The 57,037-nt window shown below is 58.6% G+C and carries 53 protein-coding genes (2 of these 53 cut by a window edge); 38 read left to right on the top strand and 15 right to left on the bottom strand.

Annotated features, from left to right (window positions below):
• The 4 genes from Q1B40_RS10495 to tenA all read left to right on the top strand — a co-directional run.
• On the top strand, window positions 1-1,210 hold the 3' portion of the coding sequence (locus Q1B40_RS10495; RefSeq protein ID WP_299813541.1) for a cysteine desulfurase. Its footprint begins 47 nt before the window's first position; only the last 1,210 of its 1,257 coding nucleotides appear in the window; its start codon lies beyond the left edge, outside the window; its stop codon occupies window positions 1,208-1,210.
• A 13-nt stretch (window positions 1,211-1,223) separates the two neighbouring features.
• On the top strand, window positions 1,224-1,619 hold the full coding sequence (locus Q1B40_RS10490; RefSeq protein WP_299813538.1) for an SUF system Fe-S cluster assembly protein: 396 nt from the start codon (window positions 1,224-1,226) through the stop codon (window positions 1,617-1,619).
• A gap of 73 nt (window positions 1,620-1,692) precedes the next feature.
• A complete protein-coding gene (gene sufA, locus Q1B40_RS10485) occupies window positions 1,693-2,070 on the top strand; it encodes a Fe-S cluster assembly scaffold SufA (protein ID WP_299813535.1) in 378 nt (125 codons plus the stop codon).
• Window positions 2,071-2,112: 42 nt separating this feature from the next.
• Window positions 2,113-2,775: a thiaminase II gene (tenA, locus tag Q1B40_RS10480; RefSeq protein ID WP_299813532.1), complete on the top strand. Its 663-nt coding sequence runs from the start codon at window positions 2,113-2,115 to the stop codon at window positions 2,773-2,775.
• A gap of 37 nt (window positions 2,776-2,812) precedes the next feature.
• Here tenA and Q1B40_RS10475 read toward each other — a convergent pair whose 3' ends face one another.
• The 4 genes from Q1B40_RS10475 to parE all read right to left on the bottom strand — a co-directional run bounded on the left by Q1B40_RS10475 (window position 2,813) and on the right by parE (window position 8,675).
• Complete coding sequence (locus tag Q1B40_RS10475) at window positions 2,813-3,874, bottom strand: GGDEF domain-containing protein (RefSeq protein ID WP_299813529.1); 1,062 nt, start codon at window positions 3,872-3,874, stop codon at window positions 2,813-2,815.
• Between the two features lie 123 nt (window positions 3,875-3,997).
• Window positions 3,998-5,449 carry a DEAD/DEAH box helicase gene (locus Q1B40_RS10470; protein WP_299813526.1) on the bottom strand — a complete coding sequence of 484 codons (1,452 nt, stop codon included), beginning with the start codon at window positions 5,447-5,449 and terminating at the stop codon, window positions 3,998-4,000.
• Between the two features lie 344 nt (window positions 5,450-5,793).
• The gene (locus tag Q1B40_RS10465; RefSeq protein ID WP_299813524.1) at window positions 5,794-6,525 is read right to left on the bottom strand and encodes a sulfotransferase family 2 domain-containing protein; all 732 of its coding nucleotides are present in this window, start codon (window positions 6,523-6,525) and stop codon (window positions 5,794-5,796) included.
• A gap of 104 nt (window positions 6,526-6,629) precedes the next feature.
• Window positions 6,630-8,675 (bottom strand): DNA topoisomerase IV subunit B, encoded by a 2,046-nt coding sequence (gene parE / locus Q1B40_RS10460; RefSeq protein WP_299813522.1) that lies wholly within the window; start codon window positions 8,673-8,675, stop codon window positions 6,630-6,632.
• Window positions 8,676-9,385: 710 nt separating this feature from the next.
• Between parE and Q1B40_RS10455 the strand changes: the two genes are divergently transcribed.
• Window positions 9,386-10,228 carry a tetratricopeptide repeat protein gene (locus Q1B40_RS10455; RefSeq protein ID WP_299813520.1) on the top strand — a complete coding sequence of 281 codons (843 nt, stop codon included), beginning with the start codon at window positions 9,386-9,388 and terminating at the stop codon, window positions 10,226-10,228.
• A 581-nt stretch (window positions 10,229-10,809) separates the two neighbouring features.
• Here the strand turns inward: Q1B40_RS10455 and xth are convergent.
• Together xth and erpA are read right to left on the bottom strand one after the other, a co-directional pair.
• A complete protein-coding gene (xth, locus tag Q1B40_RS10450) occupies window positions 10,810-11,592 on the bottom strand; it encodes an exodeoxyribonuclease III (RefSeq protein WP_299813517.1) in 783 nt (260 codons plus the stop codon).
• 63 nt (window positions 11,593-11,655) lie between these two features.
• Window positions 11,656-11,997, bottom strand: coding sequence for an iron-sulfur cluster insertion protein ErpA (erpA, locus tag Q1B40_RS10445; RefSeq protein ID WP_299813514.1), 342 nt, complete (start codon window positions 11,995-11,997; stop codon window positions 11,656-11,658).
• Between the two features lie 153 nt (window positions 11,998-12,150).
• Here erpA and Q1B40_RS10440 point away from each other — a divergent pair, with 153 nt between their 5' ends.
• From Q1B40_RS10440 to Q1B40_RS10430, 3 genes are all read left to right on the top strand, one after another.
• Complete coding sequence (locus Q1B40_RS10440; RefSeq protein ID WP_299814893.1) at window positions 12,151-13,368, top strand: deoxyguanosinetriphosphate triphosphohydrolase; 1,218 nt, start codon at window positions 12,151-12,153, stop codon at window positions 13,366-13,368.
• A gap of 103 nt (window positions 13,369-13,471) precedes the next feature.
• Window positions 13,472-15,241, top strand: coding sequence for an arginine--tRNA ligase (gene argS / locus Q1B40_RS10435; protein ID WP_299813511.1), 1,770 nt, complete (start codon window positions 13,472-13,474; stop codon window positions 15,239-15,241).
• Between the two features lie 110 nt (window positions 15,242-15,351).
• Window positions 15,352-17,727, top strand: a complete 2,376-nt coding sequence (locus tag Q1B40_RS10430; RefSeq protein WP_299813507.1) for an SPOR domain-containing protein — start codon at window positions 15,352-15,354, stop codon at window positions 17,725-17,727.
• Window positions 17,728-17,930: 203 nt separating this feature from the next.
• Here Q1B40_RS10430 and Q1B40_RS10425 read toward each other — a convergent pair whose 3' ends face one another.
• Window positions 17,931-18,698, bottom strand: a complete 768-nt coding sequence (locus Q1B40_RS10425) for an SDR family oxidoreductase (protein ID WP_299813504.1) — start codon at window positions 18,696-18,698, stop codon at window positions 17,931-17,933.
• A gap of 104 nt (window positions 18,699-18,802) precedes the next feature.
• Here Q1B40_RS10425 and Q1B40_RS10420 point away from each other — a divergent pair, with 104 nt between their 5' ends.
• The gene (locus Q1B40_RS10420; protein WP_299813501.1) at window positions 18,803-19,375 is read left to right on the top strand and encodes a TetR/AcrR family transcriptional regulator; all 573 of its coding nucleotides are present in this window, start codon (window positions 18,803-18,805) and stop codon (window positions 19,373-19,375) included.
• Between the two features lie 94 nt (window positions 19,376-19,469).
• On the top strand, window positions 19,470-20,435 hold the full coding sequence (locus tag Q1B40_RS10415) for a DMT family transporter (RefSeq protein ID WP_299813498.1): 966 nt from the start codon (window positions 19,470-19,472) through the stop codon (window positions 20,433-20,435).
• Here the strand turns inward: Q1B40_RS10415 and Q1B40_RS10410 are convergent.
• A complete protein-coding gene (locus Q1B40_RS10410; protein ID WP_299813495.1) occupies window positions 20,384-21,397 on the bottom strand; it encodes an alpha/beta hydrolase-fold protein in 1,014 nt (337 codons plus the stop codon). The genes Q1B40_RS10415 and Q1B40_RS10410 overlap by 52 nt on opposite strands.
• 118 nt (window positions 21,398-21,515) lie before the next feature.
• On the opposite strand from Q1B40_RS10410, the gene nagZ reads away from it, so the two are divergent.
• The 11 genes from nagZ to Q1B40_RS10355 all read left to right on the top strand — a co-directional run bounded on the left by nagZ (window position 21,516) and on the right by Q1B40_RS10355 (window position 31,820).
• The gene (nagZ, locus tag Q1B40_RS10405) at window positions 21,516-22,535 is read left to right on the top strand and encodes a beta-N-acetylhexosaminidase (RefSeq protein ID WP_299813492.1); all 1,020 of its coding nucleotides are present in this window, start codon (window positions 21,516-21,518) and stop codon (window positions 22,533-22,535) included.
• A 110-nt stretch (window positions 22,536-22,645) separates the two neighbouring features.
• A complete protein-coding gene (locus tag Q1B40_RS10400; protein ID WP_299813489.1) occupies window positions 22,646-23,485 on the top strand; it encodes a ScpA family protein in 840 nt (279 codons plus the stop codon).
• Window positions 23,486-23,513: 28 nt separating this feature from the next.
• Window positions 23,514-24,185: an SMC-Scp complex subunit ScpB gene (scpB, locus tag Q1B40_RS10395; protein ID WP_299814890.1), complete on the top strand. Its 672-nt coding sequence runs from the start codon at window positions 23,514-23,516 to the stop codon at window positions 24,183-24,185.
• Window positions 24,185-25,324, top strand: a complete 1,140-nt coding sequence (locus Q1B40_RS10390; protein WP_299813486.1) for an ABC transporter ATP-binding protein — start codon at window positions 24,185-24,187, stop codon at window positions 25,322-25,324. Before scpB ends, Q1B40_RS10390 begins: the two co-directional genes overlap by 1 nt.
• A gap of 145 nt (window positions 25,325-25,469) precedes the next feature.
• Entirely contained in the window at window positions 25,470-25,694 is a 225-nt protein-coding gene (locus Q1B40_RS10385) for a twin-arginine translocase TatA/TatE family subunit (RefSeq protein WP_299813483.1), read from the top strand.
• A 41-nt stretch (window positions 25,695-25,735) separates the two neighbouring features.
• Entirely contained in the window at window positions 25,736-26,272 is a 537-nt protein-coding gene (gene tatB, locus Q1B40_RS10380; protein ID WP_299813480.1) for a Sec-independent protein translocase protein TatB, read from the top strand.
• Window positions 26,269-27,084 (top strand): twin-arginine translocase subunit TatC, encoded by an 816-nt coding sequence (gene tatC / locus Q1B40_RS10375; protein ID WP_299813477.1) that lies wholly within the window; start codon window positions 26,269-26,271, stop codon window positions 27,082-27,084. Before tatB ends, tatC begins: the two co-directional genes overlap by 4 nt.
• 176 nt (window positions 27,085-27,260) lie before the next feature.
• A complete protein-coding gene (serS, locus tag Q1B40_RS10370) occupies window positions 27,261-28,541 on the top strand; it encodes a serine--tRNA ligase (RefSeq protein ID WP_299813474.1) in 1,281 nt (426 codons plus the stop codon).
• A gap of 152 nt (window positions 28,542-28,693) precedes the next feature.
• Entirely contained in the window at window positions 28,694-29,452 is a 759-nt protein-coding gene (surE, locus tag Q1B40_RS10365) for a 5'/3'-nucleotidase SurE (protein WP_299813471.1), read from the top strand.
• Window positions 29,453-29,472: 20 nt separating this feature from the next.
• On the top strand, window positions 29,473-30,168 hold the full coding sequence (locus Q1B40_RS10360) for a protein-L-isoaspartate(D-aspartate) O-methyltransferase (RefSeq protein ID WP_299813468.1): 696 nt from the start codon (window positions 29,473-29,475) through the stop codon (window positions 30,166-30,168).
• Window positions 30,169-30,407: 239 nt separating this feature from the next.
• Window positions 30,408-31,820: a peptidoglycan DD-metalloendopeptidase family protein gene (locus Q1B40_RS10355; protein WP_299813465.1), complete on the top strand. Its 1,413-nt coding sequence runs from the start codon at window positions 30,408-30,410 to the stop codon at window positions 31,818-31,820.
• A 73-nt stretch (window positions 31,821-31,893) separates the two neighbouring features.
• Here the strand turns inward: Q1B40_RS10355 and Q1B40_RS10350 are convergent, their stop codons facing one another.
• Window positions 31,894-32,766 (bottom strand): ATP-binding protein, encoded by an 873-nt coding sequence (locus Q1B40_RS10350; protein WP_299813462.1) that lies wholly within the window; start codon window positions 32,764-32,766, stop codon window positions 31,894-31,896.
• A gap of 241 nt (window positions 32,767-33,007) precedes the next feature.
• Here Q1B40_RS10350 and yajC point away from each other — a divergent pair, with 241 nt between their 5' ends.
• The 5 genes from yajC (at window position 33,008) to Q1B40_RS10325 (ending at window position 37,260) form a co-directional block, all read left to right on the top strand.
• Window positions 33,008-33,340, top strand: coding sequence for a preprotein translocase subunit YajC (yajC, locus tag Q1B40_RS10345; protein ID WP_299813459.1), 333 nt, complete (start codon window positions 33,008-33,010; stop codon window positions 33,338-33,340).
• Window positions 33,341-33,413: 73 nt separating this feature from the next.
• On the top strand, window positions 33,414-35,024 hold the full coding sequence (gene secD / locus Q1B40_RS10340; RefSeq protein WP_299813456.1) for a protein translocase subunit SecD: 1,611 nt from the start codon (window positions 33,414-33,416) through the stop codon (window positions 35,022-35,024).
• Between the two features lie 16 nt (window positions 35,025-35,040).
• The gene (secF, locus tag Q1B40_RS10335; RefSeq protein ID WP_299813453.1) at window positions 35,041-35,991 is read left to right on the top strand and encodes a protein translocase subunit SecF; all 951 of its coding nucleotides are present in this window, start codon (window positions 35,041-35,043) and stop codon (window positions 35,989-35,991) included.
• A gap of 12 nt (window positions 35,992-36,003) precedes the next feature.
• Window positions 36,004-36,381: an Mth938-like domain-containing protein gene (locus Q1B40_RS10330; protein ID WP_299813450.1), complete on the top strand. Its 378-nt coding sequence runs from the start codon at window positions 36,004-36,006 to the stop codon at window positions 36,379-36,381.
• A gap of 27 nt (window positions 36,382-36,408) precedes the next feature.
• Window positions 36,409-37,260, top strand: a complete 852-nt coding sequence (locus Q1B40_RS10325; protein WP_299813447.1) for a phytoene/squalene synthase family protein — start codon at window positions 36,409-36,411, stop codon at window positions 37,258-37,260.
• A 52-nt stretch (window positions 37,261-37,312) separates the two neighbouring features.
• Here Q1B40_RS10325 and trmFO read toward each other — a convergent pair whose 3' ends face one another.
• The 4 genes from trmFO to uvrA all read right to left on the bottom strand — a co-directional run bounded on the left by trmFO (window position 37,313) and on the right by uvrA (window position 42,955).
• Complete coding sequence (trmFO, locus tag Q1B40_RS10320; protein ID WP_299813444.1) at window positions 37,313-38,731, bottom strand: methylenetetrahydrofolate--tRNA-(uracil(54)-C(5))-methyltransferase (FADH(2)-oxidizing) TrmFO; 1,419 nt, start codon at window positions 38,729-38,731, stop codon at window positions 37,313-37,315.
• Between the two features lie 363 nt (window positions 38,732-39,094).
• On the bottom strand, window positions 39,095-39,244 hold the full coding sequence (locus Q1B40_RS10315) for a DUF1127 domain-containing protein (RefSeq protein ID WP_299813441.1): 150 nt from the start codon (window positions 39,242-39,244) through the stop codon (window positions 39,095-39,097).
• 434 nt (window positions 39,245-39,678) lie between these two features.
• A complete protein-coding gene (locus tag Q1B40_RS10310) occupies window positions 39,679-39,831 on the bottom strand; it encodes a DUF1127 domain-containing protein (protein ID WP_299813438.1) in 153 nt (50 codons plus the stop codon).
• Window positions 39,832-40,066: 235 nt separating this feature from the next.
• Window positions 40,067-42,955: an excinuclease ABC subunit UvrA gene (gene uvrA, locus Q1B40_RS10305; RefSeq protein WP_299813435.1), complete on the bottom strand. Its 2,889-nt coding sequence runs from the start codon at window positions 42,953-42,955 to the stop codon at window positions 40,067-40,069.
• Window positions 42,956-43,451: 496 nt separating this feature from the next.
• On the opposite strand from uvrA, the gene Q1B40_RS10300 reads away from it, so the two are divergent.
• The 3 genes from Q1B40_RS10300 (at window position 43,452) to Q1B40_RS10290 (ending at window position 45,667) form a co-directional block, all read left to right on the top strand.
• Entirely contained in the window at window positions 43,452-44,114 is a 663-nt protein-coding gene (locus Q1B40_RS10300; RefSeq protein ID WP_299813432.1) for a phosphatase PAP2 family protein, read from the top strand.
• On the top strand, window positions 44,111-44,902 hold the full coding sequence (locus Q1B40_RS10295; RefSeq protein ID WP_299813429.1) for a DUF1206 domain-containing protein: 792 nt from the start codon (window positions 44,111-44,113) through the stop codon (window positions 44,900-44,902). Before Q1B40_RS10300 ends, Q1B40_RS10295 begins: the two co-directional genes overlap by 4 nt.
• A gap of 222 nt (window positions 44,903-45,124) precedes the next feature.
• Complete coding sequence (locus Q1B40_RS10290; protein ID WP_299813427.1) at window positions 45,125-45,667, top strand: single-stranded DNA-binding protein; 543 nt, start codon at window positions 45,125-45,127, stop codon at window positions 45,665-45,667.
• Between the two features lie 169 nt (window positions 45,668-45,836).
• Here the strand turns inward: Q1B40_RS10290 and Q1B40_RS10285 are convergent, their stop codons facing one another.
• On the bottom strand, window positions 45,837-46,313 hold the full coding sequence (locus Q1B40_RS10285) for a hypothetical protein (protein ID WP_299813424.1): 477 nt from the start codon (window positions 46,311-46,313) through the stop codon (window positions 45,837-45,839).
• A gap of 505 nt (window positions 46,314-46,818) precedes the next feature.
• Between Q1B40_RS10285 and Q1B40_RS10280 the strand changes: the two genes are divergently transcribed.
• On the top strand, window positions 46,819-48,801 hold the full coding sequence (locus tag Q1B40_RS10280; protein WP_299813421.1) for a L,D-transpeptidase family protein: 1,983 nt from the start codon (window positions 46,819-46,821) through the stop codon (window positions 48,799-48,801).
• A 265-nt stretch (window positions 48,802-49,066) separates the two neighbouring features.
• Here the strand turns inward: Q1B40_RS10280 and Q1B40_RS10275 are convergent, their stop codons facing one another.
• Entirely contained in the window at window positions 49,067-50,245 is a 1,179-nt protein-coding gene (locus Q1B40_RS10275; protein WP_299813418.1) for a zinc ABC transporter substrate-binding protein, read from the bottom strand.
• 163 nt (window positions 50,246-50,408) lie between these two features.
• On the opposite strand from Q1B40_RS10275, the gene Q1B40_RS10270 reads away from it, so the two are divergent.
• The 8 genes from Q1B40_RS10270 to paaZ form a co-directional block, all read left to right on the top strand.
• Window positions 50,409-51,287 carry a PaaX family transcriptional regulator C-terminal domain-containing protein gene (locus Q1B40_RS10270; RefSeq protein WP_299813416.1) on the top strand — a complete coding sequence of 293 codons (879 nt, stop codon included), beginning with the start codon at window positions 50,409-50,411 and terminating at the stop codon, window positions 51,285-51,287.
• Window positions 51,288-51,399: 112 nt separating this feature from the next.
• Entirely contained in the window at window positions 51,400-52,392 is a 993-nt protein-coding gene (gene paaA, locus Q1B40_RS10265; RefSeq protein WP_299813414.1) for a 1,2-phenylacetyl-CoA epoxidase subunit PaaA, read from the top strand.
• 6 nt (window positions 52,393-52,398) lie between these two features.
• A complete protein-coding gene (locus tag Q1B40_RS10260; protein WP_299813412.1) occupies window positions 52,399-52,878 on the top strand; it encodes a DUF3291 domain-containing protein in 480 nt (159 codons plus the stop codon).
• 23 nt (window positions 52,879-52,901) lie between these two features.
• Window positions 52,902-53,186, top strand: a complete 285-nt coding sequence (gene paaB, locus Q1B40_RS10255) for a 1,2-phenylacetyl-CoA epoxidase subunit PaaB (RefSeq protein ID WP_299813410.1) — start codon at window positions 52,902-52,904, stop codon at window positions 53,184-53,186.
• Window positions 53,186-53,962, top strand: coding sequence for a 1,2-phenylacetyl-CoA epoxidase subunit PaaC (gene paaC / locus Q1B40_RS10250; protein WP_299813408.1), 777 nt, complete (start codon window positions 53,186-53,188; stop codon window positions 53,960-53,962). The genes paaB and paaC overlap by 1 nt, the downstream gene beginning before the upstream one ends.
• A gap of 4 nt (window positions 53,963-53,966) precedes the next feature.
• Window positions 53,967-54,482, top strand: a complete 516-nt coding sequence (paaD, locus tag Q1B40_RS10245) for a 1,2-phenylacetyl-CoA epoxidase subunit PaaD (RefSeq protein ID WP_299813406.1) — start codon at window positions 53,967-53,969, stop codon at window positions 54,480-54,482.
• A 34-nt stretch (window positions 54,483-54,516) separates the two neighbouring features.
• Window positions 54,517-55,590 (top strand): 2Fe-2S iron-sulfur cluster-binding protein, encoded by a 1,074-nt coding sequence (locus Q1B40_RS10240; protein ID WP_299813404.1) that lies wholly within the window; start codon window positions 54,517-54,519, stop codon window positions 55,588-55,590.
• Between the two features lie 58 nt (window positions 55,591-55,648).
• On the top strand, window positions 55,649-57,037 hold the 5' portion of the coding sequence (gene paaZ, locus Q1B40_RS10235) for a phenylacetic acid degradation bifunctional protein PaaZ (RefSeq protein WP_299813402.1). The gene runs 666 nt beyond the window's last position; 1,389 of the gene's 2,055 nt are visible here — the first part of the coding sequence; its start codon is at window positions 55,649-55,651; its stop codon lies off the right edge, out of view.

Below are 57,037 nucleotides of genomic sequence, written 5' to 3'. Positions count from 1 at the left end.
TGTCGAAACGGTCCGCAAGGATTTCCCGATCCTGGCGCGCGAAGTCTATGGAAAGCCGCTGGTCTATCTCGACAACGGGGCGTCGGCGCAAAAGCCGCAGGCCGTTATCGATGCGGTCACCAATGCGTATTCGCATGAATATGCCAATGTGCACCGTGGCCTGCACTACCTGTCCAACACCGCGACGGACAATTACGAGGCTGCCCGCGAGAAGGTCCGCCGGTTCCTCAATGCAGGATCCGTTGACGAGGTCGTCTTCACCAAGTCGACGACGGAAGCGATCAACCTTGTCTCCTATGGCCTTGGACCGGACTATTTCGCCGATGGTGGAGAGATCGTGCTTTCCATCATGGAGCACCACTCGAACATCGTACCCTGGCATTTCCATCGCGAGCGCCATGGCGCAAAGCTGAAATGGGTCTATGTCCGCGAAGACGGGTCGTTTGACCTCGATGCCTTCGCGGATGCGCTCAGCGACAAGACCAGGCTGGTGGCGATCACGCATATGTCCAACGTTCTTGGCACCGTGGTTCCGGTCAAGGAAGTCTGCCGCATCGCCCATGAGCGCGGCATTCCGGTGCTGGTCGACGGCAGTCAGGCGGCCGTGCATTTGCCGGTCGACGTTCAGGAAATCGATTGCGACTATTACGTCTTCACGGGCCACAAGGTCTACGGGCCATCCGGAATTGGCGTCCTGTGGGGCAAACCCGACAGGCTGAAGGCACTGCGGCCGTTCAACGGCGGCGGCGAAATGATCCTGGATGTCACCGAAGACGTGATCACCTATAATGATCCTCCGCATCGCTTTGAAGCGGGGACCCCGCCGATCGTCCAGGCGATCGGACTGGGAGCGGCCCTCGATTACATGGATGCGCTCGGCCGGGAGAATATCGCCCGTCACGAGGCGGATCTGAAGGACTATGCACATCAGAAACTGAAGGAAATCAATTCCCTCAGAATCTTCGGCGATGCGCCTGGAAAAGGAGCTATTGTTTCCTTTGAGATCAAGGGGGCTCATGCCCATGATGTGGCGACGATCATCGACAGGGCAGGGGTTGCGGTTCGCGCCGGCACCCATTGCGCTCAGCCGCTCTTGGCAAGATACGGTGTGACCTCTACATGTCGGGCAAGCTTCGGGCTTTATAACACCCGCGACGAAGTTGATGCGCTTTACGAGGCGCTGATCAAGGCCCAGAGTTTTTTCGGGTAAGGACGGACCCAGAATGGAAAACGCTACCACGATTGATACCGCCGCGAATGGCGAAGAGCTGCAGACTGAAGTCTCGGCCAAAAGCGCCATTCCCGCCGATGAACTCGACAGGCTGACGAGCGATATCGTCGGCGCTCTGAAGTCGGTCTACGATCCGGAAATTCCGTGCGATATCTACGAACTCGGCCTGATCTACAAGGTCGATATCGAGGATGATCGGTCGATCAATATCGACATGACGCTGACCGCACCGGGATGCCCGGTCGCCGGAGAAATGCCGGGGTGGGTGGAAAATGCCGTCTCGGCCGTGGCCGGTGTCGGTCCCGTCAACGTCGATATGGTCTTCGATCCGCCATGGACACCGGACAGGATGTCCGACGAAGCCAAGGTTGCTCTCAACTGGTATTGAGTTGGCAACCTTTTATCCGATAAGCTGACACCCTATATCAGGTTTTGGTACCCCGGAACTGAATGAGGACGAAATGGCTTCCGCCGGAAAATTCCAGGTTATGACACTGACCGCTGCCGCCGCCGGGCGCGTGTCGGAACTCGTCGAGAATTCCGATGGAAAGGCGATTGGCTTGCGTGTCGGGATCAAGACCGGTGGCTGTGCCGGCATGGAATACACGATGGACCTCGTGGAAGAGGCAAAAGCCGGGGACGACGTGATTGAGGACAAGGGCGCAAAGCTGTTTGTCGATCCGTCTGCGGTGCTTTTCCTGCTCGGAACCGAGATGGACTTCGAAGTCACCAAGTTCCGGTCCGGATTTGTATTCAGGAACCCGAATGAGGTTTCCGCATGCGGCTGCGGCGAATCCGTGTCGCTTCAGGCCGCTGACCAGAGTGCCGCTGCCCGCTGACCGTGGCCGGTGAATGATCCACCATTACCTTTATGGACCTTCATGACACTGCTTGAACGGCTCAAGGCCGACGCGGCGCCACAATGGGCAGCCTATACGAACCACGACTTCGTAAGGCAGCTTGGTGACGCCTCCTTGCCGCAGGAATGCTTTCGGCATTACCTGGTGCAGGATTACCTGTTCCTCATCCAGTTTGCCCGGGCATATGCGCTCGGCGTTTACAAGAGCCCGACGCTTGATGACATGCGCCAGTCGCTGGAAGGCGTTAAGGCGATTCTGGACGTGGAGCTGGATCTGCATGTCGGTCTGTGCGGCAGTTGGGGAATGTCCAGGGTCGATATCGAGACGGCGCCAGAAGACACGCCGACGATGGCCTACACCAGGTTCGTTCTGGATGCCGGCATGTCCGGTGATCTTCTAGATCTTCAGGTGGCACTTGCGCCCTGCGTCATCGGTTATGCGGAGATCGGCGCGCGCCTTCACGCGGACGGAGCGGATCACGCCGAAAATCCTTATCGCCTGTGGATCGGGGAATATGCCGGGGACGCCTACCAGACAGTCGCCAGGGAGTTCACCAGCTGGCTGGACCGGACAGCGGATCAGGTATTGACCGAAAACCGCTACCCGCGCGTTCTGTCGATATTTGAAAAAGCCTGCAGGCTGGAAAGCGATTTCTGGCAGATGGGTCTCGACGCCGGAAACTGAACGCTATTCGATAATTTGCCTGATCGGCGAAAGAGCTTCAGGCCACATCGACCTGATCTTCCGCATCCGCAAGGTCTTTTTCGCTCTTAACGAGATTGCGGCCGGCATTTTTTGCTGCGTAAAGCGCTTCGTCCGCCCGTGAAACGATAGAATGGACATTGTCCGTATTCCGGTAGATGGCTATGCCGACGGAGATGGAGACTCGTCCGAGGTTCTCACCGGTAGAACGCTTCACCAATTCCTTGGACATCACCGCCACGCGAATGCGCTCGCTGATTTCAGCGGCGGCATCCAGATTCTCTTGCGGAAGAATGATCGCGAATTCTTCGCCGCCATAGCGGCAGGCGATATCCTTGGCCTTGATATTCTGTTTCACGGCCAGAGCAACGAGACGCAGAACCTGGTCACCGGTCTGGTGGCCGTAGGTGTCGTTGAATTTCTTGAAGTGATCGATATCCGTCATCAGCAACGCAAAACCGTTGCCGCCGGTCTTGGCCTGCTCGATTGACCGCTCGATCGAGTTCTCGAAATGTTTGCGATTGCTCAGCGTCGTCAGTTCGTCGGTCAGCGATTCATAACGAATGGCTTCAAGGGACGACTGGAGATTCTCGATATGCTTCTTGGATTCCAGCAGCTGGCTCTCGAGCTTGCGGTTGGACACCACGGCGCTCTGAGTGGATTTCACCAGATGAGTGACATAAGTCTGCAGCTTTTTGGGATCGGCGACCGATTTGATTTTTTCGCTGGCCTGTTCCAGTGCGGCTCCGTAGTCGGAGGTCGCATCCGCGCTCAGCTTGAGCGAATCCACCAGTTCTTCGACTTCCTTGGAAACCTTGGTACCAACCTCGTCGAGCCGGTCGCCCAGACGAATGGGTGAGAGAAACCGTCCGTAGAGGGTCAGCATCTCGTCTGTGCTGACCCGTCCTTCGGACTTGATGGCTTCATTGATGGCGCGGTTCAGACCCTGATTGTAGCCGGCAGAATAGGTGTACCACAGCTCATAGCAACGCGGATAAGCCGGCAGCATGTTCTTCTTGATGTAATTGAGCGCGGACGCACCGTATCCGATGGTACGCTGGTGGTCGTCTGAATCCGACATCAAGCTACTCTCACCTGAAGTCCCGCAAACCGCCCCACACGGCCGCAAGAACCAGACTTCAGACTCTGCCGGAAGGTTTAAGGAGCCGTTAAATCCGGAGAGAAACCTTTACGGAATTCTCCGTTACGAGGCTTTTTTCGGTCGAGGTTCACGCAGCAGGAATGCAGGAATATGAACGCCGGGGCTGAAGGCCGGCTCCTGCTTCTCGTTTCTGGATTTCCTGTTTCCGGATGTCTCCGAAATACTGGGCACCGGAATCGGGGCCAGAGCTTCCTGAGGCTCCTCGATGGTGCTTTCAACAGGCTGTGGCTGCCGGGGCTTTGACGGCGAACGCCGACGGCCTGTCGCAGGAGCCTTTTCAGCCTCGTTGTCATTGCTCGACTTGACGTCCTTGGCGGCTTTTCCGCCTCTGCGCCGGGCCTTGCGTTCCTTGGCCGCGGTTTCAAAGTCGATAGGCTCACCCACCCACTCGGGGGCTTTTTCGATCAACGTTTCGATAGCGGCCAGATATTTGTGGTCTTCTTCGGTCACCAGCGTGAAGGCTGTGCCTTTGCGGCCTGCCCGGGCAGTCCGGCCGATCCTGTGAACGTAGTCTTCGGCATTGATCGGGACATCGTAGTTGAAGACGTGGCTGACCTCGGGAATGTCCAGACCGCGAGCAGCAACATCGCTAGCTACGAGGATCTTGATATTTCCCTTTCGGAAGTTGTCCAGCATCGTCATCCGGGTACGTTGGTCCATGTCGCCGTGAAGGGTGCCGACATTGTACTCATGACGCTCCAGAGAGCGGAACAGGGTCGTTACATCCCGTTTGCGGTTACAGAAGATGATTGCGTTCTGCAGATCTTCCGCACCTTCGAGCAGTTCGCGCAGCGCAGCGCGCTTGTCGAAATCCTTGGAACCGGTCGCCTTGAGCAACTGGGTCACATTTTCGGACGTCGAAGATGTCCGCGCGACTTCAATGCGGGCCGGATTTTGCAAGAAAGCTTCCGTGAGCCGTTGGATCTCGGGTGGCATGGTTGCCGAGAAGAACAATGTCTGGCGCGTGAAGGGGATCAGCTTGCAGATGCGTTCGATGTCGGGAATGAACCCCATGTCGAGCATACGGTCGGCTTCATCGATGACCAGGATTTCAACACCCTGCAGCAGCAGTTTTCCGCGCTCGACGTGATCGAGCAGGCGTCCCGGCGTGGCAATGAGCACATCCGTGCCGCGATCCAGCTTTTTGTCCTGCTCGGAAAACGAGACGCCGCCGATGAGCAGGGCAACATTGAGCTTGTGATTGGTGCCGTATTTCTCGAAGTTCTCCTCAACCTGCGCAGCGAGTTCGCGCGTCGGTTCGAGGATCAGTGTACGCGGCATACGCGCACGTGCCCTTCCTTTTTCGAGAAGGGTCAGCATCGGCAGCGTGAAGCTCGCGGTTTTCCCGGTGCCTGTCTGTGCGATGCCGAGCACATCGCGCCGTTCCAGCACCAGCGGGATTGCGCCCGCCTGGATTGCCGTGGGTTCTTTATAACCTGCTGCTTCAACTGCAGCGAGGACCTTCTCGCTAAGACCGAGAGTATCAAATGCCATGGAGCGCTTTGCCCGGATGTTATTTCGGATGACGTGGTTCAATTTGGCGGCGCCGTGTCTAACACAGCGGCCAACGTGCGCACCCTACATCCATGTGCACGGGTGTCAATGCGTCGAAGAGGTAAAATGCAAAGAAAAGCGAGTATTTCCGGGCAACTTTTGCCATCTCAGTTAATACACGGACGTGAAGCTCATGAAATGGGCAGCGAAGTTCCATAGGCGTTACATAAACTCCATCCGGGAATAACCGGTTCGAATTTTGAGGCAAGGCGCATGTAACGGCAGTTGAAATGGACGAAATAATTGAAATCTGAAGATTATACGGGAATTTTGGCTGGGCCGATTTACGCCGGTACGGCAGCCTGCGCGTAGAATAATTCATAGTCGGCTTTGTATCGCCGCCTGAGTTTCTGGCACAGGTCTTCGTCCTCGAAGGATTGCAGAGTATCCCGGGAGACATAATCCAGCGCCCGATAGGTGAACGACGGGGAGGGCCGGAAATTCACGGACCCGGCTGCGAGAAACCTGTCCAGAGAATGCTCGAATTGCTCCAGAAGCAGAATGAGATCTGCCGTGAGCGCGCCTTTGTATGTCAGGGCGGCGGTCTGGCTGCGAAAGAGATTGTCCGCTTCAAGATCCGAAATGGAAGCCACATGAGAGACGAAATCCAGTGGCGACATGGATTTGTCGAAATAGCTTTCCTGATAATACGAAGGCAGCGGCAGATCGTTCACGATGATCTTTTCGTAGCAATAGGCAAGCCGATGCAGCGGATCCTGCACCCAGGCTACGATCTTCATGTCCGGATGGCGCCGTTTCAATTCACGCGCCGTGAGCAGTTCGACATTTCCATGGAACAAGGACCGGTCCGAAATCTCCATGGCTTTGGCGGTCTGGTTCGTGAACGCTCCGCAGGCGTCGTTGCCCGCCAAGTGGTGGAGAACCGGGGCAAGAGCATGAAATGCCGGTTCTGCGATCCGGGCAAACGCAATGTCATGATCGGGGAATGCGAGATACACGTGATTACGCAGCGGACGGCGGCGCTTGTCGAAAATTGTATACACCCGGTCTAACATAATACTGGTCCGGTAAACATTCCTGGGAGCGGAGCCGAGGATCAAACGCTCCAAATAGCGCTCCAGAGACTAAAACGTAAGAAACAGGTTACCCGGTCTTGCGGCTAGATATCAAGGTCGTCCGCAAATTCCGCATTTTCCTGGATGAACTGGAATCGGGCTTCCGGTTTGTTGCCCATGAGCCGTTCGACCGTGTCTTCGGTTGCCTGCGCCGACAGTTCTTCGACGGCAACCTTCAGCATCGATCTTTTGGACGGATCCATGGTCGTTTCCTTCAACTGAGAAGGGAGCATTTCGCCGAGGCCCTTGAAGCGGCCGATTTCGACCTTCGACTTGCCCTTGAAAACCGTTGCCAGCAACTCGTCTTTATGGGCGTCGTCGCGTGCATAAAGCGTCTTGCCGCCCTGGCTGAGCCGGTAAAGGGGCGGAACCGCGAGATAAAGATGTCCGCCGTGGATGAGTTCAGGCATCTCGCGATAGAAAAACGTAATCAGAAGCGATGCGATGTGTGCGCCATCGACATCGGCATCGGTCATGATGACGATCTTTTCATAGCGCAGGTCCGTTTCCCTGTATTGGCTGCGCGTGCCGCATCCCAGGGCCTGAATGAGGTCGGACAGCTGCTGGTTGGCGACAAGCTTGTCGCGGCCTGCATTGGCGACGTTGAGGATCTTGCCGCGCAGGGGAAGGATCGCCTGATTGGATCGATTGCGCGCCTGCTTGGCTGAACCGCCCGCCGAATCTCCTTCGACGATGAAGAGTTCCGTACCTTCGGCCTGATTGGCGGAGCAATCGGCAAGTTTCCCGGGCAGGCGCAGCTTGCGGACGGCGGTCTTGCGCGCCACGTCCTTTTCCTGCCGGCGCCGGAGCCGGTCCTCGGCACGGTCGATCACCCACTCCAGGATCTTGTTGGCCTGGTTTGGAGATGCCGTAAGCCAGTGGTCGAAAGCGTCGCGGACGGCGGCTTCCGCGATCTTTGTCGCTTCGTTCGTTGCAAGCCTGTCTTTGGTCTGGCCGACGAATTCCGGTTCCCGGATGAAGACGGACAGCATGCCGCCGGCCGAGGTCATGACATCGTCACCGGTGATGATGGCGGCCTTCTTGTTGTTGGTCAGCTCACCATAGGCCTTGAGGCCACGCAGCAACGCATAGCGGAAACCGGCTTCATGGGTTCCGCCTTCCGGTGTCGGTACCGTGTTGCAGTAGGAATTGACGAAGCCATCGCCGGCGAACCAGCTGACCGCCCATTCTACCGACCCGTGCTTGCCTGTCTTGTCGGTGCGCCCGGCAAATATCTCCTCGACGACACGCCGTTCCTTGGTCAGCCTTTCCGCCAGAAAGTCTTTCAAACCACCGGGAAAATGGAATACGGCCTCCGCAGGTGTTTCGTCTTTTTCAGACAGGAGTTCGGGCGCGCAATGCCAGCGGATTTCTACGCCGCCGAACAGATAGGCCTTGGAACGGGCCATCTTCAAAAGCCGGGCCGGCTGGAACCTTGCACCCTTGCCGAAGATCTGTTCATCCGGCCTGAACCGCACCAGCGTGCCGCGGCGGTTCTGAGTTTCGCCGGCAAACTCCAGCGGACCCTGCGCGTGACCGCGGCGGAACGTCTGGCGGTATAGCTTGCGGCTGCGTGCGACCTCGACGACGAGTTCCTCCGACAGGGCGTTCACAACGGAAATACCAACCCCGTGCAGGCCACCGGATGTTTCATAGACCTTGCTGTCGAACTTACCGCCCGCGTGCAGCGTGGTCATGATGACTTCGAGAGCCGACTTGTCCTTGAACTTAGGGTGCGGATCGACCGGAATTCCGCGACCGTTATCGGTGACGGTCAGATATCCGTCGGCGGACAATGTGACGTCGATCCAGGTTGCATGGCCGGCAACAGCCTCGTCCATGGAGTTGTCGATGACTTCGGCAAACAGGTGGTGCAGCGATTTTTCGTCCGTGCCGCCGATGTACATGCCAGGGCGGCGGCGTACGGGCTCCAGCCCTTCGAGAACCTCGATATCGGCTGCGGAATAGTCATCAGGCACGGGAACGGCTGCGACCGGACGCGGTTTTTGCGGCGCAGGGGCGGGATCGTCTGCCGTCATGGGGGCCGAAACCGCTGCGTTGCCTGCAAATAGATCGTCTTTCGCGCTCATTCCGTTTCCCTGATGGGTCCTTTGACCATGAATTTCCAACTTCAGCGCCGTTACCTACACCGAATCGGTCTCCAGTTTGAAGGACAAAGATAGAACGGCAAAGGGTTTTGGCCCGAAGCCCCCGTTTTCAACAGCGGGACCGGTAAAATTGGCTCCGGAAACCTATCGTCAACCCGATGGTGATCTAATACCCGGGGCCTTGAAGGGGATGCAAGGGCGGAAAAATGTGCCTATTCCGCAACACTTGCCGACAGAGTCATTCGGGAGGACCTGGAAAGATCGACCTGCCAACGTTCGGCCATGTTTGACCGTCACCCGTTGGGATATTGTCTGATCCGTCGCCGATTGCACCCTTCAGGTTCAATCCCTGAAATGGGAGGCGAGGTATCAACAAATGGTCTTATTTGGGCGCGTTGCGGCCCAACTAAGGTCGAAATGATTGGCCACAGTTGGTCAACCGGCTTTCGTGTTTGCTGACAGGAAAGCAACAGTTGATCGGCCGGAAGTGCCGGAGCATCCAGCGCTCGGCTGACCAGGGTGCTGCAAGGCACGCAGGAACAGGAAACCCGCAGGAGCAGGGGTCGGCGGGGTGTTAGAGACTTGAGATGCGCTTGGCGCGGACTAAAAACGAGATCGGAAAGATCGTCCGCCGGATTAATGTCATTTGGCCGGCGGGTAATAGTGTGACCGGGATGCGAAACAACAGATCAATGCGTCAACGTCTTGGCAAAGCCGGACTTGCCCTCGGCCTGGTGGCGATGATGACTGCGAGCGGACCGGCTCTGGCATTCGACGGCCAGCCGGCGTCCACAAGGGCAATAGGGCCGGATGATCTCTCGCCGATGGAAGCGCTCCGGGCGGGCGCCCGCCAGTATTATTCAGGCGACAAGGCAGCTGCGCTCGGATCGCTGAGATACGCCGCGGAAAATGGTCAGCCCATGGCGGCCTGGAAGCTCGGCGAGATGTATGCCAAGGGCGACGGCGTTCAGGAAGACGACCTGAAGGCGTTTCAGTATTACAGCCAGATCGTGCGCGAGCACGGTGAAGATCGGCCCGATGCGCCGGACGCCCCCTTTGTATCCAGCGCGTTCGTGGCGCTCGGATCCTACTATCTGAATGGCATAGAAGGCGCCGTGCCGAAAAACGAGCCCCGCGCCAGGCAGATTTTTACCCACGCAGCTTCCTATTTCGGTGACGCGGATGCGCAGTACGAACTTGGCCGGATGTACCAGAGTTCCAACAGCCGCATGGCTGTCCGCTGGTACAATCTGGCGGCCCTGAAGGGACATGTCGGTGCGCAGGCAAGGCTCGGTGAAACGCTGTATTCGATCGGCTCTTCCGAGAAGAAGAAGGCTCGCGGCCTCATGTGGATGACAGTGGCGCGGGAGCAGGCGTCCGGTTCCGATACGAGCTGGGTCAACTCGCTGCACGAACAGTATTTCGCCGTGTCACCGGAGCCGGTTAGGCAGATGGCGCGTTCGCTCGCCGATGGCTGGCTTCAGCAGAACCGGCCGGACATTCTGACGGCGCAACAGGTTCCGCTGCCGCAATAAGGCGCGGGTATTCGCTTTAAACGAAGGTGGACAGACGGCTCCCCACCATCAGGAAATTGCTTTTCTTCAGGATGCCCGGCCCGGATTGGCTGGAAACGGCTTTTCGGTTCCCGGTTTGCTGTCCGGCTTTAGTCGGGTCAAGGGGCAGGGTGCATTGCTGAATTGCCAGGACGTATTGTTCAGAACCATGGCGCATGTTGCCATGCGTGACCCGTTCGACCCATTGAGGCAGATCGATTCTCCCAGGCTGTAGTCATTGCCCTGATATCTGCATGTGCAAGAGACGTTCTGTGCATTGGCGAAGGTGCTGCCGAATGCACTGAAGACAATCAGAAAAAACGAAAAAGCTGCCGGTCGGGGACCAAAGAAAACCTGCCTGGCCCGTTTGCGTGGGGCAAGTAAGATGTGTCCACGGGCAGCCAGAGTGGACGGATCGAGGCTTTGCGTTATCCCATAATCTGAAAAGATTACCATGGAAGCCGGGGACTGCAAGCCCAAGAAAGGCGCATGCTGCTTTGCGGCGGCGTGGAGAGCATGGTGCCCGAAGCGAGAAAGCCGGCGAAAACTCATCCGGAAAGCCGTCAGGCCGCGAGTTGCACCCAGACCGGAACGTGGTCGGAGGGTTTCTCCCAGCCCCGCACATGTTTGTCGATACCGCATCCCGTCATCCGGTCCGTGGCCTGAGCCGACATCAGGATATGGTCAATGCGAATGCCGTTGTTTTTCTGCCAAGCGCCGGCTTGATAATCCCAGAAAGTATAGATATCGGGCGCTTCGCTGCAGGAGCGGACAGCTTCGGTCAGACCAAGATGCGTGAGAGCCCGGAACCTGCGGCGGCTCTCGGGTTGAAAGAGCGCGTCACCGACCCAGTTTTCCGGGTTTTTCGCGTCGATGGGATCGGGAATGACGTTGTAATCACCAAGCAGCAGGAAAGGCGTCTCTTCCGCCAGCCGCTTTTCCGCATGGGCGATCAGTCGATCCATCCAGGCCAGTTTGTAAGGAAACTTTTCTGTGTCGACCGGATTGCCGTTGGGAAGATAGAGGCAGCCGAAACGAATGGCTCCGTTGGACGTGGAAATGCCACCTTCGATATAGCGGGCCTGTTCGTCGCTTTCATCGCCGGGAAGTCCGCGCTGCACGTCTTCGAGCGGCGACTTCGACAGCAACGCGACACCGTTGAAGCCCTTCTGGCCATGTGTTTCCAGATTGTACCCGAGATCCTCGAATGGCTGACGCGGGAAATTCTCGTCGACCGACTTGATTTCCTGCAGGCAGGCAACATCCGGTGACGTCTCCTTGAGCCACTCGAGGACCGTATCGATCCGGGCCTTTACGCCGTTGATGTTCCAGGTCGCGATTTTCATGGGCCGGTCGCCTCGATTTTAAAAGCCGGGACAGTCGGCCCGTGGGAATTTGCGTGTATCCGGTCAGATCGTGAAACTGGTCCCGCAGCCGCAGCCGGCGGTCGCGTTCGGATTGTTGATCTGGAAGGACTGGCCGATCAGATCATCGACAAAATCGATCTCCGACCCGGCCATATACTGCAGCGAAATGGAATCGATCAGCACGGTTGCGCCTTGTTTTTCCAAGACAAGGTCGTCTTCCTCGCGGCCGTCCACCACGTCATATTTGTATTGCAGTCCGGAACAGCCGCCGCCTTCCACGCTGACGCGCAGCATGCTGCCTGCCGGTTCTTTCGACAATATAGCTGCGATCCGCTTGGCAGCGCGCTCGCTGACTGTTACTCGATTTTCAAGTGTTTCGGTCATGGTCCGCCGACTCGCTTTGCTCTTGCCCATTGGCTGAGCTTTTAACCTGATTTCTAAGGTTTAAGTATGGTTTGATGCAGCTCCCGTCAATGAGCGGCATGGGATGGACCAAAGTTAGACACGGCACACACCGTGAGCAAAGGCTGGAAGCAGATGACGGCGGAAATAGGCTTTGGGGCGCAGTCCCGCGCTGTATACGCGGAAAATCCGGTAAACAGCAGGGGCCGACTGTTTCCGGAAGACGAAAGCCCGACCCGGACACCTTTTCAGCGTGACCGCGACCGTATCATTCATTCTTCCGCCTTCCGGCGGCTGAAGCACAAGACCCAGGTGTTCGTCTATCACGAGGGCGATCATTTCCGCACCCGGCTGACCCACACGATCGAAGTCTCGCAGATCGCCCGGTCCCTGGCGCGGGCCTTGCGCCTGGATGAGGATCTGGCCGAGAGCCTGGCCCTGGCACATGATCTGGGTCACACGCCCTTTGGTCACGAAGGAGAGGATGTTCTGCATGAGGCCATGGCGCCCTTCGGTGGTTTCGATCACAACGCCCAGTCTCTGCGTGTCGTGACCCATCTGGAACAGCGCTATGCGGAATTTGACGGGCTGAACCTTGCCTGGGAAACACTGGAAGGGCTCGTGAAGCACAATGGGCCGCTTGTCGGGCCCGGCGGAAACCCGCTCGGAAAATTCAAGGGTGGCGAATTGCCGTTTGCCATCAGGGAATACGCCGAACAGCAGGATCTGTTGCTGAACACGTGGCCCGGCGGAGAAGCACAGGCCGCGGCGATCGCCGACGACATCGCCTATGACGCACACGATCTGGATGACGGCCTGCGCGCCGGGCTGTTCGCCATCGATGACATGCGCGCTGTTCCGTTTCTGGCGGATATCCTTGCCGAAGTGGATGGAAAATACCCCGGTCTGGAGGAAAGCCGGCGCATTCATGAAATCGTGCGCCGCTCCATCACCCGCATGGTGGAGGACGTGATTCATGAGTCTGTCCGCAATATTTCGCAGGTCGATCCCAGAAGCCCCGAGGACATTCGCATGGCGGGCCGCTGTCTGGTTGGCTTTTCCGAACAGATGACAGCTGCCGAAAAGGAGGTGAAACGATTTCTTTTCGCCCGGGTGTACCGTCACCACGATGTCCTGGCAGTCCGCAGGCTTGTCGCCCGTGTGGTCAAGGACCTGTTCAGCGGCTTCCTGGCGGATCCGGCCCTGATGCCGTCCCCCTGGAATGAAGGGCTGCAATCGCTGAACGAAACCGACATTGCCAGGCGGGTCTGCGATTATATTGCCGGAATGACGGACCGCTACGCGATAGAGGAACATCGCAGATTGTTTGACGACACACCCGATTTGGGGTAGGCGCTGGAGCGAATTTACGGCCAGCCCCGTGACGCCGAAGCTTTCGTCTTCGCAGCGCGCGGGGACTTTGTGTTTCAAAGATAAAAAAACCGATCGGTGTTCAATGAATATCTTCGCGGACTTCACGCAGCGTGTCAAAGAAGCGCTCCAGGCAATTGATCTAAAAGATGCAAATGGTTCAGCGCCGGATCTGTCACGCGTTGTTGTTGAAGCACCGCGCGATCGTGCGCATGGCGACCTCGCCACCAATGCGGCGATGGTACTCGCCAAACCCCTGGGCATGAAGCCGCGCGATCTGGCTGAAAAGCTCGTCGCGCAATTGGATCAGGACCCGGAAATTACCGAGCTAGCCATCGCCGGTCCCGGTTTCATCAACATGCGGGTCGCGCCGCTTGTCTGGCAGCGCATCCTCGGGAATGTCCTGCAAGACGGTATGGCCTTCGGATCGATCGGGCAGTCTCCGGCGCCCAGAGTGAACGTCGAATATGTGTCCGCCAACCCGACGGGGCCGATGCATGTCGGGCACATCCGCGGCGCTGTCGTCGGCGACGCCCTTGCCAACTTGCTGGAATTCGCCGGCAACGAGGTGGTCAAGGAATATTACATCAACGATGCCGGATCGCAGATCGAGACACTCGCCCGCAGTGCGTTCCTGCGCTATCGCGAGGCGCTCGGTGAAGATATCGGTGCGATTCCCGCCGGGCTTTACCCGGGCGATTATCTCAAGCCGGTCGGAGAGCGTCTGAAAACCGAATTTGGCGAATCCCTGAAGGGCAGGGACGAGAGTGAGTGGCTTCCGCTGGTAAAGGAGAGAGCCATCTCCGCCATGCTCGACCTGATCCGTGAGGACCTGGCAGCGCTCGGCGTTGAGCATGAAGTTTTCTTTTCGGAAAGGTCGCTTCACGAGCGCGAGAACAGCAACGGGTCCAAGATCGATCACATGCTGGACGGTCTGCGAGACAAGGGCCTTGTCTATCAGGGGACATTGCCGCCACCGAAGGGGCAGTTGCCGGAAGACTGGGAAGACCGGGAACAGACCCTGTTCCGCGCCAGCAATTTTGGCGATGATACCGACAGGGCTCTTAAAAAGTCTGACGGCTCCTACACCTATTTTGCCGCGGATGTCGCCTACTTTCAGGACAAGTTCGAACGCGGTTTCCAGGAAGTGATCTATGTGCTGGGCGCAGATCACAGCGGCTATGCCAAACGGCTGCAGGCCGTGGGAAAAGCCATATCGGACGGAAAAACCGAAGTCATCGTGAGGTTCTGCCAGCTGGTGAAACTGATGCGGGACGGCGAACCCGTGAAGATGTCCAAGCGTTCGGGCGATTTCATCACCCTGCGCGAGGTTGTCGACGAGGTCGGCTCCGACCCCGTCCGCTTCATGATGCTCTTCCGCAAGAACGATGCGCCGCTGGATTTCGACTTCAGGAGGGTCACTGAGCAATCGAAGGACAATCCGGTCTTTTATGTTCAGTACGGCCACGCCCGCTGCTGCTCTGTCCTGCGGCAGGCGGCCGAGGAGTTCGCCGATCTGCCCTTGGATGACGGCGAATTCGCGAATGCCGATTTCACCTTGCTGGATGACAGCGGTGAGCTGGAGCTGATCGCCAGGATGGCGGAATGGCCGAAAGTGGTGGAAGCGGCGGCCGAAACACATGAGCCGCATAGAATCGCTTTTTATCTGCATGAGCTGGCAAGTTCTCTGCACGGCCACTGGAATAGAGGCAAGGAATTGCCGCATTTACGCTTTATTGACGGCAGTAACGCCAAATTAACCCTGGCACGTCTTGCTTTGGTTCGTGCAATATCTTTGGTGCTCGCTTCGGGTCTGGCGATTCTTGGCGTCAATGCTCCTGAGGAAATGCGCTAGTTTAAACAGGTTGCCGGAGCTGACGAAACGTCAGGTCAAGGCGATGAAAAGGACCGGTTTTCGTAAGGCTCATGTCAGAAGATTACGAAACAAAACGAACGGATTCGCATGTGCCCGGTGATACTCGCGGCGATGAGCGCCCGGCTGTGGAAGACCCGCTGGTAGAACTGGCGCGGATTGTCCACAGGAACAAGCAATCGGGGGCGAATGTGAGCGGCCGGGTTGAGAATACCGATTATTTTGCCGGTCTGGACGAGGTCGCGGGAGGACATCCTGCACCGACAGACACCGAGCGTGGACGCATCGAGCCGACTTTCGCCGGAACTGCGACGACGCCCGAGCAGACCGATTTAGGCGCTGAAGAAGTTATTTTCGATGAAAGTTCGGAGGCTATTGCCTCGGAACCGGCGAAAATTCACGGATTGAACATTCCGGCAGCCGCAGAAATTTCGACGGACAGCCAAGCCAATGTTTCGGCGCTCTGGCCGCAGCAGCCGGATATCAAGGTTGCGGGCAGTCCAGTTGCGCCGGTCGCCGAAGAGCTTGCGGAACCGCATTCTCCACGCCCTGCCGACCCCTATCAGGACTATCGGCAAACTTCCGAGTCCGTGGAAATTCCGGGTGCCGAGGAAAGAAGCGTGCTGGCGCCTTCGGTTTCGCTGGATCTTGAACAGAACCTGACGGCGGAACTTGAAGATGAACTGATCGGCGCCCTGCGCCAGTCAGTCGATGAGACGGCGGATACACGTGTTTCCGCTGCGGCCTATCTGCCTCGGGACGTTGACTACCATGCCGAGGAATCTGCGGCTTATGCAGTTCATTCCGAAACCGGTTACAGGCAGCCGGATTTCAACGAAGGCGTTGAGATCGGACAAAATGTTGAAACCGGCCAGAGCGAACAGTGGGGCGTTGCGCCCGTCGTCGGAGCCGATGTGACCGCACATGCTGTCGAAACGGGCAGTGGACCGCATGCTCAGCGTCCGACCATCGACGAAAACGACCTGTTCGCCGCGTTGACCGCCACGCAGGCCGAAACCGGAGTGCGGGAAACTGCACCGGCTGAGCGGGACGATGAAAATCCCGCCGGAATAGACGCTCTTTTTGCCGATCTCGACTTTCCTGACCCGGAGAGCCGGAAACGCGCCCAGCCGGCACTGGCCGAGCAGGCAGCGGAAACGCGTGTATCCGCCGCGGAAATCGATGACATGACCTGGCCGGCGGCAGCGGATTCCGTGCCGCAGGTCGATGAGGACGAAACGCCGCCTCCGCCAGAAGGTTACGATCTCGACGCAGTCGCACGTGCGATGCAGGAAAGTGATCCGAGCCTGAGCGGGGCAGGCGTTCTGCCTCCGCACACGAGCGCCGAAAAGGCGGCCATGCCACATGCCCGTGAAAAATCGCGGCGTGGCATGTTTGTCGCGGCCGGGATACTCGGCATTGGCGTCATGGGGGCGGTCGGTTTTTTCATGACCGACGGGGACGCGGTTCAAATTCCGAGCGGGCCGCCGCCGGTGATAAGCGGACTGCAGGAACCCTTGAAGATTTACCCGGAAGTGGCTGCAGCGGACAGCAGTCAGTCCGGAAAGTTGATCTACGACCGGGTCGACGGACCGGGCACCTCCGGTCCGGACCGCCTGGTTCTGCCTGAGACCCCGGAACCTGCGGAACTGCCGCCGGCCCCGGCTGGTGTGAACGGCGATGCGGATCTCGTACCTGGCTCTCCGAAACGGGTGAGAACCCTTGTCGTGCGCCCGGATGGGACGATAATTTCCGATGGCGACCCGGCGGTGTCCGCTCAGACACAGGCAGTTCCGGCGCCGTCCGTACCGTCTTCTTCCGGAGCAACAGAAACGTCCAGGGTCGTTGCGACCACTCCCGTTATCTCCGGGACAGATCAACCGGACGCCACGTCCGAACCGATCGTGTCCTTGGATAATGCCGCTGCCGCGCCGCTGCCGGCATCGCCGGCCACGCCAGCGATTGTTGCCGTCAGCGAAACCGTGGTGGACACCGAGACAAGCGCGCCTGTGGCAGAGGTTCCGACCGTATTGCCGAGGAAGAAGCCCGATGCGCCGGTTCAGGTGGCGAGTGCACCGCAGGCTGCTGTTGCGCCGGCACCTTCCGCTCCGCAGGACGGCCCGCTCAATCTCAGCCAGCAGGCGAGTGCACCTGCTCCGGCAGCACAAGCTACACCGGCTCCGGCCAGCACGCCGAGCACCTCGGGCAGCATTCCTCCGGGAACCTATATCGTTCAGGTGACGTCTCAGCGCACTGCCACAGCCGCCAGCGATGCCTATTCCAGTCTTCAGCGCCGGTTCCCGGCAATTCTGGCAAATCGTCAGGCGGTCGTCGTATCCGCAGACCTCGGCGACAGGGGCGTGTTCTACCGCGCAAGGATCCCGACCGGCTCACGTGATGACGCAAATTCGCTTTGCGAAAGCCTGCAGGCGGCCGGAGGCGACTGTTTCGTCCGCAGGCAGCCGTAACAGCATGAAATCGGAACCGGCCACGTCTCTTCTGCATGGTGGAGGCGTGGCCGGACCGTCATGGCATTCGCTCCGATCGGCTCAGTTTTCCTTGGAGTGTGTTGGGAGGACTTGAAGGCAATTGCCCGGGCGCCCTTGCATTTCAAACGCTGCTTCGGGCGATTTCCTGAAATCAGTTTAACGCAGCATTTTTCGGAAGTTGATCATCGGGTCTGCATGTCATTGACCATTTTGAGAACCATCCGCCTGGGCAGCAATGGCACCAGCCAGTTTAGCATGAACCGCATTTTAGGATCGTTGATCACTCGCAATTTGCCCTTGAGCATGGCTTCGTAGCCAAATTTGGCGACGCTTTCAGGGTGCGCACCTGACTTCGTCATCTCCAGTTCGGTCATTGCCGCCACTTCTGCAAATTCCGTATCCACAAAACCCGGCTCAAGTGCCGTTACAGTGACGCCGTGAGGGCGCCATTCAAAATCGAGTGCTGGTGACAAGGTGCTGACAAAGGCTTTTGTCGCGAAGTATGTCGCCTGAAGCGGTCCGGGTTGATAGGCAGCGGTTGAACTGACATTCAGAACCTTTCCGCTGCCTCTGGCAACCATGTCTTTGCCGACCAGATGACACAGTGCAATCACGGCGCGGATGTTGAGATCAATCATGATTAAATCAGCCGCCAAACCACGGTCAAGAAATTTGCCGTGTCCGCCGAACCCCGCATTGTTGATCAGAATTTCAATCCTCTGATCCTTGGTAGCCTCATAGAGAGCGAGAGCACCGCCCTCCGCAGCAAGGTCCAAAGCGATTGTTGTAACCTTGACCTTGTGATCGGCTTCCAGTTCCGCTTTCAACCGGGCCAATTCTGGAGCCCGCCGTGCCGTGATGATCAGGTCGCCGCCCTTTCTGGCATGATAGCGGGCCATTTCCCGGCCAATTCCAGAGGAGGCTCCGGTGATCAGGGCTGTATTTGGCATGGGGTCTCTCCAAAAAAGTCAATGAATGTTGACTTCCATATTGAGCGCCGAATGAAAATGTCAATGCTTGTTGATAATTCGTCGTGCGTTTATAGCTCGAAGATATGGGAAATTCGGATATCACCCGCGACAAATTGATTGCGGCAGCCACTCAAGCGTTCTGGGAACAGGGCTATTCCAATACGTCACTGAGAAAGATCGCACAGGTGGCATCCGTGGATGTCGCGCTGATCTCACGGTATTTTGGCGGAAAGCTCGGGCTGTTTAAGGCAACGTTGACGACAGCCTTTGATTGGCCCGAGTTGATCTCGCCGGACAAGGATCCCGTGGAGGTCGTTATTGGAAAATATGCCAATCCGGAATCTGATGCACACCAGACCTCGGTCATCCGGATGATTGTCATGAACGCCAATGATCCGCAGGTCGGCGAATTGGTTCGCCAGACCCTGCGCAATACATTGCTTGATCCTTTGGAGGTGCGGATAGGCGGCCCGCAAGCCTCCACCCGGCTGGCCATGTTCGTCGCTGTTTTGGTTGGTGCATCGATGGTTCGACAGTCTCTGCAATTGCCTGGAATGGCAGCCGTCGAACCGGATGTCTATGCACGCCAACTGCGCCATTTGGTTGAGGCAGCATTGCATTTCGATGAAGAGCCAGAGGTTTCCGAGCAAGGCTGACGACAATGCGGCGAACCCGACACCATACCGTGGTCGCTACAGTGTTGAAGACGAAATAGTTTAAGTGACTGAAACGCTATAGGTAACCGGCCGATTGTCTCTGCGAACCACCCACCACAGATCTGAAAACATCGCATTGGCGTTGCTGCTGGCGGTTGCCGGGATGTCCGCCTTCACGCCCATATTTGCAGCCGGGAAGCTCGCCGACGGTGCGTTGCCGGTCGTGGTTCTGGTCTGGCTGAGGTTCATGGGCGGCGCTGTCACGATCCTGTCGGTGGCGGCCGTTAGGCGCGTTCCCGTATTCTTTCGCGCCAGTGCTCTGTGGAAGCTGCATGTTTTGCGGGCCTTTTGCGGCGTCGGCGGTCTCGGCTGTGTGATCTATGCCGCCAGCGTGCTTCCCCTGGCGGATGCAACTGCCATCGGACTGACCAAGGGCATCATCGCAATCGTGCTGGCAGGTCTGATCCTGAAGGAGGTTATCTCCGGTCGCCATTGGCTGTCCGCCGGATTGTGCGTTCTTGGCGCCCTTCTTATCGTCAGGGCGGCTGATACGGGAAGCCATGACGGCGAGCTTGCCCTTGCGGGCGTGGCGGCGGCGCTGGCGGGGGCGGTATTCATGGCCTGCGAAGCCCTCATCATACGCTACATCGCCCAGCGGGAGGACACGGTCACGATCCTTGCCTATGTGAATGTGTTTGCTGCCATTCTGCTCTCCGGACCCGTGATCTGGTTGATCCGGTCGCAAGGTCTGGATTGGACCGATTTGCTGGCCTTTGCCTGGCTAGGGCCACTGGCGATCGTCGGTCAGTCGCTCAACATTTCCGCCTATCGGCGTGCGGGCGCCGCGACGCTGGCACCAGTGTATTACTGTTCCCTCGTGCTGTCCGCAGCCTTCGGCTTTCTGGTCTGGGGTGAGGTTCCGACGTCGGTGGCCGTGGCCGGGGCCGGTCTGATTGTCGCGGGCGGGCTGGTTCTGACACTCCCACGCCCATTGCCGGGAAGCCGCCGTCAGCTCAGCAGGCTCTTTGCCAGAAACGGCAGGCTCTCGTCCAGGCGGTAGTCAATCGACGAATGGTTGTCGCTGAACTCCTGATAGACGTGCTCGACCCCGGCTGCCTTCAGCTTCCCGTGCAGGCGGCGCGCGCCGTACACCAGATTGTACTGGTCCACATCGCCGCAATCGATCCACAGCCCCTTCAGGGATTTCAGCGCCTCGGTATGCCTGTCGGCGATCACGACCGGGTCCCATTCAAGCCAGGCGTTCCAGCGCTCCTCGATGATTTCGCAGGTCTCCGGGTCCACGGGCAGTCGGATGCCGCAAAAGACCTCCGGGTCGGGATCCGGATCATAGGTGGCCGCCATGGCGAAGGTCATCAGGTCATGAAGGGCATTTCCGGGATATTTCGGACCTTTTTCGAAATCCGTGACGAACGCCTCGATGGACCCGGCTTTTGCGATTGCCCGGAGCGCATTCGGCATTTCCGGCAGATAACAGAGCTCGAACGCCATATCTCCGGAATGGCAGGCTGCGGCGGACCAGACGTGAGAATACTTCATGGCGTGAACGATCGACCCGTAACCGCCTGAGGACTTGCCGAAAATTCCCCTCTTGCCGAAACCGCCGAACCCGAACCTGCCTTCAATCTCTTCAAGCATTTCAGTGCTCAGCCATGTGGCCCACGGCCCCATGGCGTGGCTGTCGATATACTGATTGCCGCCAAGGCGCGTGAAGCAGTCCGGAAAAGCCACTGCGACCGGTGGAAGCGTGCCCTCGTGAATGAGACGGTCCAGGCGTTCGGGAACGTTCTCGCCGAAGTTCTTCCAGTTGACATGAGCGGGGCCTCCGGCGGTGTAGCCGACGATATCCACCAGAAGCGGCAGCCCGTTGCCGTCGTGGCCATGGGGCGTATAGACGACGATCTCGCGTGTTGCCGTGTCGCCAAGCCGGTTGTGCCCCAGAATTTCGGATCTGTGGGAAAACCGGTGCAGTGTTCCGGCCGGGATATCGAGACGCGCGCGCATGGGGTGGCTCCGATCAAGGCAGTAAGACAAGGCGCCTAGAAAGCAAGTTCGCGGGGATGGCGCAAGGGGAGGCAACGGGTTTCTTGACGGACCCTGCCGCTGCGGCTAAGCCGGAACCATGACCAAGGCCTTCGTTTCCGGATGCGCCGGACCGGTGCTTACCGCCGATGAAATCAGCTTTTTCCGGGAGGAAGACCCCTGGGGGCTGATCCTGTTCGCCCGCAACATTGAGACACCCGACCAGGTCAGGAAGCTCACACAAGCTTTCCGGGCTGCCGTCGGGCGCAAGGATGCGCCGGTTCTGATCGATCAGGAAGGCGGACGCGTGCAACGCCTCAAGCCGCCGCAGTGGCCGAAATATCCGGCCCCGAAACTCTATGGCGACCTTTACGAAAGCCAGCCGGAACAAGCCTTGCGGGCCGCCTGGCTCGGCGCCCGCCTGATTGCCGCCGATCTTCATGACCTCGGCATCACCGTCGATTGCCTGCCTTGTCTCGACGTGGGCTTCCCGGAAACAGTGGATGCAATCGGTGACCGCGCGTTTTCAACCGACCCCGATGTTGTCGCCAGGCTTGGCCAGGCAATGGTGGATGGCGCGATGGCAGGCGGCGTGCTGCCGGTGATAAAGCACATCCCGGGTCACGGCCGGGCGCGTGTCGACAGCCATTTGGAGCTTCCCAGGGTCGATGCTGACAAATCATCTTTGGAAAGCGTGGATTTCCTGCCTTTCAAGGCGCTTTCCCACGTGTCATTGGGCATGACAGCCCATATTGTCTATGAGGCGATTGATGATGCCAATCCTGGTACACAGAGCAGGAGGGTTGTTCAGGAGATCATCAGGACGGAGATTGGTTTCGACGGCTGCCTGATGAGTGACGACATGTCGATGAAGGCGCTTGGCGGTGATTTCGACGAGCGGGCGCGAAAAATTCTTCAGGCAGGATGTGACATCGCTTTGCACTGTAATGGCGATATGAACGAGATGCGCGATGTCGCACGAGCGGTTCCGGTGCTTGAGGGCGAAGCAAAGCAACGCTGCGACCGTGCCCTGAACGAATTGAAGCCGCCACGACCCGGGTTCCGGAAACAGGAAGCCTGGAACGAGCTTCAATCCCTGACCGGTTGGCAGGGAATGTAGACCAACGTGCCGTCAGATGGATCGCGTTGAGTACGGCAAGGTTGATCGAACTTGAAATGTTAGGGCAGTCCTTGTTCTTCGGAACGCGGGATGGTCCAGGCGGAGTGGAAATGGCGGAGTTGAACGAACACACTCAGGCTTCGAACGATGGATCTTTCGATCTTCTCAGTTCAGCCGGGAGAGATGAGGAGCGGGCGGTTTCCGACCCGCTGCTTGTCGTGGACGTTGAAGGCTTCGAAGGCCCGCTGGATCTGCTGCTCGGCCTGGCGCGGACGCAAAAGGTGGATCTGGCTCGTATTTCCATACTGGAACTGGTCGAACAATATCTAGAGTTTGTTGCTGCCGCCCGCCTGATGCGTCTTGAACTCGCTGCCGACTACCTGGTCATGGCAGCCTGGCTGGCTTTCCTGAAGTCCAAACTGCTGTTGCCCGAACAAAAGGACGAGGACGAGCCGACGGGTGAAGAGCTGGCCGCTGCCCTGGCGTTCCGTCTCCGCCGTCTGGAAGCGATGCGAGACGTTTCGGAAAAACTGATGAGCAGGAGCCGCGCGGGCAGGGATGTGTTTCACCGCGGCGCCCCCGAGACAATGTCGGTTCGGCACAAGAGCATCTGGGACGCTTCGGTTTATGATCTTCTCTCGGCCTATGCGACGCAGCGCCAGCGTCAGTCGGTCACCTCCGTTCGCGTTCTGCGCCGGACTGTCTGGTCCCTGCAGGAAGCCCGTGAGATCCTGACCAGGCTTGTCGGCCGGGTCAGCGAATGGGCGCCCCTGAATTCTTATCTGCGCGACTATCTTTACGACGAAAAGGAATGGGCGACGATCGTAGCCAGCACGTTTACTGCAAGTCTCGAGATGGTCCGCGAGGGGCAGGTGGAGATCCGCCAGGGTGAACCCTTTTCCCCGGTCTATATCCGCTCGATTGTAAAGGATGCGGATCATGACGTCTGAAACCGATCTGCTGGACCTGCCGGACCAGATGCGTGACGCAGAGGATGTGGAGCCTGCGGTCGATCTTGCCGGACAACGCATGATCGAAGCGCTGCTCTTTGCGTCTTCGGAGCCTCTGTCTCTGGAAGAACTGACCTTGCGGGTGCCGGAAGGCACGGATGTGCTCGGGTTGCTGGAGGAATTGCAGAAGATCTACGCCGCGCGCGGGGTCAATCTGGTCAAGGTGGCCGGCAAATGGTGCTTCAGGACTGCTGAGGACCTGGCTTTTCTGATGCACCGAAACGTCGAGGAGCAGCGCAAGCTCTCCCGCGCTGCACTCGAAACGCTGGCGATCATTGCCTATCACCAGCCGGTCACGCGTGCGGAAATCGAGGAGATACGCGGTGTCTCCACCTCCAAGGGAACGCTGGACGTTCTGTTGGAAACCACATGGATCCGCATGCGCGGCCGGCGGCGCACACCCGGGCGGCCTGTGACATATGGCACGACGGAACAGTTTCTGATCCATTTCGGAATGGAGAGTGTTAAGGATCTCCCCGGGCTGGAGGAGCTGAAGGGGGCAGGGCTGCTGGACAGTGCCGTTCCGGCGTCCTTCCTTGTTCCGACGCCCAATGACGACATTCTGCTGACCGAGGATGAAGATCCCTTGGAAGACGGTTCCCTGTTTGAAGACGACGCGGACGAGATCGCCGAAGACTGATGTCCAGACACCACAAGATCACCGGCACCGGCGGCAGCGGTCGTATAACGAACTGGGGCGCGCCGGGAACGGCCGGGGCGACAATAGCCGCCGGCCTGGTTTTTGAAGGCATATCGCACGATTACGACGGCGTGGCTTCGGTTCGCGATATGAGCCTGTCCATCGCCCCCGGGGAAATCCTGTGCCTGCTCGGCCATTCCGGTTGCGGCAAGACCACCTTGATGCGCATTGCCGCTGGCGTCGAACGTCAGAGCCACGGCAGGGTGCTTATCAACGGGCGCGAGATCTCCGGAGACAGTCTTTTTCTGCCACCGGAAAAGCGTGGTGTCGGCCTGATGTTCCAGGATTATGCGCTGTTTCCGCATATGACCATTCTCGCAAATGTCATGTTCGGCCTTACCAACATGCCGAAAAAGGAAGCGCGGAGCGCTGCTCTCGGGGCGCTCGGGCGCGTCGGTCTTTCCGATTATTCTGGCGACTATCCGCATTCGCTGTCCGGCGGCGAGCAGCAGCGGGTCGCGCTCGCAAGAGCTCTCGTGCCCAGACCCGGCATCCTGCTGATGGACGAACCGTTTTCAGGTCTCGACAAGAGGCTTCGGGACAGTGTTCGCGACGAAACCCTGGCGGTCATCCGCGAAACACGTGCGACCTGCATAATCGTGACCCACGATCCCGAAGAGGCGATGCGCATGGGCGACAGGATCGCCTTGATGCGGCGCGGGCGCCTGGTGCAGCACGGAACGGCCGCCGATCTCTACAAGGATCCGGTCGACCTGTTCTCGGCCCGGTTCTTTTCGGAACTCAACCAGCTCGAAGGCATCGTGACATCGTCGGGCATAGAGACACCTCTTGGAGTTCTGGCCGGTCCGGGACTTGAGCGTGGCGAAAAGGTCGACGTTTGTGTGCGTCCTCAGGGAATCCTTCTGAACAACGACGGCCTGTGCGGCGTCTCCGGACGTATCAGTTCCAAGAGATTTGTCGGCGAGGTCGATCTGCTGACAATCGTCGTCGAAGGTCTGGAACACCCTCTGCAGGCACGTGTGCGCGCCGGCAGCCCTTGGGAGAGAGGAATGGATGTGGCGGTGAGCACAGATCCGAAAGACGTGCTTGTTTTTCCCAGGAGCGCATCCCAGATCTAGTGGAAGACCGGTACCGGGAAGTTTCACGCCCGGCTAATCATTCTGTCTAAGAACGGCGATTGTTCCCGCACCGCTGTTGCAGGGGCGGAATCCTTTTTGTACAAGAGCCCTAGGGCTTTAAAGCCGTTTATCAGGAGTTTGGCGTATGGGCATTAGTATTTGGCAGATCTTGATCATCGCAGTGGTGGTGGTTCTGCTCTTCGGACGAGGCAAGATTTCCGATCTTATGGGCGATGTCGCCAAGGGAATCAAAAGCTTCAAGAAAGGCATGGCCGAAGACGACACTGCCGATACCCCGAAGACAATCGATCATCAGGACGGCGAAGCGGCACCGACCGCAAAAGCCGAAGATCAGACCAAAGCGAGCTGATCTCAATCTGCATCGCGTCTCCTTAAGGGGCGGAACTTCACATGTTCGATATCGGGTGGACCGAACTCTTGGTGATCGCCTGCGTGGCGATCATTGTCGTGGGGCCGAAGGATCTGCCGCGCATGCTGCGCACGCTTGGGCAAACGATGGGAAAGATGCGGCGCATGTCGCGGGAATTCCAGTCGACGTTCAACGACGCACTGCGCGAAGCGGAAAGCCAGGCCGATATCGCCGACATGAAGAAGCAGGTGGAGAAAGCCGCCAACTTCAATCCTCTCGGCGATCTCAAGAAATCCATCGAAGAGGACGGGGCAAAGCGGTCGCCGGACCCCAAGCCAGCTGAAATCGAGCCGACAGCACCCAAGCCTGCTGCACCCAAGGCAACAGCACCCAAGGCAACAGCATCAAAATCGGCTGCATCCAAGTCGGCAGCGGCAAAACCTGTATCCGAAGGTAAGTCCCCCGCGGCATCCGGCAAACCGGCTGTCGAAAAGAAAACATCGAAATCAGCGGCCGCAACCAAGGCCAAAAAGGCAAAACCGGTTAAAAAACCGGTGACGGAAGATGTGAAGGCATGAGCCAGGACGAAACCGACGCTTCCGAAATCGACGCTTCCAAGGCGCCTCTGATCGAGCATCTCATCGAATTGCGCCAGCGGCTGATGTGGTCGCTCGCAGCGATCTTCGTGATGTTCCTGATCTGCTTTTATTTCGCCATCGACATCTACAATATTCTGACCGTTCCGTATCTGCGCGCCGCCGGCGATGGCCACCCGGTGGAGATGATCTACACCGCACCGCAGGAATGGTTTTTCACCCAGCTCAAGCTTGCCTTGTTTGGCGCACTTTTTTTGGCGTTTCCGGTGGTCGCCAGCCAGATCTACATGTTTGTCGCCCCCGGCCTCTACAAGAACGAACGCGGCGCCTTTCTGCCGTTCCTGATCGCAACGCCCATTCTGTTCCTGATCGGGGCGTGTCTGGTGTATTTCCTCGTCATGCCCATGGCGATGGGCTTCTTCCTGTCCCAGGAACAGATGGCAGGCGCGGGCAAAGTCGCGATCCAGCATCTGGCCAAGGTTAGCGAATATCTCGGCCTGATCATGGTGCTGATCTTCGCATTCGGCCTCGTTTTTCAGTTGCCCGTGGTGCTGACCCTGCTTGGCCGCGCCGGTCTGGTGAGTTCCGAAACACTCAAGCATAAGCGCAAATACGCAATTGTCGGCGCTTTCGCCGCTGCTGCAATTTTGACACCTCCCGATCCGATTTCACAGATCGGTCTTGCGCTGCCAACGCTGCTTCTCTACGAAGTCTCCATTCTGTCCGTCAGACTGATAGAGCGGAAACGGGCCGAGCGGGAAGCTGCAAGCGAAGCGGAAGACGCTGCGGTTTAACTCCGGCCTCCCAGGCTGGTATCGCGTTTGCCGGACGGAACTCATGGATTAGAGCATCGGGCGTTTAAGAAACGCCAAAAAGATGCCCTAACATTCAGGAATCGATCAGCTTTTGGGCGACAAGCGGTTTCCGGCTTATAGCCCGCTGATCTAAGACCGCCGTTCGGGAAACGAAGATGTTTGATATTAAGTGGATACGGGAAAACGCAGCTGCCTTTGACCAGGCCCTGGCAAAGCGGGGCCATGACGCCTCGGCCGCCGGACTGATCGCGCTGGACGAATCCCGCCGCTCCCATATCGGCAAGCTTCAGGAAGCCCAGGAACGGCGCAATGCCGCCTCCAAGGAAATCGGCAAGGCCAAGGGCTCCGGCGATGACGCACGCGCTCAGGAACTGATCGAGGAAGTCGCGCAGATCAAGGCCTTCATCCAGTCGGGCGAAGAAGAAGAGCGCAAGCTCAGTTCCGCTCTGGAAGCCGCGATGGCTGTCATTCCGAATCTGCCGTATGACGACGTGCCGATGGGTGCGGATGAAGCTGAAAATGTCCTGCTGAGAACACACGGTGAAAAGCCGGTTTTCAGGTTCAACGAGGCTCCCAAGGAACATTTCGACCTAGGCGAAGCCCTGAACGGCATGGATTTTTCAACAGCTGCGAAGCTGTCCGGCTCCCGTTTCGTCGTTCTGAAGGGACAGATTGCACGGCTTGAACGGGCGCTCGGCCAGTTCATGATTGATCTCCACACCGGTGAAAACGGTTATACGGAAGTGTCTCCGCCGCTGCTGGTTCATTCCGACCCGCTATACGGTACCGGTCAGCTGCCGAAATTCGAAGAAGACCTCTTCAAGACCGCGACGGATCACTACCTGATCCCGACCGCCGAGGTGCCTCTTACCAATCTGGTCGCTGGCGAGATCCTTGCCGAAGAGCAGCTGCCGCTACGCGTGGCCGCCCTGACATATTGTTTCCGGTCCGAAGCCGGCTCCGCCGGCCGCGATACACGCGGCATGCTGCGCCAGCATCAGTTCCAGAAATGCGAGCTGGTGTCGGTGACGCGGCCGGAGGATTCGCTCGACGAACTGGAGCGCATGCTGGGCTGTGCCGAGAAGGTGCTGCAGCAACTCGGTCTGCATTACCGCGTCATGACCCTCTGCACCGGGGACATGGGCTTCAGCGCGCGCAAGACCTACGACATTGAAGTCTGGTTGCCGGGACAGGACACCTACAGGGAAATCTCCTCGTGTTCCGTCTGTGGGGATTTCCAGGCCAGACGCATGAATGCGCGCTTCCGCCCGACCGGATCGAAACAGCCCTTGCATGTGCACACGTTGAACGGCTCCGGCATCGCCGTGGGCCGGGCGCTGATTGCGGTTCTGGAGAATTACCAGAATGGTGACGGCACGATCACGGTGCCGGAAGTGCTGCGGCCCTATATGGGCGGTCTGGAAACCATCGGTTAGGGCTTTCCGCTCTCACGAGCGCTGCCGGCACGGTCCGGCATAATGAAAACGGTCAACCGGTTCCGCATGCACGCACTGCCGTGCGACGCGGGCCGGTGCAGGCCATCGCCAGATTACACGACGCTGTGCCAAACCCGGGGGAACGCTTCCATATGCGCATTCTGATCACCAATGACGACGGCATTCACTCCCCGGGACTTGCTGTTCTGGAACGCATTGCCCGCACACTGTCCGACGATATCTGGGTGATTGCTCCCGAGACGGACCAGAGCGGGGTCGCTCATTCGCTGACCCTCAGCGATCCCCTGCGGCTTCGGCAGATCGACGAGCGGCACTTCGCTCTCAAGGGCACGCCGACGGATTGTGTCATCATGGGCGTGCACAGGGTTCTGCCGGCGCCGCCGGATCTGGTGCTCTCCGGCATCAACCGGGGACAGAACCTGGCCGAAGACGTCACCTATTCCGGCACCGTTGCCGGAGCGATAGAAGGTGCGATCCTCGGTATCCGCTCTATTGCCGTTTCCCAGGCTTATGACTGGGACGTGTCCGCCGAACCGGATTACAGCACTGCAGAAGCACACGCGCCTGACCTGTTCCGCAAGCTCATCGATTTCGATCTGCCGCGCTACTCGCTGTTGAACGTGAATTTCCCGCCTTGTCCGGCACAGGCCGTGAAAGGCGTGAAAGTCACGGTTCAGGGTCATCATGCACAGGCCGGGCTGTCTATCGACGAACGCATGGACGGCCGGGGCTATCCCTATTTCTGGCTGCGTTTTCAGGATCGGGGGAAATCGGTTCTCGAAAACTCCGATCTTCATGCAATTGCCGATGGATATGTTTCCGTTTCACCGCTACGCATAGATTTGACAGCTCATGATCTGGTGAGTCACCTGGCAGGAGCACTTCAATAATCCCGAGAGGGGAGCGGTAAATGGCCGGCAACAAGCCCGGCACGGACCAGAAGCCGGCGTACCCGTTTCCACTGCCGGATGAGGCAGAGGCCCGCGCGGCGCTAGTCCTTGGATTGAGGCGGCGAGGGGTAGGGGCCAGAGAGGTCCTTGCGGCGATTGAGCGGGTGCCGAGGCGCTTGTTCCTGTCGGCGCGTCACCATGGTCTTGCCTATGAAGACGCCGCATTGCCCATCGAATGCGGACAGACGGTGTCGGCTCCGTCTCTGGTCGCCTTTACCGTCCAGGCGCTCGGCCTTTCTCCCGACCACTCGGTTCTGGAAATAGGAACCGGATCGGGTTACCAGGCCGCGATCATGGCCCACCTTGCTGCCAGGGTGGAAACCCTCGACCGTTTTGCAACCCTGACCGATCTGGCGACCAGCCGGTTCGCTGCGCTGCGGCTAGAGAACGTCAAGGCCAGGCACATGGACGGACTGGAAGGCCTGAAGCTGAAGGGCCCCTATGACCGGATTGTCGTGACTGCGGCAGCCGAATCGGTGCCTGACGCCTGGGTCCAGTTGCTCAAGCCCGGTGGTCTCCTGATCGCAGCGATCGGCAAGGCAAAACAGCCTCAGTCACTGATCCGCTTTCACAAGAGCGAAAATGTCATGACAGCTGAGCATCTGATGAGCGTTCGGACCGTGATGTTACAGCCAGGCCTCGCCAAGAAGCTGTAAGGTGCAGGAAACGCGTACAATCCGGGATCACTGCACGGTCCGAATCGGGAATTTTCAGCCATCTGCAAATTTACTATACACGGCCCGCAGCACGGTTCTTCCACCGGTTGGAATACTGGGATTTCCGGGTTTTTCCCGGAATTCCGATCCGGTCTTTAGCCTTTATAAACCTTACTGGCGTCTACTCTTAACCATAACAGCCATAGTTAGCGGTCAGAGTTAAGGCGATGATGAAGCGGATGCGTACCCTCCGCAGGGACCTTTTGGGAAAAGCGGCAACTGTCTCACTGATTGCGGTGACAATCGCGGGATGTTCCAGTGCGACTGAACGGTTCGGTGAATCTCCCTATTACACTGCAAATACTCAGAATCAGCGAGATATACTGAGCGGTGGCCAGAGCCAGCCGACCTATCAGGATATCGTCAATGGGCCTGGAGGGTCCGTTGCGGGCCTGCCGCAATCGTCTTCGCAGCCGGTGACGACCGCATCGATTTCCAAGAAGCCTTCCGCGATCCAGTCTGCTCCGCTGTCTGCACCTGCAAAGACGTATGCCACAGCAAAGCCGACGCAGCTGAAATCCGCACCTGTGGCGACGTTGCCTGCGCCTGAAGTGTCCCGACCTGCACAGATCGCTGCGACCAGTCAGGCGAAAAGCTGGAAGGGCTGGACATCTGCCGGTGGAACCAGGGTACAGGTCCGCCAGGGGGATGATCTGAATTCTGTCGCACGCCGCTACGGTGTGCCTATTCAGGCACTGGCCGCCGTGAACGGTATTGAAGATCCGAAGAATGTCCGTCCGGGACAGAGCATCATTATTCCAACTTACGTTTATGCGGAAAACAACGCTTCCACGAGCGTCACCGAAGGCGAAACAGGCCGTGTAAAGCTGCCTGCCGTCAGCCGCAACGACGCGACGGTTACAGGGGCTGTGCCAACGTCCGCGGGTTCAATGCCGCGTCCGGCCAAACAACCGACTTTCGCGGAAATCAGCCGTGGAGAAAGCGGCAATGACGGCGTGATACGCGTGAGCGCGCTGCCGAAACGCAAACCGGCCGGCAGTGAGCGTGTACTGACGACCGCTTCGATTTCAACACAGGTTCCCGCACCGCCGCGCCAGCCCAACGAGCAGAGCAATGTTGCCGCTGCGCCTTCCGGCTCGGCCCCCGTTCCGTCCTTGCCGCAGCCGGCTCTGACGCGCGAGCAGGCACCGAGCGAGCCGATCAAGACACCTGCAGTCGTCGCGAGCGTTCAGGAAGAGGTTGATGCTTCTACCGAAACATTCCGCTGGCCCGTGCGTGGACGTATCATTTCCGACTTCGGCGCGAAGCCGGGTGGCGGTAAGAACGAGGGTGTGAACCTGGCGGTGCCGGAAGGCACTCCGGTGAAGGCTGCGGATGATGGAACCGTCATCTATTCAGGCAATGAACTGAAGGGCTACGGCAATCTCATCCTGGTTCGTCACAGCGAGGGCTGGGTGACTGCCTATGCCCACAACAGCGAACTGAAGGTCAAGCGCGGTGACAAGATCAGGCGCGGCGATGTTGTCGCTCTTGCGGGCGCAACCGGCTCGGTCAACCAGCCGCAGGTTCACTTCGAACTGCGCCAGGGCAACAAGCCGGTCGATCCGCTGAAGCACCTGCCGCAACGCTGATCGCAACACCGGCTTTGAACTTCCAGGAACTTGATGAAACCCGGCCATGCGCCGGGTTTTTCAATTCATGGCCTCAGGAAAGCACTTTTCCCAGACGTCCGGCCAGATCCTGGATGAACTGGTAGGCCACACGGCCGGAGCGGCTTCCGCGGGTGGTCGCCCATTCCAGCGCCTGTGCGCGTAGGTCGTCCACCGGGAAGTCCAGGCCGAAATGGTCCGCATAGCCGCGCACCATCTCCAGGTAGTCGTCCTGACTGCATTTGTGGAACCCGAGCCACAATCCGAATCGGTCGGAAAGCGAAACCTTCTCCTCCACCGCCTCGGCGGGGTTGATGGCGGTGGACCGCTCGTTCTCGATCATGTCCCGTGGCAGAAGGTGGCGGCGGTTCGACGTCGCGTAAAAAATCACATTCTCCGGACGGCCCTCGATGCCGCCCTCCAGGACAGCTTTCAGCGACTTGTACGACGTATCGTCATTGTCGAAGCTGAGATCGTCGCAAAAGACGATGAAGCGGAATGGCGCCGGGCGTATCTCGGCCATGAGCCCCGGAAGCGATTCAATGTCTTCCCTGTGGATCTCGATCAATTTGAGGGCTGCTGACCCTTCTTCCTGATTGATTGCGGCATGGGCTGCCTTCACCAGCGACGATTTTCCCATGCCGCGGGCGCCCCAGAGAAGAGCGTTGTTCGCGGGAAGGCCCCTGGCGAACCTTCTTGTATTGTCGAGGAGAAGGTCTCGCACCTGGGACACTGCACACAGCAAGGTGATGTCGACCCGGTTCACCTTCTTCACCGGATGGAGCTCTCCCGGCTGGGGAACCCACACGAAGGCGTCCGCGGCCGTCCAGTCGGGCTTTCGCGCCGCCGCCGGAACGGCACGGCCGATCAACTCGAGCAGCGTATCGAGTTTTGCGTTTACTGCGGAAAGGGTATCCGGTGCACTCATTAGTCTTGCAAGCCCCGTCAAAAAGGCCCATGTGAGGCCCTGAAGAATGTCGCTGGAGGATTAACACGACCGGGGAAACGCGAAAACGTCTGTTATTCCCATACTGGTACGCCGGAAACAGCTTGCAAAGCTTGAAATGAGGCGCGCCGCCGTTATAGTCCCGCCACCAGAATTAGAGCGTTTAGGCCTCGGGTCCCGGAACTGGATCCTTACCGGCAAGGACGCCACTTAGGAGAGTCGAATGTTTATCACCCCAGCTTATGCACAGACCGGCGGAATAGCGGGTCCGGAATTCCTCATGTCGCTGCTGCCTTTCGTGGCCATCTTTGCGATCATGTACTTTCTGATCATCCGGCCGCAGCGCCAGCGTGTGAAGCAGCATCAGGAAATGGTGTCCAACTTGCGGCGCGGCGACACCGTCGTGACCACGGGCGGTCTGATCGGCAAGGTTGCCAAGGTCGTTGATGATGGCGAACTTCAGGTGGAGATCGGCGAAGGCGTCAAGGTACGCGTCGTTCGCTCCATGGTTCAGGAAGTCCGTTCCAAGACCGAGCCTGCAAAAGACAACGCGTAACTCTTCAGTACGCGGATTTGATGAATTCGCCAGGCCGGTTCCTGATCGGCCTGGCAGTTTTTAAGGCTTGACCATGCTCTATTTCGCTCGCTGGAAAATCGCGCTGATCGTGCTTGTGGTTGCCGCAGGCATCCTCACGACGCTGCCGAATTTCTTCTCCGCCAAACAGCTTGAAAGCTGGCCGGACTTTCTGCCGAAAAGCCAGATGGTCCTGGGTCTCGATCTTCAGGGTGGAGCCTATCTGCTCTACGAAGTGGACCGGGAAGACTACATCCAGAAGCGCATGAAAGCGCTGGTCAGCGATATCCGGGCAACGCTGCGCGAGGAACCGCGTATCGGCTATACCGGTCTGGGAGTGCAGGGAGATGCAGCCCAGGTGCGGATCAGGGATCTGACCCGGCTTGACGAGGCCGAAGAGCGCCTGCAGCCACTGGTCAACCCGCTTGTTTCCAATCTTTTCGGCGGTCAGCCGGTGGACGAGTTCGAGATGTCCGCCACCGATGACGGTCTCGTGCGGTTCTCCTATACCGAGCAGGGTCTGCAGGACCGGATGGCAGCCATCGTGCAGCAGTCCATCGAAGTCATTCGCCGCCGTGTCGACGAAATCGGCACGACCGAGCCGAACATTCAGCGTCAGGGCACGGACCGGATCCTCGTCGAGGCGCCGGGCGAAAGCGATCCGGAGCGCCTGAAAGACCTCGTCGGTCAGACAGCCCAGCTCACCTTCCATATGGTCGATACCTCCATGTCGGGCGAGCAGGCGATGCAGAACCGTCCTCCGGTCGGCACCGTGGTCATGATGTCGGTGGACGATCCTCCATTCCCCTATCTTCTTGAGGAATCACCGCTGCTTTCCGGTGAAGACCTTGTCGACGCGCAGGTCAGCTTCGACCAGCGCTCCAACGAACCTGTGGTGAACTTCCGCTTCAATCAGTCCGGCGCGCGCAAATTCGCGCTGGTAACGCAGCAGAACGTGAACCGGCCTTTTGCGATCGTGCTTGATGACGAAGTGATTTCCGCTCCGGTGATCCGCGAACCTATTACTGGCGGATCCGGCCAGATTTCCGGCAGCTTCACGGTTGAAGGCGCTAATGATCTGGCGGTTCTGCTTAGGGCGGGCGCACTGCCGGCCAAGCTTACCGTGATCGAGGAACGTTCCATCGGTCCCGGCCTTGGGGCCGATTCGATCGAGGCCGGCAAGCTTGCTTCCATCATTGGCGGTGTGTTGGTTATCGTTTTCATGGTCTTGGCATACGGGCGCTTCGGCGTGATCGCGGATCTCGCGCTCATGGCGAACATCTTCATGATTTTCGGCGCCTTGACCTTTCTGCAGGCGACCCTGACCTTGCCCGGCATTGCTGGTATCGTGCTGACCATCGGCATGGCGGTGGATGCCAACGTGCTGATCTTCGAGCGTATTCGAGAAGAGGCGAGGGCGGGCAGATCGGCAGTTTCCGCGATCGATGCCGGCTACAGCAGGGCGCTGGGGACCATTTTGGACGCCAACATCACCACCCTGATCGCGGCGGTCATCCTGTTCCAGCTCGGCTCCGGTCCGGTTCGCGGCTTTGCCGTGACCCTGGCCATCGGGATCTTCACCACCGTTTTCTCAGCCTTCACGTTCAGCCGGTTGCTTGTGGCCCTTTGGGTCCGTCGTCGCCGTCCGTCCAAGTTGCCGATCTGATCCGGGAGAATAACCAATGTTGCTGAGACTCGTTCCGGACAATACCCACATCAAGTTCATGTGGCTGCGGAAAGTGAGCTTTCCGTTGTCCATCCTTCTGGTCATTGCGTCTCTTGCCGGGTTCTTCCTGGTTGGGATGAACTACGGTATCGACTTCAAGGGCGGCACAATCATCGAGATAAAGACCGACGGGCCGGCCGATATCGGTGCCATTCGGTCACGCCTGTCCGCGCTTGACCTCGGCGATGTCCAGGTGCAGGAATTCGGCGGGTCGGACGACATTCTGATCCGGGTGGAAGAACAGCCCGGCGGTGAACTGGCGCAGCAATCGGTTGTCTCCCGCATCAGGACGGTCTTCGAGGACGACAATGTCGATTTCCGCCGCGTGGAAGTCGTCGGGCCGCGTGTCTCCAGCGAGTTGGCACAGGCGGGCGCCATCGCGGTGGCGGCTTCCCTGCTGGCGATTCTCTTCTACATCTGGTTCCGTTTCGAATGGCAATTCGCCGTCGGGGCGATTCTGACGACGGCGAACGACGTGGTGATCACCGTCGGCCTGTTCGTCCTGCTGCAACTGGATTTCTCGCTCTCCAGCATCGCCGCGATCCTGACGATCATCGGGTATTCACTCAACGATACCGTGGTGGTTTATGACCGGATCCGCGAGAATCTCCGCAAATACAAGAAGCGCCCGCTGACCGAACTGCTCGACATGTCGATCAACGAAACCCTGTCGCGCACGACAATGACGTCGGTGACCACGCTTCTGGCTCTGATTGCGCTCTACGCCTTCGGCGGCGAGGTGATCCGTTCCTTCACGCTGGCGATGATCTTCGGTATCGTGATCGGTACCTATTCGTCGATCTTCCTCGCCGCACCGTTCCTGATTCTGTTCAATCTTCGACCGGATGCACTGACGCCGAAAGGCGACGATGCTGAAAAGGGATCCGGCGAAGAGGCGACCGTCTGAGGATAGCCGGCAATGGAAATCAGGGACGCCCATTTCCCGGGCCGGGCCCCGCTCGATGCCTATGGCGATGGCGGGTTCCGGTTCGCTCAGATGTCCCATCGGGGCGCATTGTTATGTGTTCCGAGCGGGATATACGGTTGGGAGCTGACCGATCCGTCTCAATTTTCTCATGAAGCTTTCCTGAAGGTTTTCGAGGAGATAGCCGATATCGAGGTGCTTCTCGTTGGGACGGGAATGGATCTGGTGCCGCTTCCGGCGGATTTGAAGTCCGAATTCCGAGAGGCCGGAATTCTGGCCGACCCGATGTCGACCGGGGCTGCCGTGCGCACCTACAATGTGCTTCTTTCCGAAGACCGGGCGGTGGCTGCCGCGCTTCTGGCTGTGGACTGAACCTCGAGCGAAGGCCATATAGGCCCTATGACCACCGATTTTGATCATGCCGCCGAAGTGGTGCGCCGTTTTGACCGGGACCGCTACCTGAGCGCTCTGCTTGCGCCCGAGGCACACCGCCCGGCTTTGATGGCGCTTTACGCCTTCAATGCTGAAATAGGCCGTATCCGGGAAATCGTTTCCGAGCCCCTGCCGGGGGAGGTCCGTCTGCAATGGTGGCACGATCTGCTTGAGGGCACGGAGCATGGCGCAGCCGCGGCCAACCCGGTCGCCAGCGCGCTTTTGAGAACGATCGAAAAATACAATCTCCCCAGGCAGGCTCTCGTTACGATGACGGAAGCCAGGATCTTTGATCTCTACAACGATCCGATGCCCGGTTTGAACGACCTGGAAGGTTATGCGGGCGAAACGGTTTCAAGCCTCTTTCAGCTTGGCTGCCTTGTTCTTGCCGATGGCGAGGATCCGGGGACGGCGACACTCGCCGGACATGCCGGTGTCGCTTACGGTCTGACCGGCCTGATGCGCGCCTTGCCCTGGCATTCCGCGCGCCGGCAGTTGTATCTGCCGGGCGATGTGCGCTCCCGCCACAATCTTGATCCTGAAACCGTTTTCCGGGGAGAAACGACCCCCGAACTCCTTGCGGTCTTGGCGGAAATGCGCGGTCATGTCCGCCATCACCTGACCCGCGTCAGGCAGGCTGCGGCGGACGGACCGAAGGCCTGCCAGCCTGCTTTTCTGCCGCTGGTGCTTGTCGAACCGTTCCTGAAAAAGCTGGAGGTAACCGGTTTCGACCCGTTGCATCAGGTCACCGAGATTTCCCAACTGCGTCGCCAGTGGATCCTGTGGAGGGCATCGGGCAACGTTTTCGGCAGGATCTGAACACATACACCGGTCAGCAGGTCGCGCAAACGCCCTGTCTTCTGCCGATGTATTATTCCGCAGCGGCTCTTTCTACAGGCAGCTTTGACCGCCATACCTCGAAATCGGCCTTGGCCCTGTTGGTCATCGCCAGCTTTTTCGCCCTGGTCTTGTCCTTGCCCTTCAACCGTTTGCCGGTTTCATCCTTGGTCGGCGCCTCGATCGGCGGAAACAGCCCGAAGTTGACATTCATCGGCTGGAAGGAGCCGGGCTTTCCGGCACCGTCTTCCCGGGTGATATGGCCTCCGGTGATGTGGCCCAGCAAGGCGCCCATCGCTGTCGTGACCGGAGGTGGGACGATCTTCTGTCCGCGCGCTTCCATCACGGCGAACAGCCCGGCCATGCAGCCGACGCTTGAGGATTCCACATAGCCTTCGCAGCCGGTGATCTGGCCGGCGAAGCGCAGGCGCGAATCCGCCTTGAGCCTCAGACTGTCGTCGAGCACCTTCGGTGAATTCAGGAAGGTGTTGCGATGCAGGCCGCCGAGCCGCGCGAACCGTGCGTTTTCAAGTCCGGGAATCATCTTGAAAATCTCGGCCTGAGCGCCGTATTTCAATTTCGTCTGGAAACCGACCATGTTGTAAAGCGTGCCAAGAGCATTGTCCTGGCGGAGCTGAACCACGGCGTAGGCCTTGACCGTCGGATTATGGGCATTGGTCAATCCCATCGGCTTCATCGGCCCATGGCGCAGGGTTTCCCGCCCGCGCGCAGCCATCACCTCGATCGGCAGGCAGCCGTCGAAATAGGGTGTGTCGGCTTCCCATTCCTTGAAATCCGCTGTGTCACCGGCGATCAGCGCATCGATGAAAGCGTCATACTGGTCTTTGTCCAGGGGACAATTAAGGTAGTCCTTGCCGGTTCCGCCCGGACCTACCTTGTCATAGCGCGACTGGAACCAGGCCTTGGAGAGGTCGACCGAATCGAAATGCACGATCGGTGCGATAGCATCGAAAAAGGCCAGGGCGTCCTCGCCGCTTTTGTCCAGAATGGCTTTTGAAAGCGCGGGTGAGGTGAGAGGACCGGTTGCAATGATCACGCTGCTCCAGTCCTCCGGTGGCAAGCCTGCGATTTCTCCGCGTTCGATGGTGATTCCGCGATGGGATTCGAGCGCCTGGGTAACCGCAGCGGAAAAACCCTCGCGGTCCACCGCCAGAGCGCTGCCTGCCGGCACCTGATGGGCATCGGCGCAAGACATGATCAGCGAATTGAGCTGGCGCAATTCATGATGGATCAGCCCGACGGCATTTTGCTCTGAATCATCGGATCGGAAGGAGTTGGAACACACGAGTTCCGCAAGTCCATCGGTCTGATGCGCATCGGTTTTGCGAACGGGGCGCATTTCATGCAGCACGACGTCCAGTCCGGCTTGAGCGATCTGCCAGGCAGCTTCGGAACCGGCGAGACCGCCGCCAATTACATGAATGGGAGGCATGGAGTGTCCTTGGAAGTTTTTCCGGATGTCCGCATCGGCCTCAAGCCGCGATACTGCGGGTACTTGTCCTTGCGGACCTGATTACAGGCAATGCCTGCCTGCCGCAACGATTTCCGAGAATCACGTCGATAAATCCAGGACTGAAGATTGGCTGAAATTGGCGCTGGCCGAACCTGGCAACGATCCCGAGAACCTGGCAGCGGCAGAGCGCGGGCAGAATCGGTTTCGGGATAGCTTCAGACATAAAAAAACACCTGCCGGAGGGAGGAGGTTCCGGCAGGTGTTTTTGAAACTCCACGCGCGATGCGCGGAGACTTGCAGACTGAAGGTTGGGAGGAGGAACCCTTCAGACTGCGAAGCTGATTATTTTGCGGACATGCGCGCGTAGCGGGCGATGTCGGTGCGGGCAATACCCAGGTCGTCCAGTTCGCGATTGGACAGGCTGGACAGCTCGTCATAGGTCTGACGGAAGCGTTTCCAGTTATTGAATTTGCGAACAACATTATCGAGCATTGGTTAGGCCTTTCGCTATCTCATGGCCAAGGCACCGCGGATCGGCGTCTGGCCCGTTCATCTCTTATGATCGTAAGATAGATGTTTTGTGCAGTGCGAGGTAGAGGGCAAATCGCGAAGCAGGTATGCGTCAAGTGCATACTAACAAAGGGTTAATTACCTCAAAAGGAGGTTATTCGCATGCATGCAACGCATGGCTGCGGTCCATCCATGTTCGCATGTGCGAGATGGCACTCTGTCGGCAAAGTCATGACTGAAGATGGGTGGAACGAGCGGAGACGGAAATCAGGACCGAAAAGAACGAACGCCCGCCAGCGGGAGGAGGTGCTGACGGGCGTCGTTTCGACGTGACAGGGCTGGGAGGAGGATGCCCTGCGTGTCACACGTCCGTTGGCTGGGAGGAGGATGCCTCGGGACGCGATCTCTGAATTCTGTTAGCCGTTCCTGGAACGGCGCGCGACAAACTTGATGTCGCTACGGCTGATGCCAAGATCAGCCAGTTCACGGGTGGACAGGCGGGACAATTCGTCAACCGCACGGCGGTAGCTCACCCAGTTGCTGTACTTCTGACGCACAGTATCAAACATTTTCTTGTTCCTTATTAGGCGAGGCACCGAAGCGCCTCAGGCCGTCTGTTGATCTTGGATATAATTCAGTGGGTGAAATAAAAGAAGTGCCATCTCTGCATGCCTGTCATGCGTTTGGTGCAATGCAGCAAAAAATCGGCGAGATAATGCCGTTAAGTCAGGAAATGCGCGGAAAAACATTGTGATAGAATTCAGTGTGCAATGCACACTGAATCAGAAATCAGCCCTTGAACGGCTATTCCGCGGCGTCAATGGCACGCTGTGGCCGGCGTTGCAGAAGCTCCTGGAGAAAGTGCCCCGTATAGCTTTCCTTGACCTCTGCAACATCCTCCGGACGCCCGGTCGCGACAACGGTGCCGCCACCGTCTCCGCCTTCGGGTCCAAGATCTATGATCCAGTCGGCGGTCTTGATAACTTCGAGATTGTGCTCGATCACCAGAACCGTATTTCCCTGGTCCACAAGCTCGTGCAGCACGTCCAGCAATTTGGCGACGTCATGAAAATGCAGACCGGTGGTCGGTTCGTCGAGGATATAGAGCGTGCGGCCGGTCGAGCGTTTGGAAAGCTCCTTGGCGAGTTTCACGCGTTGCGCCTCCCCACCGGAAAGCGTGGTCGCCTGCTGGCCGACCTTGATGTAACCGAGGCCCACCCTGGCAAGTGTCTCCATTTTGTCCCGGACAGCCGGAACCGCGGAAAAGAAGCTGGCGCCTTCCTCCACGGTCATGTCGAGAACATCCGCAATAGACTTGCCTTTGAATTCGACCTCCAGCGTTTCCCTGTTGTACCGTCTGCCTTTGCACACATCGCAGGTAACATAGACATCGGGCAGGAAGTGCATCTCGATTTTTATGACGCCGTCGCCCTGGCACGCTTCGCAGCGCCCACCCTTGACGTTGAAGGAAAACCGCCCGGGCTGATATCCGCGCGCCTTGGATTCGGGCATGCTCGCGAACCATTCCCGGATCGGAGTGAACGCGCCGGTATAGGTGGCGGGATTGGAGCGCGGTGTCCGGCCGATGGGGGACTGGTCGATGTCGATCACCTTGTCCAGCACCTCCAGGCCCTCGATACGGTCATGCGGTGCCGGATTGTCACGCGCTCCGTTCAGACGGCGCGCGGCCGCCTTGTAGAGAGTGTCGATCAGAAACGTGGATTTTCCGCCGCCCGAAACGCCGGTAACGCAGGTAAACGTGCCGAGCGGCACGTCCACGTCGATGTCCTTCAGGTTGTTGCCGCGCGCACCGCGCACGGAAATCTGTCGCTTCTTGTTGATCTTGCGCCGTTCGTCCGGGCGCGAGATCATCTTCGTGCCTGAGAGATACGCCCCCGTCAGCGAATTGGGATTCGCCATGACCTCCGCCGGCGTTCCCTTGGCGATGATCTGTCCGCCGTGAATGCCGGCGCCAGGCCCGACATCGACCACATAGTCCGCGGTCAGCACAGCGTCTTCGTCATGCTCGACGACGATGACGGTATTGCCGAGATCGCGCAGGTGTTTCAGCGTTTCAAGCAGCCGCGCATTGTCGCGCTGGTGAAGGCCGATGGACGGTTCGTCCAGAACATAAAGAACGCCTGTCAATCCCGAGCCGATTTGCGATGCCAGGCGGATGCGCTGGCTTTCCCCGCCAGACAGCGTGCCGGATGCCCGGGACAGCGTCAGGTATTCAAGTCCGACGTCGTTGAGAAACCTGAGCCGCTCGCGGATTTCTTTCAGGATGCGGCCGGCAATTTCGGACTGCTTCGTGTTGAGCTGTGCCGGAAGCTGTTCGAACCAGTTGCTCGCCTCGCGGATGGAATATTGCGTGACATGGCCGATATGCTTGTCGGCGATTTTCACGGCGAGAGCCTCCGGCTTCAGCCGATACCCGTCGCAGGCCGGACAGGCATGGTCGGACTGATACCGGGAAAGCTCTTCGCGCACCCAGGTGGATTCAGTCTCGCGCCAGCGCCGCTCGATATTGCCGATAACGCCCTCGAAGGTCTTTTCGGTGCGGTAACTGCGCACACCGTCGTCATAGACGAACTCGATCTTGGATTTTCCCGTTCCGTGAAGGATGGCTTCGCGTACTTCAACCGGCAAGTCCTTCCAGGGCGTTGCCATCGTGACCTTGTAGTGACTGCAGATCGCTTCAAGAGTCTGAGTATAATACGGAGAGGTGGAGCCGGTTTTGGCCCAGGGCAGAACGGCCCCCTCGCGCAGTGAGAGCGAGTGATCGGGTACCACCAGGTCTTCTTCAAAGGCCAGTGTGGTGCCGAGCCCGTCGCAGGTCGGGCAGGCGCCGAAGGGGTTATTGAACGAGAAGAGCCGCGGCTCGATTTCCGCAATGGTGAAGCCGGAAACGGGGCAGGCAAACTTTTCGGAGAAAATCAGCCGTTCTGCTTCTTCCTGTTCGCCGGGCTTGTCGGCAAATTCGGCGATCGCGATACCGTCGGCCAGTCTGAGGGCCGTCTCCAGGGAGTCGGCCAGCCTGCCTGCGATATCATCGCGCACGACAATCCGGTCCACGACAACATCGATGTCGTGTTTGAATTTCTTGTCGAGGGCAGGGGCCTCGGAAATCTCGTGGAACGTGCCGTCGATCTTGACGCGCTGGAACCCCTTTTTCATGAGTTCGGCCAGCTCTTTGCGGTATTCGCCCTTGCGGCCGCGGACCATCGGCGCCAGCAGATAAAGACGAGAGCCTTCCTCCAGTTCCAGGATCCGGTCCACCATCTGGCTGATCGTCTGGCTTTCGATCGGAAGGCCCGTGGCGGGCGAATAGGGAATGCCGACGCGCGCGAACAACAGCCGCATGTAGTCGTAGATCTCGGTGACCGTTCCGACCGTGGAGCGTGGATTCCGGGAGGTGGTTTTCTGTTCGATGGAGATCGCCGGCGACAGACCGTCGATCTGGTCCACATCCGGTTTCTGCATCATCTCCAGGAACTGGCGTGCATAGGCCGACAGGCTCTCCACATAGCGGCGCTGGCCTTCGGCATAAATCGTATCGAACGCAAGCGATGATTTTCCGGATCCTGACAGCCCGGTCATCACGATCAGCTTGTCGCGCGGCAGATCGATATCGATGCCCTTGAGGTTATGTTCCCGCGCACCGCGGATTGAGATTTGTTTCAGATCAGTCATGTCGTCCGGCTTCAAGGCAGGTGAACTATCCACATGCGTTCCTGGTAGGGGAGCCGGTCTTTTTTGCCGGCACGATCTTCAATATAGGCAGAAGTTATGCAAATTCGAGGCTTCCCGCCACCGCGCAGTCTCGCATCTGCATTTGCCCGGCTTCACGGGCGGTGCGTTCCTTTGCCCGGTTGTCCCCTGGCTGAATACTCTTAAGGAACAAAAAAGGAACAATCGCCTCTCTACTCCAAAAAATCCTGTTCGACAACCTTGGTCTCCCGCCATTATTTCGACGAAATTGGAACCCCGCGGCATCTCGCAGGTTCTCTTTTCATGAATAGCAAGGGGAACGGTATTGGGGCAGGCAGGTTCATCATTTTCACGGCAACAAGGCAAAAGCAGAACCAGGCCCTGGTCTGACGCAGGAAAAACGCGAACATTCGCGCCCGTCGCCCCCTGGCCCGAATATTACGAAAAGTGGGTCCTCATCGTTACCGGGCTTTGCGTATTGGTCTTCTTGCTGACCGCTCTGGCTGTCGGTTCGGGCTTCAGCGGCAATATCGATCGTGAAGTTCTCCTGTGGTTCCGCAGTGCCGAAGACACGACGAACGCCTGGGGCCCGGCCTGGTTTGAGGAAGCGGCCGCCGAGGTCACGACACTTGGCGGCTACACGATCCTTTCCATTGTCGTCCTGCTGACCGCGGTGAGTCTTTTTCTGCTAAAGCGAATAACCGCGGCTTTTTTCCTTCTGTCTGCCGTGGTGACAGGCAGTGTTCTTTCCAGTCTCGCTAAATTGCTTTTTTCCCGGCCGCGTCCGGATCTGGTGACGCATATGGACATGACCTTCACGTCCAGCTTCCCGAGTGCCCATGCCATGGTGAGTACCTTCACATGGCTGACTCTGGCGGCGATAGCGACGCGGTTCATGCCCCGGCGCGCACTGCGCGTCTTTGCCATCGCATCGGCCGTCATGATCGCCGTGCTTGTCGGCTTGAGCCGGGTTTATCTCGGCGTCCACTGGCCGAGCGACGTGCTGGCCGGTTGGGCATTTGGCGGTGCGTGGGCGGGTATCTGCTGGCTATTGGCCAACTGGCTGGGCAAAAAATTGCCGCGGCATGAGGAACTCGGAAACGCCGAAGCGCGAACCGACACAACGGAGACTGCGAAATGAACCTGCCAGGCAACGTTATCCGCAAGCTCGCGCGCGCCGGCTACACTTCCCGAGGCGTGGTCTACCTGATCATCGGCGTTCTGGCGTGCTTTGCCGCCGTCGGGGCAGCCGAAACCACCAACACCAAGGGCGCTCTGCAACACCTTCTGAGCCAGCCCTTCGGCCATGCTCTCCTCGGAGCTCTGGTCGCAGGTCTGTTCGGCTATGTCGTCTGGCGGCTCGTGCAGGCGATTTTCGATGCGGATGATCACGGTCACTCGCTCAAGGCTCTGACCATTCGCGCCGGTCTGCTTGCAAGCGCCTTTACCTATGCGACGCTCGCGGTTTACGCACTCTCCAGAATGGGGGTGTTTTCAGGTGGTTCGTCAGGTGGCGGAGGCGGCGTCGCGCAAACCCTCAGCGGGTTCATTGGCTCCCGCACGGTTGCGATCGGCATGGCCGCCATATTCGTCGGAGTAGGCGGCGCGCATTGCTGGAAAGCGGTGACAATGAAATTCGAAGATCATCTTCAGGCCGGCGAGGAAACGATGCGGATCCTGCGTCCGATTTCCGTAATAGGTCTGCTGGCACGCGGTATCGTTTTCTTCATTCTGGCGTTCCTCCTGTTCTACCGCGGTCTGAGCGCCGGTGACGGCGGCGGCGGCCCTCCGGATATCGAAGACGCGCTGCGGTTCATGCAGGAGCTTCCCATGGGGTGGCTGATCCTGACGGTCATGGGCGCAGGGATCGTACTCTTTGCGGTCTATTCCTTCTGCGAGGCATACTGGCGGCGTGTGAACGTCGCCTGACCGGAAAGCTTCAGAGCTGAAGCTTTCGGTGCGCAATCTCGGGTCTTCGCTCTCAACGCCCTTGGTTGCCCTTGACAGAGGTATCGCGGGAGTGGAACATTTGCGGAACAAAAATACCTTGTGGATTATGGGGGCATCCATGCGCCTCAGGAGGCCTATCCTGTAAGGTGTCGGCCAATTTTGAGGCGCGGGAACGCGCTGAACAGTCTTAGGAGTTCAGGTATGGCGGGCAGCGTCAACAAAGTTATCTTGGTCGGCAATCTGGGTGCCGATCCCGAAATCCGCCGGACGCAGGACGGCCGTCCAATCGCCAATCTGCGCATTGCCACATCGGAAAGCTGGAAGGACCGCAACACCGGTGAGCGGCGCGAGCGGACTGAATGGCACAGGGTGGTGATCTTCAATGAGGGACTTTGCAAGGTTGCGGAAAACTATCTCCGCAAAGGCGCCAAGGTTTACATCGAAGGTCAGCTCCAGACCAGGAAGTGGCAGGATCAGTCCGGCCAGGACAAGTATTCCACGGAAATCGTGCTTCAGGGCTTCAACTCCACTCTGACCATGCTCGATGGGCGCGGCGAGGGCGGTGGCCAGCCGGGCGGCCTGCCTGACTACGGCAGCGAACCTCAGGGCGGCGGCGGATCCGGCGGTTATGGCGGCGGCTCAAGCGGCGGTGGCTTCGGCGGTCCGTCCAGTGGCGGTGGTGGCGGCTTCGGCGGTCCCTCCGGCGGTGGCGCCGGACCGATGGACGACGAAATTCCGTTCTAGAGCGTGTCGCGTTCAAGCGGATTCATGGGTTCAGGAAGACGCCCGAGGCAACGTTTGCATTGCAAATGTGTTCGGGCGAATTCCTGAATTCAATTCAGCGTGACATGTTCTTTAGGATTTCTCTTCAGGTCACAGGACTGCCCTGAATTTGCGGGGCAGCTCTGTGACCTCAATCACCCACGGCGGGGTCATATGGTGTGGTCGGATCGTCCACGCCCTCGTAGTACTCCTTGGAGTTGCCGAGACCGCAGTGGTAGACGGCATCCTCCGCGCGGCTGTCGCCACCGGTGATCGGAGCGCCATTGTGGTGAGCCAATTCGTGAATAATGGTCGCCAACACCATCCAGCGTCCCATGTTGAAGGCCCGGTCGCCGACGGCGATCTCACCGGTTGGAACGTGAATTTGGCCATACAGCGGTGAAAGTGTCGGTCCGTAATTCACCCAGATGCTGCTGTCACCGATCATGTCGGACAGACTGCGTCCCCTGGGCAGCGTGCGGAAATAGGCATTGCAGCCCGGCATGGATTTCACCATCTTGAACAGCTTGTTGCGTGCCCATTTGAGCTTGCTGTACTGAGCCGAGTCGAAACGGGTGTAGTTCCAGATCGGTGAGGAATGATCTCCGACGTTGAATTGAAACGGCATCTGCGCGCTCCCTGAGATGTTTCACGTTTTCGTGAGCCATATTTACGCAAGGCTGATCCTTGCCGGCGTGACAGGCATCACGAATTGGAGCAATCGGTTCGAAAAGGTCTCGGCCACCTCGGGCCGGCCTTTCAAAATTCCCTGATTTTCTGGCATTGAAATGAAATATCGGCGGCTGGCCTCTGTCCAGTGGCCAACCCGGAACGATGTGACGGCTCGGCATATTCGTCACACATTATTGAATTCAAAACCTGTGTACGGCCGCGAGCCTTAACCAACTCAAGAAGCCTGTTATAGTAAAAACCGATTTGATGATCGCGACGGGAATCGGTTTTCGGCAACTTTGCCATCAAAAAGACACGGCGCCTGACACAAGTCCCGACTGCCTTTGAAGCCGGGATGCCCTCGTCGGGGCGGAAAAATGAACAGTTCCGCTTGACCGGACGTGGCTTCGGGCGCGAACAAATTTTTAAATTGCGGGTTTGAAACAATGCGAGCGAACGAAATGGAACTGGGTAAGGGCACCGGCGGGAATTGTGTCGGCGGGTTGGCGAAACGGTCCCGGACTGTTGTTGGCAATTCCATCAAGGCGGGCCTGATGGCGACGGTGATCGCTTCCGGCTTCAGTATCGCCACCGTGGAACCCGTCGCCGCTCAGGGCCTGTTCCAGCGCCTGTTCAATCCCGAGGCTCATCGCCGGCAGCGTGAGCGTGAACGGCAGGGAGATCTCCGCGAAAAGGCGGCATCGGTAAAGGTATCCGCGCCGCGTTACCTCAACTATTCCGCGGACGTGTGGAAGAAGGTTTCCCTTTCCGAGCTTTCCGAGAAGAAAACGGCCGAAATCCAGCCCGACGTCCAGACGGCTGAGACCGGCGACGCTGCCACCGTCAGCACGGACACCACTCCGGCTGCACCGGTGGTGCTGACCGCCTTCGACAAGGCGCGGCCTGCGCTGGAAGATATGACACTGACTGTTCTGCCGGAAGTGGGCGAGGCGGTGATTGCCTTCTACCGGGAGCATCCCGATTTTGTCTGGGTGGAAGACGGCAGGGTAACTGCACGGGCTGCCGCTGCGCGTCGGGGCTTGAGCGAGGCGGGCAAATATGCCCTGAACCCGGACGACTATTTTGTCGCGCTGCCGTCGGTGGCCGGCCTGAACGGAGCGGAGCGCGATGCAGCTCTGATGCGCTTTGAAATGGACCTGAGCGCTGCGGTGCTCACCTATGTTCTCGATGCAAAGCGCGGCCGGGTCGATCCGAACCGGATTTCGCAATATCACGACCTGCCGCGGCACAAGGTTGACCTGGTCGCTGCAATGGAGAGCTTCGCATCCACCGAAGCCCCCGGGCAGGTGCTGGACACCGCTCAGCCGCAGAACGATCATTTCCGGAAACTGACCGCCGAACTGGCGCTCCTGAAAGCCGAAGACGAAGAGACCGATCAAATCGTCATCGCGCCGGGTACCTTTCTGAAAGCCGGAAAATCCAGCCCCGAGATGAAGAACATTGTCGCGGCGATCGAAAAGAATGCTTCCCCGGAACTCAAGGCTGCACACGCCGAGACGCTGGAGGCTTACGACGAGTCGGAGCTTTACACTCCGGAACTGGTGGAACTGGTCAAGGCCTTCCAGAAGGAACTCAAGCTGACACCGGACGGTATCGTCGGCAAGAACACCATCAACGCGATGGTCGGCGAAACCAATGCGGCCAGGATCGCCAAGGTTGAACTGGCGATGGAACGCAGCCGCTGGATTCCCGAGGAACTGGGAGAGCGCAAGGTCTTCATCAACCAGGCAGCCTACACGGCCACCTATACGGCGCCCGGAGAGGTTCCCTTGTCGATGCGCGTCGTGGTGGGCAAGAAATCCAACCAGACCAACTTCTTCTACGACAAGATCGAGATCGTCGAATACAACCCCTACTGGGGCGTTCCCTATTCGATCATCGTCAACGAGATGCTTCCGAAGCTGGCGAATGACCCGAGCTATCTCGACCGTGCCGGTTACGAGGTCTCGACACCGGGCGGCCGCAAGGTCTCTTCGGCAGCCGTGGACTGGTATGCGGTTGCCTCGAAACAGCAATCCGTCAACGTCCGCCAGTATCCCGGCAGATCCAACGCGCTCGGCGAAGTGAAGATTCTCTTTCCGAACAAGCACCATATCTACATGCACGATACGCCGTCGAAGAGCCTGTTCAACAAGGACGCACGCGCTTTCAGCCACGGCTGCATCCGCCTGCACGACCCCAAGGCCATGGCGGCAGCGGTTCTCGGAAAGTCGAAGGACTACGTGACGTCGCGGATTGCCGCGGGTCAGAACGAGCAGGAAAAGGTTACCGGCGATATCCCGGTCTATGTGTCCTATTTCACCGCATGGCCTGAACTTGACGGCAGCATTTCCTACTACACGGATGTCTATGACCGTGACCGGTACCTTCTCAAGGCCCTCGAGAAGACCGAAGCCGCCCGTGCCAAGGCCAGAACATCCTGATCTTCTTCACGATTTGAGAAAAACCGCCGGACCATGTCCGGCGGCTCAGATAGCTGACAAACCTTCAATTCGTCATCCCGGACGCAGCGTAGCGAAGATCCGGGATCGGTGAGTTGAAGGTTGTCTGTTGAAGGGTCCCAGCTGCAAAAATGACTTGTTGCTCACCGGTCCCAACTCGCGCTTCACTTGGCCGGGATGACGGTGGTAAAGCCATGGCGCTGTAATCAGTCTGAACCGCCGAACGATGTCCGGCGGTTTTTTCATTTCAGGATTTGCCTTCAAGGCAGTCGGCGAGGGACTGCGACAGGTTCTCGAGCAGTTCCGGATAGAGGTCCGGACCGTTGGTCAGGCTGGTGCCCAGCGGATCGAGTGTTGCCTTGCGCGCTGTACTGCCTTCAAGAACCACATCGACAAGTTTTGCATCGAATTGAGGTTCCTGGAACACGCAGCTCACACCCAGATCCTTGATTTCTTCCCGCACTTCGGAAATCCGGTCGGCGCTCGAAAGTGCTTCGGGCGACAAGGTGATCGCTCCACTTGCCTCGATGTCGAAGTGATGTTCGAAGTGGTGGTAGGCGTCGTGAAACACGACGAACTTGCTGCCTGAAAGCGGCTCAAGCTGTTTTGCGATCTTCTCGTTCAGCGCCTCCATGCGCGCCGTGAACTTCGCTGCATTCTCCTTGTAGGTGTCCGCATTTTCCGGATCGATACCTGCCAGGGTTTCCGCCATGATACCGGCAATCGCTACGCCGTTGTCCGGGTTCAGCCAGATATGCGGATCGAATGTCTCGCCGTGTCCGGCGTGATGCTCCTCATGTCCATCTTCGTGACCTTCGTGACCTTCGTGTTCTTCATGGTCCTCGTGGCCTGCATGCTGTTCATGATCGTCATGGTCCGCGTGGCCGTCATGGTCTGCATGTTCCTCATGGTCGTCATGATCGGCGTGGTCCGCATGGTCATCGTGCCCTTCATGATCGTCATGATCCGCATGTCCCTCTTGATGGTCTTCGCCGTCTTCATGTCCATGATCGTGAGCGTCGAAATTCGCGCCTTCGCGAATCTTCAGATGCTCTATGCCGGCCGCGTCCATGAGTTCCACGACCTTTGCATTTTCAGCCATGGAGGAAATTGGCTTGGCAAGCGACGGCGCAAGTTCCGGCCCGACCCAGAACACCACGTTCGCGCCCTGCAGCAGAAAGGCCTGGGAAGGCTTCAGGGCGAAACCATGTGGAGAAGCTGCCCCATCGATCAGGATGAGCGGTTTGCCGACCCCGTCCATGACGGCAGAGGTGATGGAATGCAGAGGCTTGATGGTCGTGACTACGGCAGGAGCGTCCGCAGTTGCGGATGTCGCGGTGGCTGCGAGGCACAACGCTACGCTCGACAGGAAAAGACCGCGTCGGCTTACGCTCGGCAGCGTTTTTTGAAAGGAAAAGATCTTCATTGGGTGGGCTTCCGATGGAGTGTTACTTTATAACATGTAACTGTATAACGTTTCCGGTATTCAGGCGCAAGGCCGTATCCACGGATTGTTCCTGAACCTCGACGCTTGGTTTGTTGGGCGGGCAGGGATAAGGTAATAAAAACACTGACGGATCAGTTGCTTCATGCCTGCCAGCACAGACCTCGACACGGAAAACTACCTAAAATCGTTTCCACCCAAAGCCGCCCGGCTGATCGTCACCATTTACGGCGATATTGTCGAACCGCGTGGCGGGGTGCTCTGGATGGGCGATCTCATCACTCTGTGCGCGGGATTTGGCGTCAATGAATCCCTTGTCCGCACGGCGGTTTCCCGCCTGGTTTCCACGGGACAGTTGAAAGGCGAAAGGGAAGGGCGGCGGAGCTATTATGCGCTGACGCCCCGGGCGCGCGAGGAATACCATCTGGCGGCCGAGCTGTTTTTCGGCCCCGTCGATGGTGAGTGCGGCTGGCTCATTACCCATTGCGCGGAAGAAATCCGGCAATCGGAATTGCTGAGCCACGGTTTCGCACACGCAGGCGGCGATTTTTATATCGCCGCTGACCGGCCTGGCCGGCCGGTGGGCGGAGCAACCTTTCGATCCACAGCATTGCAGCCGAATGCGTCGGAAATGGAAGCGCTGCTGACCACCGCATTCGATCTCGGCGCACTGTCCCGGGCCTACAAGGATTTCGTCGGTCAGTTCGAGCCCATGGCAATTGTTCTGAAAGGCGACCTCGACGGACGCGCGGCACTCCTTCTCAGGCTCGCCCTGGTCCATGCCTATCGGGAGATACGTCTGAACGATCCCCGTTTGCCGCCTTCCGTCTTGCGGCAGGACTGGCCGGGATCCGCCGCCCACCGCCTGTTTGCCGAACTGTATATCGGACTTTCAGCGGCCGCCGACGACTATATCGGGCAGCATCTTTTCAATCGCAACGGCCCGCTGCCGCAAAATACGGGTGACGTAAGATCCCGTCTGATGTCGCTGGCCACAAGGAGCGAGCGGGAGCCTTTGTCATGAGTAAAAAACCGGTGACCCCGAAAAGCATCACAAAAAATTTGATAAAATAACTTTTTATGTGATGCTTTGTGCGGTATCCTTCCTCATCTTCAACATGACGGGAGGAGGCGTCATGTATGCCCAGATGGTGACTACCGATGCGAACCGGGTGCGCGACATTTCGGAAATGTCCGAAGAAGAGCGCGCGTTTCAGGAGCGCATCGATCGCGGTGAGAAGATCGAGCCGACCGACTGGATGCCGGAGGGCTATCGCAAGACGCTGATCCGTCAGATCGGCCAGCATGCGCATTCGGAAATCGTCGGTCAGCTTCCAGAAGGCAACTGGATTACCCGCGCCCCGACGCTGGAACGCAAGGCGATCCTTCTGGCCAAGGTTCAGGACGAAGCCGGCCACGGGCTCTATCTTTATTGCGCGGCGGAGACGCTTGGTGTCAGCAGGGACGAGCTGATCGAGCTGCTGCACGCCGGCAAGATGAAATATTCCTCCATTTTCAACTACCCGACGCTCACCTGGGCGGATATCGGCGCTGTCGGCTGGCTGGTGGACGGTGCTGCGATCATGAACCAGGTGCCGCTGCAGCGGACCTCCTTCGGTCCTTATTCACGGGCCATGGTCCGGATCTGCAAGGAGGAGAGTTTTCACCAGCGCCAGGGCTTCGACATCATGATGAAGATGGCGAACGGCACACCTGCCCAGCACAGGATGGCCCAGGATGCGCTGAACCGGTTCTGGTATCCGTCACTGATGATGTTCGGTCCCTCCGACAAGGATTCCGTGCACTCCGCCCAGTCCATGTCCTGGAAGATAAAGATCAACACCAATGACGAACTGCGCCAGAAATTCGTCGATCAGACCGTGCCGCAGGCCGAGTATCTGGGGCTCACTGTTCCGGACGAACACCTGAAGTGGAATGAGGAAAAAGGCGGCTACGACTTCTCCGAACCCGACTGGAGTGAATTCTTCGAGGTTCTGAAGGGCAATGGCCCCTGCAACAAGGAGCGGCTGGATGCCCGGATCAAGGCCTGGGAGGACGGTGCCTGGGTGCGGGACGGCCTCATGGCCCATGCGGACAAGAGGGCAGCGGCCCGGACAGCAGCGGAGTAGGACCAGATGACCGGTACACATATCGCCGAATTGAACGTCGCGCGGCTCAAATACGAAATCAACGATCCGCGGGTCGCAGACTTCGTCAACAATCTCAACCGGGTGAATGCCGCTGCCGAGCGCAGCGAAGGCTTCGTCTGGCGTCTGAAAGAGGAAGCCGGCGACTATTCGGTGGTCGTTGATGACGACCCGAGGATCATCCCCAATCTCTCCGTCTGGGAAAACGTCGAAAGTCTCGAGAATTTCGTCTTCAAGACCATCCACAAACGGATCTACGAGCGACGTGCAGAATGGTTCGGGATGATGGAAAAGATGCATTTCGTCATGTGGCCGGTAGAACACGGACACCAGCCCACACTTGAAGAAGCCTGGGACAGGCTGGCTCATCTGAACACGCACGGATCGACCGATCTGGCCTTTGGCTGGGACCATGTTCCCACGGCCAATCTGTGGCGCTCCGCCCGCTGTGAAACTTCGGCGGCGTAACCGGCCTTCTGGGAGAAAATACAATGAAAAAGGAATGGCCACTCTGGGAAGTGTTTATTCGCGGACAGCACGGTCTCAATCACCGTCATGTCGGATCGCTTCACGCTCCGGACGCCGAAATGGCGATCAGGAATGCCCGCGATGTCTATACGCGCCGAAAGGAAGGCGTTTCCATCTGGGTGGTTCCTTCCGCGCAGATAACGGCATCCGACCCTGGGAACAAGGAAGCCCTGTTCGAGCCTGCGACGGACAAGATCTACCGGCACCCGAGTTTTTATGACATTCCGGATGAAGTCGGGAAAATGTGATGGTGACGAGGAGCGAACATATCGCGAGCGATATTCTGTTCGAATGGTTGCTGCGCAGGGGCGATACCGCGCTTATTCTCGGTCATCGGGTTTCGGAGTGGTGCGGGCATGCACCTGTTCTGGAGGAAGATATCGCACTGGCGAATATCGCGCTCGATCTGATCGGACAATCGCGTCTCTGGCTCGGCTATGCAGGCGAAGTGGAAGACAAGGGGCGCGGTGAGAACGAGCTTGCCTATCTGCGCGATGCCTGGCACTTCCGCAATGTCCTGCTCGCCGAACAGCCGAACGGCGATTTCGGCAATACCCTCATGCGCCAATTCCTGATTGACGCCTGGCAGGACGCTCTTCTGGAAGCGCTCAAGTCGTCCGCAGATGAGCGGATCGCCGAAATCGCGGTCAAGGCCGGGAAGGAAGTCGCATATCATCTCGACCGGTCCTCGGATCTGGTGATCAGGCTGGGAGACGGAACGCCGGAAAGCCACCGTCGCATGCAGGATGCTCTGGATACGCTCTGGCCCTACGTCGGTGAAATGTTCGTGGCCGATGCGGTCGATGAGGCGATGGCGGAGGCCGGTCTGGCGCCCGACCCGCAAACCCTGAAACCGGGTTGGGAAGAGACCGTCGCAGCAGTTTTCAAACAGGCGACCCTGACGCAGCCGCAATCGGATTTTGCCCACAAGGGCGGCCTGACCGGCCGGCATTCGGAACATCTCGGCCATCTCCTGTCGGAGATGCAGTTCCTGCAAAGGGCCTATCCTGGCGCGACGTGGTGAAGTGATGCAGGTTTCAACCGACACGGTCTGGCAGTGGCTTTCGGAAGTCCCCGATCCGGAAATCCCTGTGATTTCCCTGACCGATCTCGGGATCATCCGCGATGTCAGCTGGGACGAGGATACTCTCGTGGTCACGGTGACACCGACTTACACGGGCTGTCCGGCGACGTCGGTAATCAATCTCGACATCGAAACCAAACTGCGTTCCTGCGGCATCGACGATCTGCGTCTTGAACAGAAGCTCACCCCTGCCTGGACGACGGACTGGCTGACTGCCGAGGGACGCGAAAAACTGCGCCAATACGGCATCGCGCCGCCTGCGGAGGAGCAGGCACAGAGAGGCGGGGGAACCGACGCAAGGGTCGCGAGACTAACTGGTCTGAAGAACCTCGTGGTTGCCTGTCCGCGCTGCGGATCGCAGAACACGGAAAAGATAAGCCAGTTCGGTTCGACCCCTTGCAAAGCCGCTTACCGGTGCCGGGCCTGCCTGGAACCCTTCGATTATTTCAAATGCCACTAACCGCAGGCTCACTGCTGTTTCCGGGAGGAACGACATGTCACGCTTTCATGCCCTGACCGTCACGGAGGTGGTGCCGGACACGCGCGACAGCGTCATCGTGACCCTGCGGCCGCAAACGGAAGACGTGGATATCTTCCGGTTCACCCAGGGACAGTATCTCACCTTCCGCCGAGATTTTGACGGCCATGAGGTCCGCCGCTGCTATTCGATTTGCGCCGGCACCGAAGAAGGCGCTCTGAAGGTGGGCATCAAAAGGGTCGACGGCGGGGCATTTTCCTGCTGGGCCAATGAAAATCTCAAACCGGGCGACACCGTCGAAGCGATGCCCCCGCTCGGCAGTTTCTTCGCTCCGGTCGAACCGGCGAGCGCAAAGTTCTATCTCGGATTTGCCGGCGGGTCCGGTGTCACGCCCGTTCTGTCGATCCTGAAAACAGTGCTGGCGCGAGAGCCGAACTCCCAGTTCACGCTGATTTATGCCAATCGCCAAGTCTCTTCGATCATGTTCCGCGAGGAACTGGAAGGTCTCAAGAACAGGTATCTGGGCCGCCTGCAGATCATCCATATCCTGAAGAGCGACGCGCAGGACACTGACCTGTTTTCCGGCCGGGTGGACGCGCAAAAACTCGATGAACTGCTTGAAACCCTGATCGACCCAGAGGACATCGATCTTGCGTTCCTGTGTGGTCCGCACGGCATGATGGAAACGGTGCGTCAGGGGCTTGAAAGACACGGCGTTGCCACGGACCGGATCAAGCAGGAACTTTTCAAGTCCGACCAGCCTGGCCGTCTTCCGGTCAATCAGACCGCAATTGCCTCTGATGAAAAATCCAGGGAAGCCGACCTGAAGCTGACCCTCGACGGCACCACGCGGGACATTCACATGGAACCCGGTGAGAGCATTCTCCAGGCCGCTCACAGGAACAATATCGATGCGCCATATTCCTGCTGCGCCGGTGTCTGTTCGACCTGCCGTGGCAGACTGCTGGAGGGGGAAGTCGAAATGGCGGCCAATCACGCGCTTGAGGACGATGAAATCCGCGACGGTTACATCCTGACCTGTCAGTCCCGCCCACTCACCAAACGCCTTGTTCTCACCTACGACGCCTGAACACAGGGGAACGGTTTCCGTACCCTGAGGTCTTCAATCTTCAGACTGGATTTGCTTCATGACTTTGGTCACACAAAACGTGCGCGTTCTGGAAAGCTGGCTGGCCGGACGCTGGCAAACCGGGAAAGGCGAGGGCAAGGCGCTTCTCGACGCCTCGACTGGCAAACCTGTCGCCAGTATCGACGCTTCCGGTCTCGATTTGGGCGAAGCGCTTGCCTATGGCCGGGAGGTCGGCGGCAAGGCTCTTCGAAAGATGACCTATCATGAGCGCGCGCTGATGCTGAAGACGCTGGCGCAATCGCTGATGGAGAACAAGGAGCTTTTCTATGAGGAGAGCTTTGCAACCGGCGCAACCCGCAAGGACAGCTGGATCGACATCGAAGGCGGCATAGGGACGCTCTTCGCCTTCTCATCCAAGGCCCGCCGGGAAATTCCGAACACGAGGGTGTTCGTGGAAGGCGCGGTCGAACCGCTTTCCCGGGACGACACGTTTTCAGGACAGCATATCCTGTCGCCCTTGCGCGGAATTGCCGTCCACATCAATGCGTTCAACTTTCCCTGCTGGGGCATGCTGGAAAAGATCGCGCCCGCTTTAATCGCGGGCGTTCCCTGTCTGGTGAAGCCAGCCAGCCAGACCGCCTATGTGACGGAACGCATGGTGCGGCATATCCAGGAAAGCGGAATCCTGCCGGACGGAGCGCTGCAGCTGCTTTGTGGGTCGGCCGGCGATCTCATCGATCATGTCAGCGATCAGGACGTGGTGACCTTCACCGGGTCCGCCTCGACCGGTCAGATGCTGCGTGGTCATCCGGCGATCATCCGCAATTCGGTCCGCTTCACCATGGAAGCCGACAGCCTGAACGCCGCCGTTCTGGGACCGGACGCAAAACCGGGTGAGCCGGAGTTCGATCTGTTCGTTAAGGAAGTTGTCCGGGAGATGACCGCCAAGGCTGGTCAGAAATGTACCGCGGTCCGGCGCATCATCGTTCCAAGGGTATCTGTTTCCGCCATCGCGGAGGCTCTCAACCAGCGATTTGCCCGTCAGGTGATCGGCGATCCCCGGCAGGAAAACGTGACCATGGGGCCTTTGGCGTCACTCGGTCAACGGCAGGAGGTTCTGGAACGTATCGCGGATCTCAAGGCCGAAGCCGAGTTGATTTCTCCCGAAAACGGCAATCTACCGGAGGAGGGCGCTTTCACTTCTCTCGTGCTGCTTCATTGCGAAAAGCCCCTTTCCTCGGACGCCGTACATTCCATTGAGGCCTTCGGGCCGGTGGCAACACTCATGCCTTACGATGAAATCGAGGAAGCGGTTGAGCTGACGCGCAAGGGCAAGGGCTCGCTTGTCGCCTCCATGTTTACCGATGACCCGTCGGTGGCGGAGGAAATGGTTCTCGGCATGGCGCCGTTCCATGGCCGCGTGATGATCGGCAATCGCCAGAGCGCC

Origin of the sequence: uncultured Roseibium sp. (assembly GCF_947496995.1) — a bacterium.
GTDB lineage: Bacteria > Pseudomonadota > Alphaproteobacteria > Rhizobiales > Stappiaceae > Roseibium.
The sequence above is the reverse complement of the archived record's forward strand: the minus strand, read 5'-3'. Positions and strand labels throughout refer to the sequence as shown.

Coding starts and splice junctions, on each gene's coding strand:
- secD (WP_299813456.1), top strand. CDS start 33,414: ATGCTCTATTTCGCTCGCTGGAAAATCGCGCTGATCGTGCTTGTGGTT.
- Q1B40_RS10385 (WP_299813483.1), top strand. CDS start 25,470: ATGGGCATTAGTATTTGGCAGATCTTGATCATCGCAGTGGTGGTGGTT.
- paaA (WP_299813414.1), top strand. CDS start 51,400: ATGTATGCCCAGATGGTGACTACCGATGCGAACCGGGTGCGCGACATT.
- tatC (WP_299813477.1), top strand. CDS start 26,269: ATGAGCCAGGACGAAACCGACGCTTCCGAAATCGACGCTTCCAAGGCG.
- Q1B40_RS10240 (WP_299813404.1), top strand. CDS start 54,517: ATGTCACGCTTTCATGCCCTGACCGTCACGGAGGTGGTGCCGGACACG.
- Q1B40_RS10275 (WP_299813418.1), bottom strand. CDS start 50,245: ATGAAGATCTTTTCCTTTCAAAAAACGCTGCCGAGCGTAAGCCGACGC.
- Q1B40_RS10470 (WP_299813526.1), bottom strand. CDS start 5,449: ATGGCATTTGATACTCTCGGTCTTAGCGAGAAGGTCCTCGCTGCAGTT.
- Q1B40_RS10285 (WP_299813424.1), bottom strand. CDS start 46,313: ATGCCGTTTCAATTCAACGTCGGAGATCATTCCTCACCGATCTGGAAC.
- serS (WP_299813474.1), top strand. CDS start 27,261: ATGTTTGATATTAAGTGGATACGGGAAAACGCAGCTGCCTTTGACCAG.
- Q1B40_RS10310 (WP_299813438.1), bottom strand. CDS start 39,831: ATGTTTGATACTGTGCGTCAGAAGTACAGCAACTGGGTGAGCTACCGC.
- Q1B40_RS10280 (WP_299813421.1), top strand. CDS start 46,819: ATGGAACTGGGTAAGGGCACCGGCGGGAATTGTGTCGGCGGGTTGGCG.
- Q1B40_RS10425 (WP_299813504.1), bottom strand. CDS start 18,698: ATGCCAAATACAGCCCTGATCACCGGAGCCTCCTCTGGAATTGGCCGG.
- Q1B40_RS10315 (WP_299813441.1), bottom strand. CDS start 39,244: ATGCTCGATAATGTTGTTCGCAAATTCAATAACTGGAAACGCTTCCGT.
- parE (WP_299813522.1), bottom strand. CDS start 8,675: ATGAGCGCGAAAGACGATCTATTTGCAGGCAACGCAGCGGTTTCGGCC.
- Q1B40_RS10270 (WP_299813416.1), top strand. CDS start 50,409: ATGCCTGCCAGCACAGACCTCGACACGGAAAACTACCTAAAATCGTTT.
- Q1B40_RS10490 (WP_299813538.1), top strand. CDS start 1,224: ATGGAAAACGCTACCACGATTGATACCGCCGCGAATGGCGAAGAGCTG.
- yajC (WP_299813459.1), top strand. CDS start 33,008: ATGTTTATCACCCCAGCTTATGCACAGACCGGCGGAATAGCGGGTCCG.
- Q1B40_RS10390 (WP_299813486.1), top strand. CDS start 24,185: ATGTCCAGACACCACAAGATCACCGGCACCGGCGGCAGCGGTCGTATA.
- xth (WP_299813517.1), bottom strand. CDS start 11,592: ATGAAAATCGCGACCTGGAACATCAACGGCGTAAAGGCCCGGATCGAT.
- Q1B40_RS10260 (WP_299813412.1), top strand. CDS start 52,399: ATGACCGGTACACATATCGCCGAATTGAACGTCGCGCGGCTCAAATAC.
- argS (WP_299813511.1), top strand. CDS start 13,472: ATGAATATCTTCGCGGACTTCACGCAGCGTGTCAAAGAAGCGCTCCAG.
- tatB (WP_299813480.1), top strand. CDS start 25,736: ATGTTCGATATCGGGTGGACCGAACTCTTGGTGATCGCCTGCGTGGCG.
- Q1B40_RS10330 (WP_299813450.1), top strand. CDS start 36,004: ATGGAAATCAGGGACGCCCATTTCCCGGGCCGGGCCCCGCTCGATGCC.
- sufA (WP_299813535.1), top strand. CDS start 1,693: ATGGCTTCCGCCGGAAAATTCCAGGTTATGACACTGACCGCTGCCGCC.
- Q1B40_RS10295 (WP_299813429.1), top strand. CDS start 44,111: ATGAACCTGCCAGGCAACGTTATCCGCAAGCTCGCGCGCGCCGGCTAC.
- Q1B40_RS10350 (WP_299813462.1), bottom strand. CDS start 32,766: ATGAGTGCACCGGATACCCTTTCCGCAGTAAACGCAAAACTCGATACG.
- Q1B40_RS10420 (WP_299813501.1), top strand. CDS start 18,803: ATGGGAAATTCGGATATCACCCGCGACAAATTGATTGCGGCAGCCACT.
- tenA (WP_299813532.1), top strand. CDS start 2,113: ATGACACTGCTTGAACGGCTCAAGGCCGACGCGGCGCCACAATGGGCA.
- Q1B40_RS10355 (WP_299813465.1), top strand. CDS start 30,408: ATGCGTACCCTCCGCAGGGACCTTTTGGGAAAAGCGGCAACTGTCTCA.
- paaC (WP_299813408.1), top strand. CDS start 53,186: ATGGTGACGAGGAGCGAACATATCGCGAGCGATATTCTGTTCGAATGG.
- nagZ (WP_299813492.1), top strand. CDS start 21,516: ATGACCAAGGCCTTCGTTTCCGGATGCGCCGGACCGGTGCTTACCGCC.
- Q1B40_RS10290 (WP_299813427.1), top strand. CDS start 45,125: ATGGCGGGCAGCGTCAACAAAGTTATCTTGGTCGGCAATCTGGGTGCC.
- trmFO (WP_299813444.1), bottom strand. CDS start 38,731: ATGCCTCCCATTCATGTAATTGGCGGCGGTCTCGCCGGTTCCGAAGCT.
- Q1B40_RS10360 (WP_299813468.1), top strand. CDS start 29,473: ATGGCCGGCAACAAGCCCGGCACGGACCAGAAGCCGGCGTACCCGTTT.
- Q1B40_RS10440 (WP_299814893.1), top strand. CDS start 12,151: ATGACGGCGGAAATAGGCTTTGGGGCGCAGTCCCGCGCTGTATACGCG.
- uvrA (WP_299813435.1), bottom strand. CDS start 42,955: ATGACTGATCTGAAACAAATCTCAATCCGCGGTGCGCGGGAACATAAC.
- Q1B40_RS10410 (WP_299813495.1), bottom strand. CDS start 21,397: ATGCGCGCGCGTCTCGATATCCCGGCCGGAACACTGCACCGGTTTTCC.
- erpA (WP_299813514.1), bottom strand. CDS start 11,997: ATGACCGAAACACTTGAAAATCGAGTAACAGTCAGCGAGCGCGCTGCC.
- secF (WP_299813453.1), top strand. CDS start 35,041: ATGTTGCTGAGACTCGTTCCGGACAATACCCACATCAAGTTCATGTGG.
- Q1B40_RS10475 (WP_299813529.1), bottom strand. CDS start 3,874: ATGTCGGATTCAGACGACCACCAGCGTACCATCGGATACGGTGCGTCC.
- scpB (WP_299814890.1), top strand. CDS start 23,514: ATGCGTGACGCAGAGGATGTGGAGCCTGCGGTCGATCTTGCCGGACAA.
- surE (WP_299813471.1), top strand. CDS start 28,694: ATGCGCATTCTGATCACCAATGACGACGGCATTCACTCCCCGGGACTT.
- paaB (WP_299813410.1), top strand. CDS start 52,902: ATGAAAAAGGAATGGCCACTCTGGGAAGTGTTTATTCGCGGACAGCAC.
- paaD (WP_299813406.1), top strand. CDS start 53,967: ATGCAGGTTTCAACCGACACGGTCTGGCAGTGGCTTTCGGAAGTCCCC.
- Q1B40_RS10325 (WP_299813447.1), top strand. CDS start 36,409: ATGACCACCGATTTTGATCATGCCGCCGAAGTGGTGCGCCGTTTTGAC.
- Q1B40_RS10465 (WP_299813524.1), bottom strand. CDS start 6,525: ATGTTAGACCGGGTGTATACAATTTTCGACAAGCGCCGCCGTCCGCTG.
- Q1B40_RS10455 (WP_299813520.1), top strand. CDS start 9,386: ATGCGTCAACGTCTTGGCAAAGCCGGACTTGCCCTCGGCCTGGTGGCG.
- Q1B40_RS10400 (WP_299813489.1), top strand. CDS start 22,646: ATGGCGGAGTTGAACGAACACACTCAGGCTTCGAACGATGGATCTTTC.